We start from the raw sequence: 57,671 nt of genomic DNA on the forward strand, positions 1-57,671 counted from the left end.
CCTGTGATTTGACGGGCACCCACTTGCTCGTCCTTGGTGAGAATCACGTACTTGCTAAAACCCTCTACAACTCAACTGAAGTCAGACCGGCCGGAGCTTCATCTACCACGATGCCGATCAGTAATGGTTTTCACCGAGCTTTCGAACCTCTCACTTCCGAGTGGTTGAGGTCTAAAAGGCTCGTGAGTCCTGCGGCCGGCACCGAATGGTGGTTGGTGCATGTCGGGCGTACTCACCTATACCAACTGGGATTTGTAGGCAGCGATGTTCCCGTTGTGGAAACCTTTGAGCACGTGCCGAATATGCTCGGGATCACTATGCGGGCCAAATTGTCATTCGGCGTCTCTTTGATGGATCCACGCGCGGCGGTCTACAGCAAGGGTGCCGCGTAACCGTGCTACGCGGCTGCATCCATTTCTGCAGCCGCTCCTCATCGGATCGCGAATGTATTCCGACTTCCACGTTCGTTGATCCATCCGGGGCGCGACCATCCAAGGGGTCGCGCCCCTTTATTCCAAACAGCAGGCAGTTGATAGCTGTCACGCGGTGCCCTCGTAGGGCGCCGCTTCTTTATCTATGCGTAAGTAATGATCGAAGTAAGAATGCGCCTATCGTTCGATTCCAAGAGAATCAACCGCTCGGTGGCAAAAGCAGAGAAGCGGACTCTGTTCTTTGCGGGAGGTGCCATCAGGCGCGAAGCCAGGCAATCAATCAAGCCTGCGCCGAAGAGGGCTGACTCTCGATACAGTTCACTTCGTACGACGAAGAAAGGTAAGCAGATCACGAAGCGAGGTCTGTATTCTGATCCAGGGAAGCCACCACACCAAAGGACAAAGCCGGGGCTCAGGGACATTGCTTTCGCGGTGGATGCCACCGGCGGCTCTGTAACTATTGGCCCGGTGAAGCATGCGGGAGGCTCTTCCCAGACGTCAGTCATGGCAACGAAGCTGATGGAGTTCGGCGGCTCAGCGAAGATTCATATCAAACGAAAGCGTTCTGCTGGCAACATAAAACGGTCACGCCCTCGGATGGCCCGATGGAGGGCTAGGCCGTTTATGTATCCCGCTCTCGGCCGTGTCGTGCCTCAGATACAGCGCAAATTGCGAAAGGAAGGAATCCTAATACGATGACATCACGACGAGAAATCCAGGCGGGATCTGCAAGTGTAATTTTCAGAATTCGGGACCAAGTCAGCGGTAACCTGCGCCGGATTGAACGTGGACTGAAAGCCTCAACAGCGAAGGTCAACGCCTTTGGTAAGGGGATCAGCAGCGTTGGCGGCTCCTTGCAGTCGACGGGGCGTCGCCTGACTGGCTTCGGTTTGGTCGCTGCAGCTCCTTTAGCTCTGGCTTCGAAGTCATTCGCTGACTTCGATGATCAAGTCAGAGCAGTCGGGGCAGTTTCCAGGGCGAGCGTCTCACAGCTGAAACGTCTCGGTGATTCAGCCCGGTTACTTGGACGGACTACATCATTCACGGCCAGCGAAGTAGCCGCCCTACAAACTGAACTCGGTCGCGCCGGATTCAAGCCGGATCAAATCGAAAAGATGACCAAGTCAGTTCTGGATCTCTCCAGGGCGACGGGCACCGATGCAGCACTCTCCGCCGGCATTATGTCAGCGACGTTGCGTCAGTTCTCCTTGGATGCTGGCCAGGCTGCACGGGTAGCAGATGTTTTGACCTCAGCGGCCAATGGTTCATTTAACACTGTCGAAGCTTTGGGCGAAGCCCTCAGCTATGCCGGCCCCATCGCCAATGACTTCGGCATATCGATCGAAGAGGCTGCTGCAGCTATCGGTGTGCTGGGCAACAACTCGATTCAGGGTAGCTCTGCAGGTACTGCACTCCGCCGGATCTTAGCTACGCTCGCCAGCGAAAGCGAAAAGATCAAGAAAACCTTCGGCGTTGATCCGCGCGACGCAGTAGGCAACCTTCGGCCATTCGCTGAAGTGCTCGGCGAGATCAAAGATTCGATATCTGATCTCGGTAATACCGAAGCAACTTCCAAGCTAAATGATGTCTTCGGATTGTTGGCTATCACCTCAGCAAGTGTGCTAGGCAAAAACGCTAGTGAGGTTGCAAGACTACAGGCAGAACTGCAGGGTGCGGCGGGCGCGGCAGAGAAGACCGCCAAGGCTATGGATGCCGGCCTGGGCGGCAGCTTCCGCAAATTGCAATCGGCAGTCGAAGGCTTCGCCCTTTCCATCGGTGAAGCAATCAGCGGTGATCTCATCAAGCTAGTCGATCGGTTATCCACTCAATTCGGCGCGGCAACGGAATTCATAGAGGCAAATGCTGACCTAGTCCGCAGCTACGCAGTTGCTGCTGTCGGTGTTACTGCCCTCGGTGCCGCCCTGACGGTGGTCGGTGGGATCCTTTCTGGTTTGGGGGTCGCTATCGCAGCGGTGGCAGTGACGTTTTCAGCTTTCGTTACTGCCATCTCTGCGGTAGTCGGTGGGCTGGCTGCACTTGCTGCCGGGATTGTCGCGCTGCCTGCCGTGCTGCCTGCTGCCATAGCTCTGGTCGGTGCGTTATTCATTGGGCTTGAATCCCTGGCTGTCGGCGTTGGCACTGTAATCGGAAGTTTGGAAAGCTTTGGCCGGTCAGTACGTCAATCATTCGGTCGCATCGCTGACGCCCTCGGAAGCGGAGGCCTGCAGGGTGCCTTCCGTCAAACGTGGGCGGAAGCACAGCACCTCGGTCAGATCGCTGCGAAACAGCTAGAGATTGCATGGACAGAGATGTCATTGGTTGTCGCTCAGCGGATGGCTTTCGTCACTCGGGCAATCGCCAAGATGGCCAAGAGCGTGGGCGGGGCTTTGTCGGGCATCGATCCTACTGGGTATGCCTCGCAATTAAACGCAGCAGGCCGTGTGATCGAGCTGTCTGTTGATCTGCAGCTTGATTTACTTCGAAAGCAAATTCGTGAACTGAATCGGGAGCTGGCAGAGATTGAACGCAATCCGCCAACCGTCATGCCGGATCTGAATCTCGATAGCCTCAAATCTTTTGCCAAGGATCTGTACGACGTTTTCGCCAAGGCAGTCAATGAAGTTGATCCAGTCAAAGAAGCAAGGACTGCCAGCACGGCCGGCGGTTCTGGATCCGGGTCCGGCTTCCCGATTCAGAACCGTGCGGTCGCATCAGGTTTGCTTAACTTCGCCCCAAGCCCTGACCCAGAAGGCGATGAAGCTGATCGGATTATCGACCGTTTGGATAAAGGTCTGGATATCAACAGCCTGCCTGACTCAGAAGAGGTGAAGTCACCATTGACGCAACTGTCTGAATTCGCCGGCCGAGTCACATCTGGGTTAGCAGATGTCGGCAATAGGCTAGGGAGTTCATTCGCTGCCGTAGGTGACAGCGTTATCGGTGCGATCCGTACATTGATCCCACCGAAGCCAACTGGCCCAACGCGGTCTGTCATCGAACCGGCGCCGGTGCCCGAACGGCCAGCGCCCGCACCGCCGGTTATCGTGCCACCTGTCAGGCCGGACACTGGCATGTCAGGGCTAAGTGAGATTGAGCGTCGCATCCGCGCCGGGCTGATAATGTTCGACGCGGCTGCTAATGCAGTGGGGCTCTTTGGCGGAGATCAGCCGACTATTCAGCCTGCCCCGGATCCGTCGCCGGCTTGGGCAAATGCAGTGAATGAGATGGGGCGGCGCATCTCTTCAGCAATTCAGGACACGGTCATCGGTGCACGTGATGGGGCGTTAGGCCTGGCAGGTTTCAGGGCCAAGGGTGGTCCAGTGCGGCCGGGTAACAAGCCGTATATGGTCGGCGAAGAGGGTCCGGAGTTATTCGTTCCTGGCAGCGCCGGTGAGATCATCGCTAATCATGATCTGGCCGGCATGTATGCCGATGGATCCCGGGGCGGCGGTCGGATTGCCGATGCGGTCATCCAGAGCAACAGTTCCAATCTGATCAGGCAGAACGCCAAGGCGGAGCTGGATCGGCTTGATAAAGAGATTCAAAAAACCTTCGAGTCGATCACGAAAAAAATTCGAGTCATGGGCGCAGCAGGCCGGCGGAGATTGCCGCGTATCGATGGGCGGATTGATCGCTCTGCCACGTTGGATCAATCCCTGGGGGCGCGGCGCATGCGTGACTTTCAGCGGAGGGGCGTCGATCAATCTGTCATCGATGCTTATTCCAGGCGCCAGGGGATGTCCCGCCGGCAGCGGCTGCTAAATGACAGAGTTGCTGATATGCAGTCGCGCGGAGTTTCAGATGAAACGATTGCGAGCTACCGCAAAAAGTACGGCGGCATGGGCGCCGGCATGGCGGAGGCTAATGCTATGGCGGGTCAGGCGGCGATGCGAAACGTGCCTGAGGTGGATCTATCGCAGGTGCCTAACCTGTCGGAGGCTTTGACCAGCGCGACAAATTCGATTGTCGCGGCCTTCAATCAGAACAAGATGGCAACCGATGCTTCGAAAGAGTCGACTCAGCAGGATGTGCTGACTGAACTCAAGAACATCACGAAGAACACGGGGCAGGCGGGGCGGTATTATTGACCCTCGATTTGTTGCTCCCAAAAAAGCAGCACTTTGTTTGCCAGCTCAACCGCATTGATCTTTTCTCCGAATTGCTCCTTTGCATCGCCGTCGAGTTCAATTGTGATCTCACGGCCAAATACAGCGCCGAAAAGATTGCCATAAACACTTCCAAACACACCTTCATTCTTCGTAGCGCCAGAGACAGTATCGTGATGCTTTGCCTCGGCGTGAAAGTGCTTCATCCCGTTTGCAAGATGCGAACATATCTGCAGCAATATTGAGTTGCGTCGGAGTTGTTTTCGATTCCTATCATTAACGCGGCCGGGGAACTGCCAGTCTGCTAGATGCTCCGCTGTAACAAAAAAATTGAATGCACGGTATGTATCCAGCGGGGATTCTTCCAACAGCTTCATGTCGTGCCGAAGCTTGTCAAGAAGGTTCGCCGCATTCTGTAGCTCAAGAAAACCAGCCATCAATGTAATCTTCTTCAATATGAAATCGCAGTTGCCTGAGCCAACATACCCCCACCCCCACCGGCCCGCCACCTCCCGGAGCCCCCCCGGGTCTGGGTCCTTCCGGGCCCCGGCTACCCTCGCGCTGGTCCCGGGAACAGTCGACGTGACCATGAGAGACTACCCCTGTTGAAAAAAATAAACCGGGCCCCGAGAGACTACGCAACAAAACTAGCATTCACCGATCGGCAAGGAGGCCGAAGCGATGCCAAAGCACCTGAAAGACGAATGGACTGATCACCTGCAGCACGTGCTAGAACAGCACTTCGATGTCGACTTTGAACGTGATTACTCGGTCATCAATACCAAGAAGCAGATCAGAGCACTGCTAGCTGAGGATGACGACCTACTATCCCCCGGCGTCCGCAAAGAGCTGGAGAGCTATCTTGATGCGACCATAGAGCGTCGAAGCTTGACTGAAGACCAGCTATTCAATGAGCGTATCGAGAACGGAATCGCGAACAGCTCCGGAATGAAAGTGACTGAGATCAGCCACCTGATCAGTCGTGGCTGGAGCTTGGAGGAGGCGTGTGACTTCATCTCTTTCGATCCCGCAGAATACAACGGCTGCAAGGGTGGCGGATTGCCGTACCTGCCGATGCCCAGTGACATCGAGGAAGCCTGTCGGCAGATCCGGGAGGGGTGGGACGATGATGAATACGAAAAGAGGGCCAACGGTCACTTGCTGTTCAAACAGGAAGAACCGGAGCCCATGACCATCGAGGTAGTGAAATCGGCTGATCTCGGTTTGCAGAGCCTCTAAGTGTAAAATTCCATGGGGGACCGGGGGCACCGCGCTCTGCGCTTACCGGTATTCATCGTGGATCCCGTTCTTGGTCCGGATGATTTCATGCAGTCTATGTATAGCCGCCCCCACATGCTGCAGATATGCGTGCACCTCATCTGGGTCGAGATGAATCGACTCTGGTTTATGAACGATGGCGTTTCTTCTTTCCGCGCCTCGCGCAAGTTCCTTTCGCAAATCTTTAGCAAGGGCTCCATCGTTCTCAGATGCATCATCAAGCACTTTGCCATAGAGCTTGTGCATCGGTGGCGCTGGCACCTCCAGTAGTAGCGTAGCGAGACTGCCATTCAGCATGATCAACGCTTGCTTGATAGCCAATTCTGCTGCAGTCGTGGCAAGCACCCACTTAACGCGCCCTTCTCCATGACGCCACGCTTCGTGAAGGAATTCAAGTCCGACTAGCGGTTGCTCACCGGAGTCAATAATCGCTTGCAGACGTTTCTTTCGTCGGTCGTCAAGCTTTCGCGTCTGCGAAATAGTTGCTCCCGTAATGAACATGAACTGAGGATCAGAATGCCATGTCTCCCCATCCAGTGACCATCGGCTTCCTCCCATCGTCGCTTTGCTGTTGTGCGTTACCAAGTCCAACTCTTGCCTAATAAGCCTGAGGATGGATCGGCTTGCTTCCCGCAATCCCGCAAAAATTTCTGTGAAGTCGTTTCCCTTCTTCACTTCCCCTTCAAGCCTCGCTATCTCTGCCGCTCCCTTAACGTCAGTTGGGCTAACGTGGTTCTTGTACGCTGCCTGGAGTTCATCTCTTAGTTCAACGCAGCGGGCATGCTGTCTCTTGAGGCTTTCAAGCTTCTTTTCATCAACTTCGATGACGCCCTGGCTCTCAATCTTGTCGCCCTCTGCAGAGATAGTCACAGTGACCGTGCCACACTCTTCACTCGGCACGCGCAGGCATACCCCACCGGTGCCCTCATCCATTTCGAGGGGCGGGCTGATTCCATTCTGTACTTTCAGATGCAACTTTGGCATGGGGGCTCCTTCGATGAAGTCATCGGCGTACGCAGTTCAGATGCGACGCACCCACGCAAGAGAGCGCACGGGCGGACAAGAAGGTATCAAACAGGGTATCAACACCCCGAAGGTATCAACGCTCCAGGCAGGAGAATCGCCCTAAACCCTTGGAAAAACGCAACTTATGGCGATCTAATACCGTGCCAATCTGTATCGGGGCGACACGATTTGAACGTGCGACCTTCTGGTCCCAAACCAGACGCTCTGCCAGGCTGAGCTACGCCCCGAGAGGTTGCGTGTGCCGCATACATTAGCGGAGTCTTCCCGTTTGCGAAAGGTTCGGTCGACGTCGTTTTTTGCCCCGTTGAAAGCGGGCCGGGAACCGCCGGCTGTCGTCCGTTCGGGACTGCCAAACAAGGGGTGAATGAATCCGGCGGGCGAGCCCGCCGGCAGGGGGCTGGCGTCCCTTCGGGACTGGTTGTGGTAGTGGCCCGGCAGGCTGTGGCGGCGAACGGTGAATCGGGACATTGAGCCCTGGGTGCCGCGTTTTCCTGCTAGGGTTGGTCTTGCAATGCCTTCACCTGGAAGGCTTTGAAGACCGCGTCGGTGTTGACGACGCGCAGGCCGATGCTGCCCGCGGCGTAGGTTTTGTCTCGAAATTCCAGTTTTTGATCGCCGTTGTGCTTCACTTCGATACGGTCTCCTTGCATCCGGACGGTGAGCCGTTGGGGCTCGGCGGGGCGGAGCTCCGTCTTGGCTCGGGCCAGTTCTTTCCAGCCGGCTCCATCGGTGCGGCCCAAGATGACCAACCCGGTGCGTGGGATCAGCCCGGCGAAGTACGCGCGTTGGGCATCGTACCCGACCGACGCCCCCGAGCATCGAAACAGCAACCCGGCGTCTCGGGATTCCGCGCCCCCCTGAAAATCAATCGTGACCGAGGCCTCAAAATTGGTCGGCGCCGGCGACCCCAGGACCACTTTTTCACCGCTGCGATAGTCGTTGATCGGATGCTGCGGACGCTTGCCAAGACGGATCCAGTTGTCCTGCGACTCGAAGAACTGGTGATGGCCGAAGTACTGGAAGTCGCCGGTGTCGGTGGAAACCGATCGGTCCGCTTCTCCCGACGGTCGCGGCATCGGTACGCCCGCGGGAACGGGTCGGCCCAGCACCGGATAGCCGCGTCGACCGACCTTCATCGGCTGCACAAAAATCGCTCGCCGCCAGCCCGGTTCTCGATCTCGCTTGGCATGAAAGACATGCCACCATTGGGCTCCGTCGAGCGATCGGACGAAGCACGAGTGCCCAACGCCGAATGTCGCATTGGTGCTCTCAAAGACGGGCTTGTCGCGTTTCTTCCAGGAATCTGGGTTCATCGGATCGTCACCGTGCAACTCCAACAGCCCCAACTTGTAAGTCGGCAACCAGGAGGCTCCGCAGGAATACACAACGGCCGTGCTGCCCTTGGCCTGAAAGACTTGCGGTCCTTCATTCAGCCCCCGACCATTCTGGTTCGGCTCCGTTCGCTCCCAAGGATAATCATCGTTAGCGCACAGTCGGACGCGTGGGCCCTTCAATTCGGTCGGCGATTTCATTCGTGCGATGTAGAGGTATTGTTGGTCCGTGCCGGGCGCATCCCAGCCCGACCAAATCGCATAACGTTGGTTCCCAAGTTCGAGAACCGTCATGTCGATGGCCCAGATGTTCGGCGAATTGCGTTCATCCCCTTCGCCGGTCGCCAGCGGGCCGACCAGTTCGTATTCGCCCAGCGGATCCGAAGTCTTGGAGCGCAGCACGTACGCAAGATGGTTCTCGTTGCGACCGTCGGACGCCGCAAAGTAGACGTGCCATCGTCCGTCCAAGAAATGCAGCTCCGGCGCCCAGATCTCTTTCGAATAACGGCCCTCCTCCGGAGCCGTCCAAACGATGTGCTTCTTTCCCAGCGACGTGAGCGATTCGCTGGTGTGGATCGCAATGCCGCGGTTGCCTTCGGAAAAGCACCACAGATAGCGTTCCGCGTTCGGATCGCGAACCACCCACGGATCGGCGCCTTCACCGATCGGATTGACGAATTCGCTTGACGGCAATGCCGCGGCGGCCGGAACGCCCTGCCATTCGGGATCCCCCGCGTCAGCCGGCAATTCCGCATTCCACGCCATCAGCTCGCGATGCAAACGATCGGCGACCTCCGGATGCTCTTGAACCACGTTCGTCGTCTCGGAGGCGTCCTGCAGGAGATCGTACAATTGACGATCACCTCCGTCGTAGTTGACCAAATACTTCCAGCGTCCGTCTCGAACGGCCAAGTCGGGGTTGTCTTCTTGATCGTTGCCGGGGCGATCCGGGGGGCGACGCCAAAAGATCGGTGCTTGACGGCTTTCGGTACTTTTCCCCAACAGCGTCTGCATCAAGTCTTCACCATCCAGGCTGGCGTCGTTCGGCGGCGCGGTCCCGGTGAAGCTGTAAAGCGAACGGTTGACGTCCAAGGCGCAGAGCAACGATTCCTGATTGATCGTTCCTGCGGCGTCTTGGGCCAGGAACCCGGGCCCCCAAACGATCAGCGGCGAACGAATTCCCCCTTCGTACAGCCATGTTTTCGCACCGCGAAGCGGATCGGAAGATCCAGCGCCCTGTTCGTGACCGTTGTCGGACATCACGAGGATCAAGGTATTTTGAAGCAGCTCCGGATCATTGCGGATGCGATCGAACAGCGGAGCCAACTGCTGATCCATCGCGTCCAGCACGGCATAGTAGAGTTCGCGTTTCCCTTCGCCCGTCGCATCTCGCAGGACTTTGGGAGGAAAGAACGGCGAATGCACATCGTCGGGCCAGACGTTGACAAAGAACGGTTCGCCGGTCTGATCAGCCCGATCAATCATCTCTAGCGCCGCGTCGACGAACTCGGAAGTGATCACCGAACGATCCTGCCAACGGATCGGCCCGCGCCCCAGGTTGGCGGATCCCAAGTCGTGCTTTTGCACCGGCTTGCCGTCGTACGCATCTTTCAATGGCAGCACTCGGGGACCGAGTCCTTCAAAATTGGTGAGGCTGGCGTCGAAGCCGTATTCCTGGATCAGCGGCGCCTCGCCCACATCGCGTTGGCCGCCCATATGCCATTTGCCAAAATGCCCGGTGAGGTAGCCGGACTCTTTCAGCTGGCGCGCGAGCATGGGAGCCTGCGGGTCCAACCACTGGGCCATCCCCCGCGAACGATTTGCCTGGCGGTTGGCCAAATAAGAACTGATGCGGTGCCGGTGAGGATACTGTCCGGTACTGAGTGCCACTCGGGATGGAGAGCAGATCGGAGAGTTCACGTAGAACTGGGTGAAACGCAAGCCCTCGTCGGCCAAGCGATCGATGTTTTCCGTCTTCACAAGGGTCCCGCCGAAACAAGACAAATCCGACCAGCCCATGTCATCGATGAACACCGTGATGACGTTGGGGCGGACCGGATTGTCCGGGTTTGATTGAGCCGAGACGCGGGTCGAGAGCAATGAGACCAGGAGAATTCCGACGATCAGCACCCGTCGTTTGCGGGTGACGGGGAGCTGAGACCAAAGAGTCATTTGATTCCGAGTTTTCGAGGCGTTTTGTGGGGGAAGATTCGCGAGGTCTTGTGGGCGGGGCGAACCGAGGGGGCCGCTCATTGTAGTCTTTGTGCTGTGATCGGAGAGCCTTGGCCCGTGGGGCTGCTGTCGTCCCTTCGGGACTTTGCTGTGAGGGGGAGGCTTACCGGCGGGCAAGCCCGGGTTTGCCCACCGGGAACGGTCTGACAAACACTCTCCCAGCCCCGAAGGGGCGACAGACAGGATTCGTCAGTCGGGGTGCTTGTTGCGGGTGGCCGTTTGATCTCGGCGGTATTGGCCCGGTGGCACGCCAACTTGCTTTTTGAACGCGACGCTCATGTGTTCCTGGCTCTGAAACCCGGTCTGGCGAGAGATCACGCCCAGCGTCAGATCACTGTTGAGCAACAGCGCACTAACGGCCTCGATGCGCCGACGCATGATCTCTTGATGGGGTGTCCTTCCGACGATTTCGCGAAAACGCCGTTCCAAGATCCGGCGCGAAAGCGGAACGGCCTGCAGGATGTCTTCGACTTTGATCCCCTCGCAGCAATGGTCGCGCACGAACCGCACCGCCGCGGCAATCTCCGCGTCTTCGGTGGCGACGACATCCGTTGACATCCGCGTTGCAATCCCCAGCGGAGGAATCAATCGCGAAGCCACCTCCTGCTTCCGTTTTCGTCTTCGTTCTCGCATCATCCGGTCCAGCATTTCCGCGGCTTCACGCCCGGTCTGTTCGGCCGCCGGGATGATGCTTGAGAGCGGAGGGGTGCACAGATCACAAAGCAGTTCATCATTGTCGGCTCCCAACACCGCGATTTCGAACGGCACTTTGATCTGCTTCTGCCGACAGATGTCCAACACTTCCAATGCCTTCTTGTCATAACAGGCAAAAAGTCCGACCGGCTTGGGTAACCGTCGTAGCCAATTGGTCAGACGGCGACGATCGGTGCTGGGACTCTTGCGCGACGTGGCCCGACTTTCAAAAACGTGGCAATCGGAGCCATCGGCGGCAGCATGCTGCTCGAACGCGTGCTGACGGTTTCGCGACCATTCAAACAGGGCGTCACCACAATACGCAAACGTTCTCAGACCACGCTCACGCAGGTGACTGTAGGCGAGCGCAGCAATCGCGCGGTCGTCGGTTTCGATGTAGGGAATGTCGGGCAGGGCCCGGGCCGCGCTGACGTCCACGACCGGCAGCTTCAACGGTCGGACGGCGCGGGCGATCGCTTCGTTCTCGATCCGCGCGATCAGCCCATCGCCCCGCCAGTTTTTGAGCCAGGCGGGTGGCCGCGCGCCACGTTCCTGCTCCGGCAAATAGATCGACCAGCGCGGGTTCTGATGCGTGTAGGAGGCAATCCCCCGCAACAATCCACGCGCGTATGCGTTGGATGTTTCGATCAACAGGGCGACGGAAAGTTGTTGCGGCATCGGAAATGAATGGCGGGAATCGCGGCCGGTCAAAGGGCGTCAAAGCATCCCACCAGCCCCAGCGAGAGCAGACGCAATTAGACATAAAGTATACGCTTTTTGACATTTCCTTGCCAAATGCGACGGCTAGAGTGGTTGCAGCTGAACGCTCCCTCACCTCACCCCCGGCAACCGTCGCACGGCTTCCGCGATCGGCGACGCGGCGTCTTCACGCCGTCCTTGCCACCGGGGGCGAGGTGAGGCTTTTCCCAAATCCCTACCCTCCGATGGCTGCTGTGATGACAGATACCAAATTGAAAATGGCAATGGTTGGACTCGGTTTTGGTTCCGAGTTCATCCCGATCTACCAGGCTCACCCGGACGCCGATGTGATCGCGATCTGTCGTCGCAACGAAACCGAACTGAACAAGACCGGTGACGAGTTCGGTATCGACAAGCGGTATCGAGATTACGACGAAGTGCTTGCCGATCCCGAGATCGACTGCGTGCACCTGAACAGCCCGATCGGCGATCACGCTTGGATGTCGTTGCGAGCACTGGATGCCGGGAAGCACGTGATGTGCACCGTCCCGATGGCGACGACGATCGACGAGTGTCGCCAGATCGTTGAAAAGGTTCAGGAGACCGGGCTGAAATACATGATGGCCGAAACGGTCGTCTACAGCCGGGAATTCCTGTACCTCAAGCAACTCTACGAGGCCGGTGATCTGGGTGAGATCCAGCACCTGGCCGCCTCCCACCCCCAAGACATGGACGGATGGCCGGACTATTGGAAGGACATGGTTCCGATGCACTACGCGACCCATGTGGTCAGTCCCTGTCTGGGGCTGGTCAACGGGTTGGCCGAGTCGGTCAGTTGCTTCGGTTCGGGAGCGGTGCGTGAAGAGATTGCGCGTCGTTCGGGCAATCGGTTCGCCGTCCAAAGTTGCCACATCAAAATCGCCGACAGCGATCTTGTCGCCCACGTCTGGCGGGCTCTGTACGACGTCGCACGGCAGTATCGCGAAAGCTTTGACGTGTACGGCACCAAGAAGAGCTTCGAATGGACGCTGATCGAAGACGAGCCTCACGTGATGCACGTTGCCAAGCGGCCCGAGCCCGAGATCCCCGAAAAGATCGTGGTTCCGGACTTTGCTCCGTTGCTGCCCGAACCGATTCGTCGCTTCACGATGCCCCAAGAGATCCACGATACCGATCACCTGTCGTTTGTGCAGGGCGGTGGCCACGGCGGATCTCATCCCCACCTGGTTCACGAGTTTGTCAGCGCGGTGCGTGAAGACCGAGACCCGTGGCCCAACGCGCAAACCAGTGCCAACTGGACCTGTGTCGGCATCTGTGCTCACGAGTCTTCCCTGCAGGGAGGAAAGATTATCGAATTGCCGGAATTCACGCGACAAGCAGCCGTGAGCGCATGATCGATTGCTGCCTCAACTTCCGGAGGCAGCATGAATGCGAGGTCGTGTTGGCAGTTCTCGCCAAACGCCACGACCTCGCCGTCAAACGATCAAGGATCCTTCCCTCGCTGATGCTCACCCAACCTTGAGAAGGTGGGTGAAGAAAAGTTGGCACGACTTTCTTGTGGGCAAGTTCCTGCGTTTGCTCCTGATATTCTCCCGCCCCCATCCTCCTTCCATCTCAATCGCCATGCCTCGTTTTTCGCGACTGATTTTGCGTTTGCCTTTGACGCTGATCCTGTTTGCCCCCTCCGTCTTGATCACGGCCGCCGAACCGGCAAGCCGGACCTCGAAGCCTTCCCTGTCCCCCGCCATGACGCCGATGCGTGGCACCGACAGCGACTTCGAATACGTCGATGTCGGCAAACAGATCCCCAACTACACGCCGTCCGATGAATGGGGTGTCCAGGGTGAACCGCTGAATCTGATGCAGAAACCGCTGGCCCCCGAAGTTTCGATGAAACACTTCGTGGTCCCGGAGGGCTTCCACGTCGAACTGTTTGTTTCCGAACCGCAGTTGAAAGGAAAGCCGATTTGCATGGCTTGGGATGAACGTGGCCGGTTGTGGGTCGCCGAGACGTATGACTACCCCAACGAGTTGCAACCGGAGAATCGTGGACGCGACAAGATCCGAATCTGTGAAGACACCGATGGGGACGGGCGTGCGGACAAGTTCACCGTGTTCGCCGAAGCGTTGAGCATCCCGACCAGCATGGCATTCACCGCCGACGGGGTTTTGGTGCAGAACGGTAACGAAACCCTGCTGCTGACCGATACCGATGGCGACGACGTCGCCGACCAGCGTCAGGTCGTCGTGACCGGATGGGAGTTGGGTGATACGCACGGCGGCGTCAGCAACTTTCAATACGGTTTGGATAATTGGATCTGGGCCATGCAGGGGTACAACAACTCCGCACCCAAAACTCGCAACGGTCCGCAGGGCCGCTTCCGAATGGGATTCCTGCGGATGCGAACCGACGCGGCCGAGGTCGAGTTCATTCGCTCGACGAACAACAACACCTGGGGGCTGGGGATCAGCGAAGAGGGCCTGATTTTCGGATCCACCGCGAACGGCAATCCCAGCATCTACATGCCGATCCCGAACCGTTATTACGAACGGGTCCGCGGCTGGACGCCATCGCTGACGCTCTCTTCGATCGCCGACACGAACGAATTTCATCCGATCACCGACAAGGTGCGGCAAGTCGATCATCACGGCGGGTACACCGCTGCGGCCGGACACGCCCTGTACACCGCGCGCGCCTACCCCGAAGCGTACTGGAACCGCGTGTCCTTTGTGGCCGGCCCGACCGGCCATTTGGTCGGTGCGTTCGTGCTGGAATCCGAAGGAACCGATTTCCATTCATCCAGCCCCTTCAACCTGATTGCCAGCGACGACGAGTGGTCGGCGCCGATCATGGCGGAAGTGGGCCCCGACGGAAACGTCTGGGTCATGGACTGGTACAACTACATCGTCCAACACAATCCGACGCCCCAAGGATTCGAAACGGGCAAGGGCAGTGCGTACGAAACGGAATTGCGCGACAAGAAACACGGACGGGTCTACCGCATCGTCCCCGATCAAGCCGATCCCGTTTCGGTGCCCAACCTGGCCGAAGCATCGGCGGGCGAACGCGTCGACGCGTTGTCGCATCCAACGATGCTGGTTCGCAAACACGCTCAGCGATTGCTGGTTAAAGCAGGGGATCCCGGTGTCGCGGACCGCCTGATCCAACTGATTGAAAATCAAAAAACGGACGCCATCGGATTGAACGTCGGCGCGATCCACGCGTTGTGGACGCTGCACGGCCTGGAATTGTTGGACGGAAAAAATCCTCAGGCAACCGCGGCAGCGATTGGAGCGTTGCGTCATCCTTCGGCCGGTGTCCGACGCAACGCGGCTCAAGTGCTGCCGGCTGATGACGCGTCTATTTCAGCGTTGCTGTCAGCGGTCAATGATTCGGAACCGCAGGTTCGGTTGGCAACGCTGCTGGCCTTGTCAGATCATTGCCGGGCGGCGCAGGCCGAAGGCGCCGCAGACGACGCGGGGCGCGTCTTGCAACAGGTCTTGAGCGATGAAAACAACCTCAGCGACCGCTGGATCCCCGATGCGATCACCAGCGCCGCAGCATCGGTTGCACCGCAGTTTTTGACTCAGGTCGGACGATTGCAGTTGAGCCGCCAGGACGAAATGCGGACGCGACAATTGAAGATTCTGAGCATCGTCGCCGACCACCTGGCCCGTGGCGAAGCCGTGGGAGAAGCTCCCGAGATCCTTGCATCGCTGCAGACCGCCGATCCCGCGGCCCTGGGCGCCGTGGTCACAGGGCTGTATCGCGGTTGGGACGGTCAGGCCAAGACCCAACTGAGCGAATCCGTCGAATCAAAATTGGAGGCGCTGTATCCAAGAATCGCCACGGCCAACCGAAGTGAATTCATTCGCCTGGCGGAACGCTGGGGAAGCGACAAACTGGCTCAATTCGGCGACCAGATTGTCGAGGACTTGACCGATAAAATCGAGGACGAGGACCTGAGCGCCGGTGAGCGATTGGAAGCTGCGAAGCAACTGGTTGAGTTCCGTAACGAAAACATCGAAGTGGTTGAGAGCTTGCTGGATCTGGTGACCCCGCAAGCGGCACCGGAACTGTCGACCGGGTTGGTCCGAGCGGTGTCGCAAAGTTCGTCCGAAGAAGCCGGCAAGGCAATTATCGAGGCCCTGCAGTCCATGACCCCGAAGGTCAAATCCGCCGGCATCCGAGCCCTGCTGTCGCGTCAGGCATCCACGACGGCCGTTCTGGACGCGATTGAAGACGGAAAGCTGTCGTTGAACGACTTGGCGTTGGACCAACGCGAAGCGCTCGCCAACCACCCCAATCGCCAGATTCGACAACGCGCGGGAAAAATCCTGGAACAGGGCGGGGCGATCCCCAGTGCGGACCGCCAGGAAGTTCTGGACCGATACGTTGCCGCCACCAATCAATCGGGTGACCCGACGCGTGGCAAAGCACTCTTCACCGAACACTGTTCCAAGTGTCACGTGCACAGCGGCCTGGGGGTTGCCGTCGGACCGGATCTGACGGGCATGGCCGTGCACCCCAAGGAAGAACTGCTCGTTCACATTCTGGATCCCAGCCGTAGCGTGGAAGGAAACTTCCGAGCCTACAACGTGCTGACCATCGATGGTGACGTCATCAACGGGATGCTGGGTTCCGAATCGAAGACGGCGATTGAAATCGTTGACACGACCGGCAAGAAACAAACCGTGTTGCGTGATGACATTGAACAGTTGAGTGCATCGAGAAACTCGATCATGCCATCTGGCTTTGAGAAGTCCATCTCAATCGAGCAAATGACCGACCTGCTGGAGTTCCTGACCAGCGGCGGGAAGTTTGTTTCGCTGGATCTGCGGTCGGTAGCGACGACGCCCAGCGACCGCGGCATGTTCATCAATCGCGACAGCCCTGCCGAGCGTTTGGATCTGCAGGACTGGTCCCCCAAAACCGTCGCGGGCGTCCCGTTCCGATTGATCGACCCGGCCGATGGCACGGTCAAGAACGTGATCGTGTTGCACAGCCCCAACGGTCCGGTCAGCCGAACAATGCCACGGAAAGTCCAACTGGAGGTGGGCGCCCGGGCCAAGGCCATCCACTTTCTCAGCGGCGTCGCCGGCTGGGGATACCCCTACGGCGACGCAGCGGCTCCCGCGTTGACGGTGCGGCTTCATTACGCCGACGGAGGATCCGAGGACCACGAGTTGTTGGACGGAGTGCATTTCGCGGATTACATCCGCCGCGTTGATGTCCCGAAATCGCAGTTCGCCTTTGCCGCGGGAGATGCGCAAGTCCGCTACTTTGCGGTGTCCCCACAGCGATCCGACGCAATCGATTCGATGGAGCTGATTGACGGTTCCGACGCCATCGCGCCGGTCGTGCTGGCGATCACCATCGAATCGCCCACAGCGGATCATTGATCGGGTCCGCTTTGAGGAATCGTCCTCCAGTCGCAAAGCGATGAAAGCTCCCTGCCGTTGGCGCAAACCGACGGAGCCGGCGCGCAGCCACCGTCTGGCGACGGTGGCTACATTGCTCGATTGATCGCCACCTGACGGGTTTTTCTCGGGAAACGTGGTCCCGGTGCGCCTTGAAAACTGTGGAATGCGGCCCGACTTTGACGTAGCCTGTCCACCACGTCGAAGCCGCTCCCAGGCGGGTCGGCCCGTTTCAAGACGCACGCTCAAGGGAGACATTTTCGATGAGACGACGAATCAATCCGGGCATGATGGGGGTGATTCCGCTGAGTTGGGTGTTGTCCGCCTGCCTCGGTTCCATTGCGCCGGCCGCGGAAACTTGGACGGACAGCTCCGGCAAATTTCAGATCGAAGCCGATTACGCGGGCGTGCAGGGCAAGAGTGTTGTGCTGCGTAAGAGCGACGGCAGTACGATCAGCGTCCCGATCGACCGGCTAAGTGATCAGAGCCGAGCCCTGGCGAAACGGCTGTACGAACAGTCCAAACAACCGCAGGGAATAGCAAGTCCGACCACGTCGGGTGCCATCGACGTCTCCTCCTACGATCCGCCCTCTCAATTTGCCAACCTGGTCGCGCCGGCACCGCCGCAGATTCCTCCATTGGCTCCCTTTCCCTCAGATCCGACGTTGCAAGAGCAGTTGGACTACGTCAAGCAACAGGTTCTGGCTGGCCACCTGGAGGTGATCTGGCATTGCCTTCCGGAAGACCTCCGTGCCCAGTTGGATAGTCAAGAGATGCGGGACATCTTTCGAGACTATCTGAACGACTATTCGCAACAGAGTCGAACGTTCGAAGACACGATGGCCAAGCTGGTCGAAGTGCTGACAACGAAGAAAGAGTTTGTGCTCGGTTCATCGATGCTTTCGAATCAACCGCCGCAAGTCGTGCCGATGATCCGCAAAGCGTACGACCCGGCCGTTGGAACCTTGTACGAGCTTTTGTCATTGTCGGCAGCCCTGGGGAACTTGGATGAAAAGCCGATCTCGCAGATCACGCATTATCACCTTCCCCGCCTGGGAGCGCACTTGAAACAGCTGGTCGCAATGGCACCTCCGGAAAAGGTGAATCAGTTTGTCGACAGCATTGTTGTCGAACAATCGGGCCCGAATGCTGGCACCCTGACAGCGCCGGCCGAGAACGGGAAAATGGAAAGCATCGAAATGGTCAAGGATTCCGGGCGTTGGCTGCCCAAGGACTTCTTGGACCTGTGGAACGAAAACAAGGCAACCTTCCTGGAGCAGGCGCGAGAGAGTGCTGAATCGTCTCAGCAGGAGCTGGCGGAAAAGACACCGCCGCAGGTCGCCGCGATGCTCGAGACCGTTGGACAGGCGGCCAACCAATCTCTGGACGCCATGCTTGCCGCAAAATCGCAGCAGCAGTTCGACCAGGTTCTGATGCAAACCTTCCAGCAGGCCATGATGATGGGCGCCGCATTTGGGGCCGGTCCCGGCATGCCGGCGGGCGGCGGCCCCGGTGGACCGGGAGGCGGGCCTGGTGGCCCCGCGGGACCGGGCTTCGGCGACGAACCCTTTTGAGCGGCACGGCCTGCCTCGTTCCCGGGCTCCCGCCCGGGAACGCACTGCATGCTGGCTCCGCCAGCTCCCGACAGGCAGACCGATAGGCGGAGCCTGGAAGCACAGTGGGTTCCAAGGCCGAAAGCCTTGGAACCAGGGCACTACAACGTGCTCAGGTATTCCAGCAAGTCGGCCAACTCTTGTGCGGTCAACTGTGCGACCTGACCGGTCGGCATCAACGATTCGCTTTGCTCCTTGATCGTTTCAATGTCGGCGGCATCGATTGGATGATCTTTGCCGTCGGCCGAACGGATCACCACTTCGGAATCCGTTTGCCGCACCACCAACCCGCTGATCACCTCGCCGTCGCGCGTCAAGACCGTTCGAGTCCGATACTCCGCTTCGACTTGGCGGGAGGGATTCAGAATGCTGTCGAGCAATTGTTGCTTGGAACGCTTCTTTCCCAAGCCATCCAAATCGGGACCGGTTGATTTCCCGGCACCCGCGACGCGGTGACACTGAAGACACTGCAACGCCTTGGAATCCATCAGCAACTCGCGTCCGCTGGCGGCATTGCCGTCCAGGGCAAGGATTGCATCGGGTTCGATTGCGTCTCCCAATCGCTTCTTGCGTTCATCCGGGGGCAGGAAACGCTCCAACAGGGCGGCCCGAATCAGGTCCCCCTGTTCCGCTGCGGAGCGAGCGACGCGTGTCTGTCGTTCCGCATCCGCGTCACCAAATGCCAGCTCGGAAAACTCTCGCAACGCGGATGCGACGGCGTCGGTCGAAGCTGAATCCGCGGTTGTTTCCCCGTTCGGCATCGAAGCGATCCAGTCATGGATCAAGCGGAGTCCGGCCAGGTCGTTGTCTCGCTGCCAGAGCTTGGGCATGTGCCCCGGCCCACTGGTGGCCATTCGGTAGAACAGCACCGAATGATAAGGGTCGCCAGGCCGAATGACGTTGGCGCCAGTGATCCCGAAATCTCCCTGGGTGGGCGTTTCTCCCACTGCATTGATTTCGGAAGTTTGCTTGGAAAAAACCAATTCCAACGGTGCCGTACCGCCGCCTTCGCGCCGATGGCAGTGGGCACAGTTGGCCGTCAGGTAGGAACGCGCCCGGCGATCGAGATCCGCGGTCGAATCGTGCGGGTCAACCATCGCGCGGACCTCGAATTGTTCGACCCGTTTTTCATTCAGCACGCCCAGCTCGATCAATTGCCGAAGTTGAGAACTCGATTGCGAATCCGAATCGAGGCTGAGGTTCTCGAGTTTGAACCCGATGCCGCCGCCATGCCAACGCTTGTGACAGGTTTGGCACTGAGCTCGGTTGGAAATCGTCCAATCAACGCTTCGCAACTGTCCGTCCGCATCACGCAGGGATACCTGCAACGTTTCGCCGGCGGCATCCACCAACGCCGCATCGGTTTGTTCCGGGTTCCAGGCGTAACTGTACGGATGCCACATCAATCCGTCGAAATGCAGCAATTGAGTCTCCACGCGGCGTCGCGTGGGCTGCCCGTCGTTGAAAGATTCCAACGAAATCGTTTTCGCAAACACGGTCCCAGCAGGGAACTTCCAGCCCGTCCATCTTGCCGCGGGTACGGCGGACCCATTCCCGGGGATGCCGATCACGAACTCGCCTCGGGCGCCGTCCTGGTAGGCTTGCGCCGCGATTTGGTAGGGGATGACGCCGGGTGACGGCTGGAGTGATCGCGTGGAGCGGAAAAGTCCCGTCTCGCTAAGTTTTCGCGGGAAGTCGGTCGTCTTGCCGGCAAGCGGATTCTTTTCCAGTTGATAGATTCCACCGTCATAGCTGAGTACCAACACTTCACCGTCGGGACGTTGCGCGAAGCTGGTGATTTGCAGGCCAGTCTCGGCCAGCACCGGATTCCAGGTGACGCCGCTTTCATCATGACGGAGCCCCCACAACCGCCCCGTCACCCAATCGCCGTACAAAAACGCGTCTCGCAGTGACGGCAGTTCGGTTCCGCGGTACACCAGGCCGCCGGTGATCGATTGACCGACCGTGTGCGGATACGCCACCACGGGTTTCTGGATCGGCGTGGGACCCTGTTCCAAATCGCTTCGAATCCGCTGCGGCCCTTCAAACAGGCTCCATCCATAGTTCCCGCCACGGCGAACCTCAAAGACCAATTCCCAAAGTTCCCATCCGACATCACCGCACAAGATGCGATCGGTACCGGGGATCAAATCGAACCGCCACGGATTCCGAAAACCGTAGGCCCAGATCTCTCCCCGTGCACCGGGCAAATCGACAAACGGATTGTCTGCGGGAATCGTGTAGCCGCGGTCGCCGTCGGAGTGATCGACATCGATCCGACAAATGGTCGAACGCAAATCACTCAAGTCTTGGCTGACATCGAATTCATCGGGAGGAAACGGTGTGGCGCCGTCGCCGGCCGAGAAATACAGCAACCCGCGATGATCGAACCGAATGGCCGAACCGTTGTGACCGCCGGAATGCCAGGTCAGCACGATCTCCTCGCTGGCGAAATCCAGTTGAGGCGGGTTGGCATCGGTCATCCGAAATCGTGACAGCCGCGTCCCGTCGGGCAGGCTGCCTTGCCCGCGCGTGTAAACCAAGAACACTTGTCGGTTTTGATCAAACTGTGGGTGAACCCCGAACCCGAGCGCGCTTTGAAACTTGTCGACGTGTGTTCGAAGCTCCCCCGCCAGATCCGCGCTGTCCGGATCGCCGTCGATCTCAAACGTGTGCAGTCGGCCGGAGGATTCCAACACCGCCATTCGTCCGGTGCCGCCCAACATCATCAATTCGACCGGAGCGGTGAATTGCAGCTTGGGAAAGACGCGTCGGACGCGATAGTCCCTCGGCAAATCGGGAGTCCCCGTGACACGTGAACTGGTCCAAGGGGTCCGATCCGCATCCGCGGTCCGCGCGGTGGCAGCAACCAGAAGAAGCACAGCACAGGCGAAGAAGCATTGCTTGACCGGAAACATGATCTGCCGTCGGCATCGGAAGAAGGATTGAATGGGATCAGAGCATAGCAGGGAAGGGACGCGGTATCCGGTGAATCCGTGCCAATCGCGGAATGACCGTCGCCGGGTTTCAATGCCCCCAGGCCGCATTCTCGATCATTTGCGTGCGTTTGGCATCCAAGTCTTTGATCGCCTGGTCGGTTTCGGCCAACGCCTGCCGACATTGTGCGAGCGCTGATTCGACATCGGCCATGACCTTGGAACACGCTTCGGACGCCTGCTGGAGTTGAGACTGGACCATCCAGTCGGCGATCAGCCCGTCGAAGAAGTAGTCCGCGAAGGCGGAGAATCCATCGATGGCATCCAAGGACACCGTTAGCTGTCGGTTCGTGTCGGCAAGTTCCTGCTGGAATCGATGCAATTGCAACTGAGCGGTGGAAGCGTGATCTCTCGCGGCATCAATTCGGGAATGTTTGGCCCAGGTCGAAAGCGTCCCTCCGCCCATCATGTCCCAAGTCCCCCAACCCTCGGCCGCACGCAGTTCCTCCTGGACGCGTCGGAGCGACTTCTGGGCAACTTCACCAGCATCCAAAGCCTCGCACAATTCGCTGCGATCCGACTGGCGCTCGGTCAACTGATCGTCCAGCTCGTGCAAGAGCGCCCCGTCCGGATGATCCGAGGCGGTCAGTCGCTGATGCTTCTCCGCAAGCGATTGCTCGTAGCGGTCGGCCGCGTCCTGAACTTCATCGATCTGGTCTTGCAACGTTTGCACGTCACGTTCGGCGGTCTGCAGTGAACGTGAACTTTGCTCGTGCTTGAGTTTGGCCGCCAAAAATTGCTGCCTTTCCTTCTCCAGCCGCTGTTCTTTCGTTCCAAGAAGGGAGTAAAACAAGGTGGTCAAGCCTTGACCGCTCCACTGATCGACGTCGGCTTTTTCTTCGGCGAGTGTTTTCTCATGTTGCCGACATTTCCGGCGTTGTTCTCGGAGCGTTGCCTGGGCTCGATCGAGTCTTGTCCGCAGCTTGTTGAATCGTCGCAACTGCGTTTTGGCAGATTTCAAGCGGTCATCGATGTCGTCGTTCATCCTGTCATCTCCACCACAATCGGTTGACTTGGGAATCGGCTCTGGCGCGAAAGCTGGATTGAACCGGCCGGTTGGTCGTCAACGCAGGACCACCACAGCATATCGGGCCCGATGCGATGCAACTTGGGCGCGCCTTTCACTCTTTTCCTCGGAGCACCAACGATGAGTTTGAAAATCCGAACGGAAACGGCCCAAGATCGACCGGACATTGAGAACATTCATCGATTGGCATTCGGCGGCGACGAGGAAGTCGAACTGATCACAGCGCTCCGTGGTGGCGGATTCGTGACGCTGTCGCTGGTTGCCGAATTGGATGGCGAAGTCGTCGGGCATCTCTTGATCAGCCCCGTCGCGATCAAAACGGAATTTGATACCGTCTTGGCGGATTCGCTGGCTCCGCTGGCCGTGCTGCCTCGCTTCCAGCGGCAGGGTATCGGCACCGCGTTGGTGGAGTCAGCATTGCAGCGTTGCCGTCGTCGAGGCGCAACGATCATGGTCGTCCTGGGGCAACCCGAGTTCTACACGCGATTCGGATTTGACGCAAAGCTCGCTCATCGCCTGGAGTCGCCTTTCGGAAGTGGCGACGCCTGGATGGCCTTGGAATTGGTGCCCGGCGCGTTGACCGGGGTCGAAGGCAGGGTCGAGTATCCGAAGCCCTTCGACGCGCTGCTTCCGTGACGGAAAGGGTTTGTCTTGGATTGATCTGATGGTCGGCGGGTGACGGGTGATCTTGGTGCACGTCCACGCTCTGGCGAGCGTGGCTACGGGTTGAGCGAACAATGGCATTTTCCACGCTCTGGCGAGCGTGGCTACGAATTGACATTGCCCCTTGTAGCCACCGTCGACAAACGGTGGTCGCGTTGCATCTTCCACGCTCTGGCGAGCGTGGCTACGAGCGAGAACCGAGAGGGGAGATTTCCACCCTGTCCGGCTCTGGCGGTGGAAGAGCATCGAACCCGGAATGATTCGACTCGGTCGCCCATTTCAGCAGCGAGAACGACCATTTGACTCCGCCAGATTCCACATCACTTTCGAACAGGTTGCCATCGGAATCCCAGGACAACAGGCTCTTGCCGCACGGCGCAACGCCAACGATGTGGCTAGGATGCTGCTGAAAAGACTGGAGTTCGGCCCCGGTTTGCGGGTCGTAGGTGGCGACGCGTTGTGCGCCGATACCACCGAGAACGGACGCCACGTAGCTTCCTTCCGGTCCAAAGGCCGCGATGGGAGCGGACACTTTCCGTTGCCATAGGCGTGCCTCGGTTCCCCTCCGGAAAGCCGACAACGTTGGAACCGCGCCCGACGATGCAACGACCATGATCTGCTGGTCGGAACTCACATCGGCATCAAACGCGAACCGGTTCTCCGGTTCGGTGACCTCGATGACTTGACCGCTCCGCAGATCCAACGACAACAATCCGCCCTCCCTGCCTGGGGCGAGCAACGTCCGTGAGTCCTCGGAAAACCCCAACGCCTTGGTCGACCCCCGACCGCCGCCGGTGAAATGTCGATAGCGGTGCAACAGTTTTGCTTCGTGCCAGTCCCAAATGAATACGTACTGATCGCCGATCGCAGCCAGTCGGCTGCCGTCAGGTGAAAACGCGACGCGAGAAGCCTCGCGCAGCTCGGAATCGCAAACCTTTCGGACCGAGACTTCGTGCGTCTCCGATGGGCCCACGGACTCGGTCACGCAATGAACGGAACCGTCCGCGTCGACAACGGCCAGCGATTGTGACCGGGAGGCGGTTGGGTGGGGGACAATCGCCACGGCCAGCGGTTGCAACCCCGCAACGCGGATGGATCTGGCGCGATGCTGGTCGAAATCCAAGGTCACGATTTCGGTGTCCACCGCCTGATCTTTGGATTTGCGTTTGTACTTGACGATGGCAACCGCCACCGATCCGGTCGACTGGACGGAAACGTCATGAAACCAGACGTGATCGAGTGTCTGAACCGGCACATACCGGAATCCCTTGTGCCAGTAAATGGCGGCTTCGATTCCGGCCACGACCAGGATGCATGCGAAGATACTCCACCACAGAGCCATGAATCGCAACGCGCGCACCGCGAGTGGCGGATGCTCGGGAATCGGTGAAAGAATCCGTGACATCATCCGATCGTCAAATACCCGAGCAACAGCGATTGGAATCCCGCCAAACTGCTCGCAACCGTCATCGCGATTCGACGTCTGTATTGGTAAAGCGACACCAGCACCGTGCAGACCAACGCCGTGCAAGCGAGCTTGACGAGCACGAACAACCAAACCTGTCCACCCTGCAGTCCGAGCAACCAAACGCCGATAGGATTCTGTTCCATTTCGTTGATCACCTCGTAGTTGACGATGACCAACATGGCATCATGGATGGAAATCAGGGAGATCAGGATGCAGCACACCGCCAATCCGATCGGACCGGCGTGGTCGGATCGCAGGAAGGTCAATGTCGCACGGATGAGGTCAAACTTGGGTTCGCCGCGCGACTTGACGGACACTCCGGCTGTCGCCGGCGGGGGTGCACTCTTGATACTCATGGGTTCTCCTCTCGCGTGACTCTCCCGGGTTCGGCCGCACGCTGGCGACCGCCTCATCACCCAATGCGAATTCCGAGTGACCGGTGGGCCACTGTCGCGGAAAAAAACCTTCGCAGAGGGAAAAGACGGACGAGATTTGCGAGAAGCCGAAACCTGACAATCAGATCTCATCCGAGGAGAAATCGCGTTCCCCCAACAGGGAAACCGCTCGCTGCCGGACGCGACGCAATCGAACGTCGTCCGCCGGCACGAAGCCCGTCATCAAGATGGACGCCTCACGATAGAGCAATTGGGCCTCCAGCCAGTCGATCCACATGACGGGCATTCTGCCGACCGGGGAGGAATAGATCTCGTCGGCCCATTGGTCGAGCGCCGCTTTGGCCGAAGCCAATGCTTGCCGCGACTTTTCGGTTTCCCCGGCGCGATGGTAAGCCATCGCCAAGGCGGGATAAGCGATCGACCGGCCGTGCCATTCAACCTCGTCCAGGGATTCGTTCAAACGTTTGACGGCCAGCTTGAAGTGGTCGGCACGAAGATGAGCCAATCCGGCGACGTAGAGTGCAGCTCCGCGCGGATAGAAGACACAATACCACGGCGGCTTGGCAGATTCGTCCGGCTGGTCGGGATCGTCTTTCTGCGAAACAGCATCCGCCGAGTCAGCATCGTTCTGGCCCGGCTGACTTGCCGTCTGGTCTGGTTCCGCACTCCGGTCGCGGTCCAAGTCACGATCCTTCTTCGGTGTTTCCTTCGCTGCCGTGAGGTGTTCCTCCGAGGGCGGTTTGCTCGCGTCCTTTTCACGATCCTCACGGTCGTCATGTCGATCATGACGGTCGAAACGATGCCGTCTGGCATCCGGAAAACGATCGAAATCCGCGATCATCTCTTCCATCCGCGTGGCGAACGTCTGCACGTCGAATCGTCTTTCGGACGACATGACGCAACTACGAATCACCGCGATCGAAACTCCTTCGGAGCGCTGTTCGGATTGGTTGATCAGATCACGACAGTAGGCGCGAAAGCTTTCCAGGTCTCCGTTGAAAAGGAACAGCTGAGGGATACCCCAGTTCGCCGGGTTGTCCGTGGGGACCCCCAATTCGATGGCCTGGGCATAGTCATCCGCGGCGAGTTTCCATAGTCCCAATCGGACCTGCAGCGAAGCCCGTTCGGACCAGGCGTTGTAGTAATTGGGTTGCCGTCGTGTTGCGGCGGTGAAATCGGCATACGCCGCTCCCCAACGTTCGGCATCCGCATGGGCGCGTCCGCTGGTGACCAGAATGTTGGCCTCTTTCATTCGTTTTGCGAATTGCTCGATTTGCAGTCGAGCCTGATCCGCTTCGCGCTGTAAACGAACCGCCTTTTGCAGTGCTTGATCTTTTTCGTTGCGTTCGGTGACCGCGACGGCCGCCTGCCACAGGCTGATCGCGGTCCCCAAAAACATCGCCGCGACCAACAAAGACGCGGTGACGATCGCCGCCTTGTTCCGCTGGGCAAACTTTTGCAACTGGTACAACCTGGACGGCGGCCGCGCCTCGATCGGCTGTTCCGACAAAAAACGTTTAACGTCCTCGGCCATCGCACTGGCCGATTCGTAGCGACGGCTTCGATCCTTTTCCAGCGCCTTCATCACGATCCAGTCCAAGTCCCCCCGCACCGCGAAGGACAATTCCGCCGGCACACATTGACGTTTGTCCGAATGCGTCGAAGGCGACGCTCCCAGCGTGGTCAGCCGGGTGCTGGGTTTGGGAGGATCCTCTTCCCGAATGATGCGGCGCACCTCATCAATGCTGGCGGTATTGAAGCGTTCTCTTTCAAACGGCGTTCCGCCGGTCAACAATTCATACAACAGAACACCCAAACCGTAGATGTCGCTGCGCGTGTCGACATCCAAGCCGCTCATCTCCGCCTGTTCGGGGCTCATGTACAGCGGCGTTCCGATCATCGCCGCGAATTGCGTGTAAACGGTTCGGTCGGTCAGGCGGTGCCCGATCGCCTTGGCAACACCAAAGTCGATGACTTTGACCACGGGAATCACATCGTGCAGCGTGACCAGAATGTTCGACGGTTTCAGGTCGCGGTGAATCACCCCCTTTTGGTGGGCATGTTGGACGGCGTGACAGACATCCGTGAACAGTTCCAATCGAGCGCGAAGACTCAGCTGTCGCCGTTGACAGAACTCAGTGATCGGCACACCTCGAACGAGCTCCATCACAAAGTAGGGCCGTCCAGATTTGGTCGTCCCCGCATCGAGCACACTGGCGATGTTCGGATGATTCATGACCGCGACGGCCTGACGCTCAGCTTCGAAGCGACCGATGACTTCTCGGCTGTCCATCCCCGGCTTGATGATCTTCAGGGCGACGTGCCGGCGGACGGGGTACTGCTGCTCAGCGACAAATACCAGCCCGAAGCCGCCTTCGCCGATCTGCTCTCGCAGCTTGTAGCGTCCCACCTCGGTACCAACCGATTCGGTGATTCCGACCGGCTGGCCGAGGGTGCCGATTGCGACGGAATTGACTTCGGAGGTCCGCCCAGCCTGATCAGAAGCTGACACCGCGACCGGTCGATCTAGCAGGTTGTCCGGCAATTCGTGCGCGTCCAACAATTGATCGACGGCCTGCCGCAAGGCATCGTCGTTGCCGCATGCCTGCGTCAGGTACTCCCCGCGGGCGTCGGCTGACGACAGCTCCAGGGCCTGCAGAAAGATCGTGCGCTCTGTCATCGTGAATCATTGAGGTACCAAACGGGGGTGACGGGGCCTCCTCGCCGACCGGACACATTCACCCAACCATCTATGCGAAAACAAGGCCCCAGAAGGGCCACGATTCGGAAGAATCAATCGGACTCTTCCATTTCCCGACGCAGCCAGGCCCGCGCGTACGCCCAGTTTCGCTTGGTCGTCCGCGGGGAAACCCCCAACACTTTGGCCGTTTCGTCGATCGTCAGACCGGTGAAATACCTCAATTCGACCAGTCGAGCCAAATTCGGATCGACCAGCGCCAACCGGTTCAAGGCTTCATCCAGCGCCAGCAACGTTTCATGGTCGCTGTTTGCCAGGGCGACGTCGTCGACGTCCAGGTTGCGGCGCACCAAGTCGCCGCCCCGCTTGGCAGTTTTTCGGCGCCGAGCCTGTTCGATCAGAATGCGACGCATTGATTCGGCCGCGGCGGCAAAAAAGTGCCCCCGGTTGTCCCACTGGGCTTCGCGGTTGCCCCCCACCAATCGCAAGTAAGCTTCGTGAACCAACGCCGTCGGCTGCAACGTTTGCTCCGCGGACTCGCGTGTCATTTTGATCGCAGCCAGACTTCTCAGCTCGTCGTAGACAAGAGGCAGGAGCCGACTGGGCGCTTCCGGATCACCGTGCTCAATCGCGTTGAGAATCTGCGTCACGTCCTCTTTCATTCAATCCCGACGCTGTCTGCTTTTTGAACGCGACTGGCCATGGCGGTCCGGGCGGACCCTCGTCTCTGGCTTGAACCCCGCCAAAAGCCATGGGGTCCGGCCGCGGCAAAGAAAATTGCGACTTTCCCGCCGTTTCCGTCGGCCTGCGCCGACGGCAGGGGACTGTCGTCGCGTCGCGACTGGAGCCCAGGCAGTTTCGCCTCACCCCGATTCTCACGACTTCGCACATGCTTGGTGCCGTGGGCAAGTCACCAAGTGATCGTTCACCATCCCCACCGCTTGCATGAAGGCATAGCAAATCGTGGTGCCGACGAATCGGAATCCGCGGCGTTTCAAATCTTTGCTCATCGCATCCGATTCGGCGGTTTTGCTTGGCACATCCTGCATCCGTCGCCATGCGTTTTGCTTTGGACGCCCCTGAACAAACTGCCAGATGTATTCGTCAAACGATCCGACTTCAGATTGGATCTGCAGAAAACTGCTGGCATTGCTAACGGTGGACTCAATCTTCAAGCGATTGCGAACAATGCCGGCATCCGACATCAGCTTTTCAATTTTCTTGCGGTTGAAGCGGGCGACCCGCTCGGGATCAAATCCGTCGAACAGCCTGCGGTAATTCTCCCGCTTCTTCAAAATCGTGATCCAACTGAGCCCGGCCTGAGCCCCCTCCAGAATCAGGAATTCAAATAAGCGGCGGTCATCGTGCACCGGGACGCCCCACTCCTGATCGTGGTAGGCGATGTACTGCGATCCTTGGGCCCACGGGCAACGTCCGGATTCGGTGGTGTCAGTTCCCAATGGATCGGTCCTGATGGAGGCGCCGAAGCACCAAGTGTGAGGTCGACGACGCCCGTTGGTGATTGCGGTGCGTCGTCCACGCTCTGGCGAGCGTGGCTACTTCACCGTCGTTTTCAAGGAGGGCAGCCGTCCAAGCGGGAGAGTTCAGTATTTTGGGCGCCCATTCAGGGCTTGTCCGGTGGCGTGGGCAACGGTTGGGACAAATCGATTCCGCTTTGTTTCGCAGCCGCTTCAAACGCAGCGACCATTTCCTTGCGCAGCGACGCATCGGAAACCAAGTTGCTCGTTTCGTAGGGGTCGTTTTGCAGATCAAACAATTCGGTCCACGATTCATTCCCCGGATAGACGATCAGCTTGTGGCGCGTGGTCCGAAGAGCCAGCGTCGTCGGAGCCCGGAAAGGTGCTTCGTGAAAATACTCGTAGAAGAATTCGGTCCGCCAGTCCTGTGGCGTCCTTCCCTGCAAGATGGGAACCAGGCTTTTGCCCTGGCCTTCGGGAAGGCGTTCCGCGCCGGCTAATTGCAACATCGTTGGCGCGTAGTCCAGATTCAGCACCATCGCATCGTTGGTCACACCCCGGGGCGCATCGTCACCGGGCATGCGAATGATCAAGGGAACCCGCAATGCTTCGTCATACGCGCTGCGTTTGTCGCCCAGTTGGTGCTCTCCCAGGTAGTACCCGTTGTCACTGGTGAAGATCACGACCGTCCGATCCGCGTGGGGCGAACGATCCAAAGCAGCGATCAGGCGTCCGACACAAGTATCCAGTGCGGAGATGTGCCGGGCAAAGTCCAAGTGTCCGGGAGAGACCGTATCGGCCCCGAGACGTCGTGCTCGCTTCTGACGTTCATCCGACGTCAGGTAGATCGCCGGTGTGTGCAGGTTTGGAACGTCCCCACTTTTCTGACCGGCGTACAGCCCCCGCGCCCTTGGCGGCAAGTTCTCGCCTCCGCGGGGGCCGTGGGGACTCTTGAATCCCAGCCACAGCAGGAACGGTCGATCCTCCGTCTGCTCTTCCAGAAACTCGATGGCGTAACCCGTTGTCACATCGTCGACCCAGCCCTCTGTTTCCGTCCGCTGTCCGTCGACCAGCAGCGGGCAATCCTGGTACCGGCCCTGACCGACAAAGCTGGCGACCCGATCAAACCCCGGTCGCTCTTCCTGGCTGTCCATGTGCCATTTCCCGAAGTAGCCGGTCCGATAACCGGCGGCACGGAGTTGCTTCGCGACATTGGGCAATTCCGGATTCAACGGCGTGCGATTCCCGATGATTCCGTTGTGATGCCCGTAGGTACTGGTCAAAACGGCGGCGCGCCCCGGTGAGCAAAGGGAGTGCACGACGAACGACTGGCGAAAACGAATACTCTGGCCGGCCAACGCGTCCAAGTGCGGCGTCTGGATCCAGGGAAACCTGGCCGCATCCCCTTGCTCGCGCTGCACCACGCCCAACGTGTCCCATCGGGCGTCATCACAATAGATGAACACGATGTTCGGCTGCTCTGCCAACAAGCGAACCTGCCACAGGGAACACCAACACAAAAAGCAGCACAGCCAGCGAAGTCGGTTCATCTTTTCATCCAAGGGGAGTGGGGAAATCGATCCGGTGGCGAAGGGTTGCGCCTATGCACGCGAACTGGTCGCCGGCTCATCCGCGACGGGGCGGATTCTAACAGCCGCCGGCGGCGGACGCTGCTGAAACGAACTGGCTGAGCGAAACTACTTGGTCAACCATCGAACCAGCCACATCACGCCGCTGAAAACTAAGCTGATCAGCAGACAAGTCGTGATCGGAATGTAGATCCGCGACGCCCCTCGTTCGATCACGATGTCTCCCGGCAACCGTCCCAGCCACGACAGCGACAGCCCGCGCAGCCACAGCACTCCGATTCCCGCAATCATCAATCCGATCAGAATCAACCCCCAGGCGAATGGATCCCTCACTTCTTTTTCCCGGCCCGCTTGCGAAGTTGCCTGCTGGACGCTTGACCGAGTTGTTGACCGGGCCGCGATTTTCTCTGCTGCATTTTCTTTCGCAGGTGCGCGTACTTGGTCGCCGGCTTTCGTGCCGTCTGGTTTCGAGCTTTGGTCATCGGCCTATTCCTCCCGTATGGGTGCAGCTCACCATTTTACCCCGAGGGATCAGCGGCCGTTAGAATGAACCGCCTGTCTGTCCCCCGACGCTCGCCACCGGAACGCCGTTGTGAGTCTGAACACCGCTTTGAATCCGCCAGTCCATTCCGCGCGTCAGCCAGACGCAGACAAACCGCTTTCACGTCAGGCGTTTCTGCAAGCGGGAACGTTGATGCTGACGGCTTCTTACTGCGCCGAAGAATTGTTCGCAGATCCTCCCGAGCCGGCCGTTCGCATTGGCCTGGTGACCGACCTTCACTACGCGGCCAAGCCTCCCGCCGGGACACGACATTACCGAGAAACTCCTGCCAAACTTGCCGAAGCTGCCAAGCAATTCCGCCGTGACCGCCCGGACTTCCTGGTGGAGCTCGGCGACCTGATCGACGCGGCCGAGTCCGTGGAACTGGAGCAGCAGTACCTGGCAACGATCAATGAACAGTTCTCCGGCCTCTGCGAGCGGCGACACTATGTTCTTGGAAACCACTGCGTTGACACGTTGACAAAGGATGAGTTTCTCCAAGCGGTCGGACAACCAAAGTCATACGACTCTTTCGATTTCGGGGGCATCCATTTTGTCGTCCTGGATTCCTGCTTCCGCAGCGACGGCGAGCCGTACGGTCGGAAGAACTTCAAATGGACCGATGCCAATCTCCCGGCGGCCGAACTGGAATGGCTGGACGCCGATCTGAAGGCGAACGACAAACCGACGGTCGTGTTCGCCCACCAACGCCTGGACGAAGCCGGCCGACATAGCGTGAACAACCGTGCGGAGGTGCGAGCCATCTTGGAATCCGGCGGTCACGTGCTGGCTGTCTTTCAAGGTCACAGCCACCACAACGACCTGAACCAGATCAACAACATCCACTACTGCACGCTGGCGGCGATGGTGGAAGGATCCGGTGCGGAGAGCAACGGTTACTCGGTGTTGGAGATCGATTCACGTGGCACGATCCGTTTGACGGGCTTTCGCAGGCAGGAATCGTACCGTTGGCCAGCGGTCGGCTGAGGTATCCCACGCAACTCGTTCCCGGGCTCCCGCCCGGGAACGCACTGCAACGCTGGCTCCGCCAGCTCTCGGAAGTTGGTCGCCGTCAGAATTGTGGCGCCACCGCGGCAGGCGGAGCCTGCCAGACAGTGGGTTCCAAGGCCGGAGCCTTGGAACCAGGGCGTGAGGTTGAGACGCATCACAACCTCGTTCCCGGTCTCCCGCCCGGGAACGCACTGCAACGCTGGCTCCGCCAGCTCTCGGAAGTAAGACGTCGAGAGAATCATTGCGCCACCGCGGCAGGCGGAGCCTGCCAGGCAGTGGGTTCCAAGGCCGGAGCCTTGGAACCAGGGGATTCATGCGCGGGCCAGACGGATGCCGAGCGGTAACGAGTCTCCGAAGACTGCGGACTCCTCGTCGCGGTCCAGCGCTCCGCCTTCGGTCAATAGCGTGGCGAAGTGCTCATCGGCGCCGCGTGCGCGGACAAACGCGGCGGCTCGCTCGCGCAACGTCTCCGGCAAGTCGCGGTATCGATCTCCGGTCCTGCGCCCCAGTTGAACGATCGTCAGCGGCAACTCGGGCTCGGGTGCATCCATGGCGAGCAGTGTTTCCAGCCAAGCAGTCACATGATCGACCGGGATCGCAGTGTTCAACGGTCCATACGCCGGCTGACGTCCCCCCAACCGCCCCAACGCCCACAGCAAAGCGGGACGCAAGCGGGCGTTCTTCTTGCGTGGAAACTCCTTCAACGCCGTTTCGCCAATCTCAATTTTCTCGCGGACACTCAACCGCTCCAAAGACGCAATCAGACGCCAAAACTCCGTTGCTTCATGAGGTTCGACCCGAGTGTTCTTCTTCCTCAGGATCGCCAACATCGGCGCGGCGAGTTGCTGTTGCTGGCCGGCGGTAAGCCCGCCCGCGATTCTCCGCCACAGGATCATGGATTCCGTCCGCGACTGCGACGCGGGAAACGCGATCCGTCCATAGATCATTCGCCACATTTGCTGGACGCGCCAATCGTCGACCGCCACACCGTAGCCGGGACGCAGACAAAGGCCGGCCAGGTTCAACCAGCGGGCTTCGTGTTGCGGCGATTTGCGGCGGCCGCGTTCGTGGTCGGCCAAGAATTGCCACAGCTCTCGAATCAAAGTCGGCGGCCAATCGTAGCGTCCGGTTTCGGTCAACGATTCCAGGCGTTTGACAATCTGGTTCGGTTGAAGGTCCGGCTGGTCGCCGAATGTGGATGCGATCACTTCGGCGCAGCCTTCCACCGTTTCGCTGTCGACAACACCGGCGGATTCTCCGGCACCCTGGTGCGCGGTGCGATCGGTTTCCAGAGTGCTGCGAATATCAAACTCCAGCTTCCACCGTTTGCCCCTTTCGGCATCGACGCAATACATCCCGACCGTTCCGATCTCGCTGAGCTCTGATTCGATGAACACATTCAACTGCGTTTCATCGCGTCGTCTGCCGCGAACCAGCGCCGTACAAATCGGCGGAAGCGCGGACATCTCCGTCGGCTCCACCGCAACCAGCTGACCGACTTGATCGGCCAATCGCGTGCTGCTGACCCACAACGGAAACTGAACGGGCGCGCCCAATTGAAGCTGCAACGGATGCTCATCGGCGCGGAATCGCTGTCCCGGTTCGGCGCTGCCGGGGATCAAGCAGACCGCAGTGGGCGGATCCTGTTGGACCTGCATGTAGTAGGACCGCCCCAGGTTGGCGGCAATGCGAACGCCCTGCCCGCGTCGCACCATCCCGTAGTAGGCGGCGCCGTGGGCGACCGCCAAATCCAGTCTGGGAGACGACATCACACCGGGTTGCCAGGATTCTCCCGAGCGGCAAAACCATTGTTGAAGACATTCCAGGATCCGATTCCTAATCGCGGCCGACGCCATCACGCCGCCGTTGAACAGCACAAAATCAGGTCGATCGGCCGATTCCTGGTCTTGTTCGTCCAGCCCGCTTCGACGGTGCTCGGTCAGGAATTCCGCCAGATGGCGAGTGATCGCCGGATCGGCCGCATAGGGCAGCCCGAACTCTTGAAACCCGCTCTGGCCGATCGTCGGTTGGTCGGTCAATGCCACGTGCGGGAAGAATCCGTCCAACAGCGTCTGGTCGATCTGTTCGGCGGTCAGCTCGACCTGCACGGATCCCGCTAGCAGCTTTGCGCCTTCCGATGCCAGGTTCACAGTGAACGACGCGGGACGGCGTTCTGCCAGCATCGTTTCCTTGACGCGTCGGGATGCTTGAATCAGGCGTTCCCACTGACCGCCCGAAAGCGTTTCGGCCGGCTGAGTGGACTGGATCGTTGCCTCGGCCAGTTTGGCAACGGCCAGATCCATGTTGTCGCCACCGAGAATCAAATGGCGGCCAACGGCGACCCGATGAAACTGGACCTGGTCACCGGAAGAACCGGCCGGTCGCACACGGATCAACGTCAAATCCGTCGTCCCGCCACCCACGTCGCAGACCAGGATCAACTGCCCGGGCCGAACCAGTTCCGCCCAGTCGCTGCGGTGTCGATCGATCCAAGCGTAAAAGGCTGCTTGGGGTTCTTCAATCAAGTAAACGCGTTTCAACCCGGCCTGCTTGGCGGCCTGGATCGTGAGCTCCCTGGCCACCTCGTCAAACGAGGCCGGCAAGGTGATCACCACATCCTGCTGATCCAGGGGAGCGTCGGGGTGGTCGTGGTTCCAGGCATGCCGCAGATGTTCCAGGTAGCGGGCCGAGGCGGTGACCGGCGACATCCGGGTCACGTCCATGTCCCCATGCCAGGGCAGAAAGTCGGCCGAGCGATCCACGCCGTCATGGGACAGCCAACTCTTGGCCGAACTGATCCGGCGTCCCGGATGCCGCTCGCCGGCATCCCGTGCGAGCACGCCGACGCAATGGTCGGGGATCTTATCGGACTGCCAGGGCAGGCCAGATTTTGCAGCATCACGCTCTGCCGCGGTCAGCTCGTAGTGAAACGAAGGCAGCGTTTCGCGGTTTTCCAACTGACCGAAGTCGACCCACTGCGTGATCGGGAATGTTTCGACCTTCCACGGCGATTGCAACGTATCGACGAAGCTGACGGCGCAGTTGGTGGTTCCCAAATCAATCCCGACGACATACCGGCTTTCCGGTGCATCGTCATCGCCTGGCGTCTGTTGATTCTCCGACAAGGTTCCTGTCCGTTTTGCTGAAGGCCGTTATTGTTCGTCCCGGACGCTGAACTCCATTTTCCACTGGTCGTCCGATCGCGTCGAATGGCACCACAACTCGAACATTCCCAACTCAGTGACCCGGCTGACAAAGCGGACGGGGACAAACGGCTCGTCACCGGCGGATTCGCGCGTCAGCGTCAACTCCATCGGTTCGCTCTCGACCAATTCATCCGACGCCCAACGATCCAATTGCGTGCCGACCACATCCTCACCACGTTTTGACGACGCAAAGAAGCGGAACCTTGCTGGCGAGCCGACCACCAATCCGACTTCCTTGCCGGGGACTTCGGCTTCCGACCCTTCCTCCATTCCCTGCGGCGCGACGCACAACGCTCGCAACGGTCGCGGGGCCCCGGGGATCGCCAGACCGGCGGTCTCGATGCCGATGTAGTAGGATCGCGCCGTGCCGCCACGGATACGAATCCCACCGGTGTGCTTGGACCATCCGTAGTAGGCCGCGCCCAGAGCGACAGCGGAGTCCAGGTCCTCCGGTCCGCCCAACACGGTCGGCGGTGTCTCGCACCAGCCACTGATCACCTGGCCCATCCGGAAGCGCAACGTCTCGCTGCGGAACACGCCGCCATTGAACAGCAGGTGGCTGGGCGCGACGGCGCGAGCCTTCCCACCTTCTTGTTCCGTGGGCGCGACGGTGTCGGCGTGATCGGCAAGAAAGGCGGCGACCTGCTTGGTGATCGCCGGATCCGCTTCGTAGGGCAATCCGATGTCTTGAAAGCCAGAGACGACTTGTCGCTGAGGCCGATCCGAAGCATCACACTCGGGAAAGAATCCGTCGACAATCAGCCGCCTGGCTTCGTCGCCGGTCAGTTGCGTCGAGATGGTGCCGCCGATCAGCGAACTGCCGCGTCCCAGTACCGAAATCGTGTGCTCCTGGTCGCCGCCGGCGGAAAGCAGCTTCTCTTTCGCATCGCGACATGCATGCCAGAGTGAAACGCTTTGCCAGGGATCCAGGTCGTGCCCCTGTTGTTGCAATTGAGTCCCGACGTGGTGTGCCAGGGCCAGGTCCATGTTGTCCCCGCCCAAGAGCAGATGGTTTCCCACAGCCAACCGCTGCAGATGCAGCTCGCCGTCGACTTCTTCGACCGAAACCAATGTCAGGTCGGTCGTCCCGCCACCAACATCGACGACCAACAACACGTCCCCGGCACTCAATTCGCTGCGCCAATCCTGGACCCGCGAAGCCAACCAGCGATACACGGCGGCCTGCGGTTCTTCCAGCAAGACAAAGTGATCGGGCAAACCCGCTTCGATCGCCGCCTGACGCGTCAGTTCCCGTGCGGCCGGATCAAATGATGCCGGCACGGTGAGCACGACTTGCTGTTCAGGCAACGGGGCTTCCGGATGCGCTTGGTGCCAGGCTGCGACCAGGTGCGCCAGAAACCGCCGCGTGCATTCGAAAGCCGAAACCTTGGGGACTTCCGGCGGCGATTGCCAGGGCAACACCGCTTCGGTTCGTCCCGCGCTGCCGTGACAAAGCCAACTCTTTGCAGCCACCACCACGCGTTGAGGATTCTCCGCCGATTGTCGACGCGCGAAATCCCCAGCGATCCCGGCGGCCGGGTCCTGCACCAGTGGCGTCACCAAGGACTCGCACTCAGCACCACGCGGCAAGTAAAGAAACGAAGGCAGGGAAAATCGTGTTTCAATCTGACCCGGCGCGATCAGCTGCGGGATCGGCAGCAATTGCACATCCGGCTCCGCTTGCTTGCCGTCCTCGGGAAGCGGAGCGAAGGCGACGACGGAATTGGTGGTTCCCAGGTCAATGCCGACGCTGAAACGTGAACCCATGATGGATTGAATTGATGTGGAAGGTTGGGTGGATGGAATCAGACGAAGTGGGTTTCCCGAAGCTGCAATGAATGCCGCGTCGCGATCAGCCGATCGATGGGCGGCGGGCCACGGTCCAGCGAACTCGTCGGATGAACTCTTCGGGTAAAACCGTGAACTTCAAGCGAGCCAATGCGTCCAGGCTCTCCGGTGGCCGCTGATCATTTTCGAACAGGCTTCACGCGGACTGGACCTGCGCCGGTGCGATGACATTGACGTCGTCGACGTCACCGGTCCATTTCGGCAATTCCAACTTGTTCGCCTGCCATCCGTGATGGACCAATTTGCCCGACGCCGCGGTGCCCTCGCCGATCCATTGGTAACGGGTCGGTGAGGCATCGGAGGGGACGTCCACCGTTTGGCCCTCCGAGGCATCCAGCAGGGGCGCAAGCCCCAGCAGACGTTTTAGCACCCCGGCACACTGTTGCAGACAGGGCCGCGCGGCGGCACCGACCTGGGCGTCGGAATACTGCTCCAAGTCCTCGTGGATCAGATCGACCAAACGGGATTCGCGCTGCAGCGTCGCCAGCAGGGTGACGGCGGAATCCCGTCCGGGAATGGTCTGGACCACTTGGGTCTCTCGCTGCGAAATCGCTTTGCCCGCGTCGTCGCTCCCCAAACGCTCTCCGGCCAGGATGCGATCGATCTGCGCGGAGGTTTCGTTGTTTCCCAGAGCCGCGAAAAATGCCTTGAACGCGATACCTAAACTCATCTGACCTGCCTGTAATGAACGCCCGTCCGTCAAACCGCTGTCCAGCTTGGCGATCCCGGGGGAACCGTCAAGTGGTTGTCCTCCGACCGCTGAAGCGCCTGCTGACCGCTAAATCCCCGACACCAGGCTTGGGACGGTGCTAAGGTGGTGCCAAACGCCGTTGGGCAGTTTCCTCGCGTCGCGGGTCGGACTAGGGTAGGCCGCAGAAAACCTGCGGCGATCGAGGGTGCCAGAACAAGGGTGCCCGAACACGGGTCTTGGCCCAAGCGTCCGAACCGTCCAGGAGGGCCCGGTTCAACCGCCCGCTTGTAGGCCGGCTTGCAGGGGCCCGCCCGACGCCTTGCCGCCTCACTGGCGGGCGCGAGTCCGGACGGGGCCCGGGACGACTCTCAACGGTGGCCAGAGAATCAACCGCTTGCAATCGTAATCCTTCTGGGAGCAACTTCTGATGCGTTTTGGACGATGGTGCCTGGCCTGGTTGGCCCTCTTGGGCACGGCCGCGGCTCAACCGCCCGGTGAGACCCAGCCGGTGACGGGACTGCGCGAAAATTCGCCGGATCAATATCTCCTGGCCAATGCTCGCGTCGTGACCGAACCCGGACACGTCCTTCCCGCGGCATCGGTGCTGGTCCGTGGGACCGCGATCAGTGCGGTCGGCGCCGACCTGCAGCCCCCGCCGGGCGCCAAAGTGATTGATTGCGATGGCAAAACGATTTACGCCGGATTGATTGATTCCTTCGGCGAAGTCGACGTGCCGGATCCGCCCTCGACACCGGACCGGCATTGGAACGGCTACGTGCAACCGCGTCGTCGCGCCGCCGCAGCGATCGGTTCGGTCAGCGGTTCGGATGCGTATCGACGCCAAGGGGTAACCATGCGTTTGATCGCACCTCGGGGAGCAATCTTCAACGGGGACAGTTGCCTGGTGATGCTGGATGGTGGCAACCAGCCCAGCCTGGTATACGACCAAATCGCGCAACACCTGACCTTGACGGTCCCCCGGGGTGAACGACGCGACGATTACCCCAACTCGCCAATGGGCGCGATCGCATTGCTGCGACAAACGTTGTCAGACGCTCGATGGTACCGAGAAGCCTGGCAAGCCTATCATTCGCGGCCGGAACTGGATCGCCCACAAATGAACTCGGATCTGGACCATCTGGCATCCGTGCTGAATGGGGGACGATTTGTCGTCGACGCGCCCAACGAGCGAATGGCTCAGCGCGGCGAACAATTGGCTCGTGAATTCACCTTGGACATCACCCTGCGCGGCTCCGGTCGCGAGTACCGGGACCTGGCGTCGATCCGCGACGGCGGACGAATGGTGTTGCTGCCGGTCGATTTTCCCGAACCGCCGAATGTTGTTTCGGAAGCCGCGGCCGATGATGTCTCGCTCCGCGACCTGATGCATTGGCACTTTGCCCCCGAAAACCCGGCCCGGCTGGCCGAGGCAGGAGTTCGATTCTGTTTGACCTCCGACGGTCTGGATTCGCCCAAAGACTTTCGCAAGAACCTTTGCACGGCCGTGCAGCGAGGTCTGGCCGCCGACGCGGCGTTGGCCGCGCTGACCACGACGCCGGCCCAGTGGTTGGGGGTCGAGCAGATCGCCGGACGCGTCCGGGTCGGTGCACTGGCCAACCTGGTCATCACGGACGGCGACCTGTTTGATGCCGACACCAAGGTTTTGGAGACCTGGGTCTCCGGCCAACGATTTGAGCACGATGCCGAGGACCGCCCGGCATCCGATCCGTTGGTCGGACGTTGGACGACGTCGATCAAGCATTCGGGAGAATCGGTTCCGGTCGTCCTGGAACTGTCCCAAAACAAATCGAAATGGTCGGGGGACCTGCGGTTGTCAGCGGAAGACACGGGGACCGATGACCAACCGCAAGGCGAAGACGCAGCGAGTGAAACCCAATCGTCTCCCGACCAAGACGACTCCGACGATTCGAAGTCGACGGCGAAATTGAAGGATGTCGTCCGAGCAATCGACCGACTGACCGCCTGGGTCGACTTGCAACCATTGTCAGAGAACCTGCCCGCGGGCCCCAGCCGTTTGACGCTTGTCACGGTGCCCGACGAACAAGAGGTGACCGTCTTCTGCACCGTGACGTTTCCAGACGGCGAACAGGTGAATCTCTCCTGGCGTCGAGTTCCGAAAACCGCCAAGAGCGATGACGCCCCGGGCAGTGGCGACAACGGCGAACCTTCCGAAGAGGACTCCGGCGAAGACAGCACGACCACCGAATCCGAGAAGCCGGACGCGGAGGAGCCAACGGACACCTCTCAAGCAACCGATTCGCAAGACAAAAGTGATTCAACCACGCAGCAAGCTTCCTTGGAATCCGTTGAAGTCACGTTCCCGCTGGGGGGATTCGGACGCGTCGAACCCGCTGCCCAATCTAAGGCCGTGTTGTTTCGCGGGGCCACCGTGTGGACTTGCGGGGACCAAGGAAAGCTGGACCAGGCGGATGTGTTGATCGTCGATGGAAAAATTCAGGCGGTCGAGCCGTCCATCGAACCGCCGTCGGGTTGCCGCATCATCGACGCCTCGGGAAAACATCTGACGCCGGGGCTGATTGATTGCCATTCACACATGGCGACTGACGGCGGGGTCAACGAATCGGGCCAGGCGGTGACGGCCGAGGTTCGCGTCGGCGACTTCGTCGACAATTCCGACATCAACATCTATCGTCAACTGGCCGGCGGGCTGACGATCGCGAACGTCCTGCACGGATCGGCCAACCCGATCGGTGGTCAGAACCAGGTGATCAAGCTTCGCTGGGGCGACTCAATGGAAGCGATAAAAATGGGCTCGGCCCCGCCGGGGATCAAGTTTGCCCTCGGCGAGAATGTCAAACGCAGCAACTCCCGGTCTCGCACCACGCGTTATCCCGCCAGTCGGCCCGGCGTGGAACAGCTGATCCGCGATCGATTCCTGGCGGCAAAGGCGTATCGCGATCGGCAGCAACGTTGGGCCGACGGACAACGCACGGGTTTGCCGCCGCGGGTCGATTATGAGCTGGAAGCGCTCGCCGAGGTCCTGGAAGGCCGACGCTGGATTCACTGTCACAGCTACCGCCAGGATGAGATTGTGGCGCTGTTGGACCTGTTAGACGAGTTTGACGTCACGATCGGCACGCTGCAGCACATCCTGGAAGGTTACAAGGTCGCCGACCGAATGCTCGAACACGGCGCGATGGGATCCTCATTCTCAGACTGGTGGGCCTACAAGTTCGAAGTGTACGACGCGATTCCGCAAAACGGAGCGATCATGCACGATGTCGGCATCGTGGTCTCCTTCAACAGTGACGATGCCGAACTGGCTCGGCACATGAACACCGAAGCGGCCAAGGCGGTCAAATACGGTGACGTCGCGCCACAGGAGGCATTGAAATTCGTCACGTTGAACCCCGCACGTCAATTACGAATCGATGACCGGGTCGGATCGCTCGAACCGGGCAAAGACGGTGACGTCGTGCTCTGGAGCGGACCTCCCCTGTCCACGCTGTCACGTTGCGAACAAACCTGGATCGACGGACGCTTGATGTTCTCGCTGGAACAGGATCGTGAATATCGCCGGCGTGATTCGACTTGGCGGTCGATGCTGATTCGCCGTCTGTTGGACCAGGACGAACCGGGGAAAGCGAGCGGCAAGTCGGAAATGGAAGAAGAGGATCGCTGGTTGCGATACGACGAATTCTGTCACGACCATGATCACGAAGATGATGGCCACGCACATGACGGACAACACCAGGAGGCACAATGATGAAACGACCCCAACTTGCACTGCTCGCTGCGTTGATGGTGATGGGCGTTGGATGTCTCCGCGCTACCGCGCACGACCAGATCCCTGGTGCCCCGCAGTCCGGCCCAATTGCGATCACCGGGGCCACCGTTCATCGCGTGGACGGAAAACCGATCCCGAACGGAACGGTGGTCTTCGAGAATGGCAAACTGACCGCGGTCGGCAAACAGGTGGAACTCCCGCAGGATTGCGAAACGATCGATGCAACCGGCAAGCATCTCTATCCTGGGCTGATCGAATCGATTTCCGACCTGGGTCTGGTGGAGATTCGCAGCGTGCGTGGATCGATCGACACCGACGAAATCGGTCAAGAAAATCCCAATTTGCGGCCCTGGGTCGCGGTCAATCCGGATAGCGAACTGATCCCCGTGGCTCGATCCGGCGGCGTGCTGCTGGCCTGCATCGGATCGGGCAGCGGCAACATTCGAAGCCAAACGGCCGTGATCCAATTGGACGGCTGGAGCTACCGGGACATGCTGCTGCGGCCCGACACGGGGATGTCTGTCTCTTGGCGCGGCTACGACTCGCGGCAGTCCGATCCAAAGGAACGCGCCCAGGAACGTGACCGCCGGCTAAACGAACTGGCGGAGCGATTTGATGCGGCCCGGCGGTACGAAAAAGCCCGAGAAGCGAATCCCGAGGACACGCCAACGGACCTTCGGCTGGAAGCGATGCTGCCGGTCCTTCAAGGCAAATCCCCCATGATCATCCAAGCCGACCGGCGACGCGAAATCGAAGCGGCGGTTTCATTCTGCGTGCAGCGAAAGATCCGTCCGATCATCTATGGCGGCTACGATGCTCCGCAATGCGCGGCTCTGCTCAAGCAGTTTGATGTTCCCGTCATCGTGCACTCTACCTATCGATTACCGTTGCGACGCGACGATCCCTACGATCACCCCTACACGCTGCCGAACCGGTTGCGAGAGGCCGGAATTCGGTTTGCCATTGGCGGCCCCGGATCCGGATCGCCCGGCGGCGGATCGGCCGCACGAAACCTTCCCTACCATGCCGCCACGGCGGTCGCTTACGGGCTGCCCAAGAAAGCGGCCGTCGAAGCCATCACGCTGGCTCCGGCCGAAATCCTTGGCGTGGCCGATCGGGTCGGCTCGCTGACGGTCGGTAAGGATGCCACGCTGATCGTCGTTGACGGAGACGTGTTGCTGACCGAGTCGAAGGTGACCGATGCGTTCATTGGGGGAGCACGTGTCGACTTGGGGAACCGCCACCAAACACTGGCGGACAAATACAGGACGAAATACCAAAGGTTGGGGCTGGAGAAACCAAAACCGTAAGTGGACAAGTCGCCATGTCAGTCGGCTTACGCCGACGGCAGGGAACTTTTCTCGCTTCGCGACTAGAGTCAAGGAAGAGGACGAAGCAATGCGGACGCGACCTCCTTCGGGCTCCGCAGCGCCCGGCCACTTGTTCGTCACTCTCGTGGTTTTCCCATGTCCTTGGAAAGGTACCGCCAGAAACGGAACTTCGATCAAACGCCGGAACCCGATCCGGGCAGTGGCCGCGGGGCAGACCGCTCGCGAAAACCTGATCGCTTTGTGATCCACAAACACGGCGCGTCGACGTTGCACTTTGATCTGCGGCTGGAACACGACGGCGTCCTGAAGTGCTGGGCCATCCCCCGCGGACCCAGCATTGATCCGGCGACGCGACGGTTGGCCGTGCAAACCGAGGACCATCCGGTTAGCTATTTGGATTTTGAAGGGGTTATCCCGGAGGGCAACTATGGCGCCGGTCCGATGATGATCTGGGACGCCGGAACCTGGACCGGACGAGACTCCTTCGATCAAGGTCTGCGTGAAGGAAGCTGTTCCATCGAGTTGCAGGGGCACCGGCTGAAAGGCAGATGGAAATTGATTCGGACCGGCGGCCTCGATAGCGACCAGTGGCTGATGATCCGCAAAAAGGACACCAGCGATCTCAATCACGTCACGGGATCACCCCGCGAGCCAACCATCACCCAACGCACCAGTCTGGTCAGCGGCAAGACGCTCAAGCAATTGACCGCCGACCCAACAACTTCCGCCCCGCCAAGTTCCGCCGCGTCGCAACCACCGGCCCAACGACCTTCGGACCAAATTCCATCTGGTCCCACGTTGGACCAGTTGCCCGACATCCAGCCGATGCTGCCAACGCCGGTTGAACGACCGCCCGAGGGAGACAACTGGCTGCACGAGTTGAAACTGGATGGGTACCGGATGCAGATCCGCTTGGCTGCCGATGGAGTTCAATTGCTGACCCGTAACGGGATCGATTGGACCGATCGGCTGAACGTCATCGCGGACGATCTTGCCGGCTTGAGAATCATCTCTGGAATCCTGGATGGCGAATTGGTCGCCTTGGACTCTCAGGGCCGCGCCGACTTCGGGGCGTTGCAAGCGGCGTTCCGGAATAACCAGACCGGTGCATTGGTCCTGTTCGTGTTCGACCTGCTGTACCTGAACGGCACCAGGCTGACCGAAGAACCGCTGCTAAAACGCAAGCAACAGTTGGAACCGATCGTCCGGTCGGCCGACCTGCCAAGAGTCCAGTACCTCGATCACACCTTTCACTCCGGAGCAGCGTTCTTGCAGCAGTGCGCCGCAAGGGACTTGGAAGGCGTTGTTTCCAAACGGAGTGACAAACCCTACCGCGGAGGTCGAACTCGGTACTGGGTGAAGACCAAGTGTCATTACGAAGATCGATTCGTCATCGGGGGGTTTGCTCGTTCGGCCGATGCCGTTGGAGGACTTGGCGCGATCGCCGTCGGCTATCGATCACCCGACGGCGGACTGGTCGAATGCGGCAAGGTCGGCGGCGGATGGACCGAAGCGACCGGGCAGGCGTTGATCGAACGCTTGGAAAAACAAATCCGATCGGACTGTCCGTTTGATCGTTGTCCGGAAGGCGATCTGACTTGGGTCGTTCCGAATGTCGTTGTCAGCCTTTCGTTTGGCGGGACCACCCGCGACGGGCGTCTGCGTCACGCGAAACTGCTGACGGTTCACAACGCTTTGCCGGTGGAAAGCACCACGCGTCAGACGGTCCGATCCGAATTTGCCCCCCGACATGCATCCCCGGAGCCGACGATGACCGGTCGTCCAAGCCTGTCCAAGCAGATGCGTGCATCCGGACCACAGTCCGATCCAACATCGGGTGGGGCGTCGCTTGCAGAGGCTTTGGCGGGACTGGAGATGAAAATCACCAGCCCGGACCGCGTGCTTTTTCCCGACGCGACCATCACCAAGGCGGAGACGATCGGTTACCTGGTCCAGGTCAGCCGTTGGATCCTGCCGCATCTGCGTGATCGGCCGGTCAGCCTGGTCCGCTGCCCGCAGGGCATCGGCGGCGAATCCTTTTTCCAACGGCATCCGCGACCAGGCACGCCGGCGCCGATTCGTCGTTTGCCGTTGCCCGAAGAAACTCGGTCGTACCTCCACATTGAAGACTTGGCGGGATTGATCGCGGCCGCCCAGATGAACGTGATCGAGTTTCATCCCTGGGGCTCTCGGCGGGACCGAATCGATCGCCCTGATCGATTGGTCTTCGACCTGGATCCGGACTCGACCGTCGTGTGGCCCCAAGTGATTGACGCGGCGTGGATCGTCCGTGAAACACTTGACCGTCGTGGGCTGCGGTCGTTCGTCAAAACCACCGGAGGGCACGGCTTGCATGTCGTGGTGCCGATCGAGCGGCGGTACGACTGGGATCGAGCTGCGGCGTGGTGCCGCTCCGTCGCACGACAGATCGCCGCGGATTCCGACGACCGATTCACCACGCAATCGTCGAAAAAACTGCGGCAGGGGAAAATCTATCTGGACCATTTGAGAAACCGCCGTGGGGCAACCGCCATCGCCCCCTATTCGCTTCGCGCCCGCCGCGGGGCTCCCGTCGCTGTTCCGTTGGCTTGGGATGAACTGTCGCAGACCGAATCATCGGCCGATTGGACGATGCGAACGTTGCCGGACCGTCTGCGAACTTTGGCGGAGGATCCCTGGGAAGAACTGGCTACCGTTCGTCAACGGTTGAAATGACGCCCCGCTGACAGCGGTCGCGCGCGTAACGCCCGTGCTCGGTTTCACCGTCGAACTGCAGATACTGTCGCCACATCAGTCTCGCGCGGGCGAATTGCCCGCGTTCTTCCAGGATGTCGGCGGCGTTGAAGTAAGCGTCGGCATACTCTCGGTCCTGATCGATGGCATTTTCGATGGCCCGCGTCGCTTCGTCCAACCGTCCCAAATCGGCCAGGGAGAGCGCGTAATTGTTCCAAACGTTGGCACGGGTCGAATCGACCGAGAGTGACCGACGATAGCAGGCCACGGCGGTCTCAATTTGCCCGGACGCCCGCAACAGGTTTGCCAGATTGAATAGTGCTGCGGGATCCGACCCGAATCGATCCAGCCAGTTTTGGTAGGCGTCGATCGCCCGTTCCGGATCGGCCGTTTCCAAGGTGGTCGCCAATGCGAACGCCACGTCCGGATCTGTTTGGCGCGGCACCGATTCGTCCCACCGGACCGACTCATCCAGGCACGCGACATCCGATTCGAACGCTTCGAACGAAAACCGCCGTTGTCCGTTTCCTTCGATCAGGGTCCCGTCGGGTCCCCGGGCGACGAGAGCTTGCCCCAAACGCTGAACTTCCAGGCAGGCGCCGTCGCTGTCGGGCAGCAAACGTCGGATCCGACCAAGGTTGATTGCCAACGTTTGCAAGCTGCATCCGTCGGCAAGCATCCGCCACAGATCGCGGATGGATGCGATCTGCTGGAAACTGAACATCGGCACGCCGTGCCGCACTTCCTTCGGCGCGATCAACCCCGCTTCGACCCAGCGGCGAATCCGCAAGCCAGAAACCTGAACCATGTCACTGATCTGCTCGACCGTGTACAGTCGCCGCAGTCCGTGATCAATCTCCGACACCCCGACGCGTTCCAAGAAGGTCGCTTCGTTGATGATCTCCAGGGGGTATCCCTTGCGTTTCCAATTGGCGGCGCGACGCAGGTTGCGCGTCGGCTGGCCGGATCGCTTCAACGGCCAACCGTCGCTGCCGACGACCAACACCGATGTTCTGCGGCTGACGTGGTCGGTGGGTGTGGCCCCCAAGGCAACGATGAGTCGTCGGACGGCTCCGCGGTCCATCGAAGCGAAACGTCCCGTCAGCGCAATGCGTTTTCCGCGGAACGGACTGGATTCACGGGACAGAACGTGATTTCGCTGGGCCACTCGATCAGCCTGACTTCTTTTTGGTCGCCTTCTTGCGTCCGCCACGTGATTTCACATTCGCGGCAGCCTTTCGAGCCGGCTTGGATTTCTTTGCCGCACTGGAGGCGGATCGCTTTTCGGGAACCGGTATCTGCTCCAAGCTGGCTTTCAGCGCATCCATCAGATTGATCACCTGTGGCTCGTCGGCCTGCGGCGCGGACACCAATTCTTCACCCTCAATGCGGGCCTCAATCAATTCACTCAAACGTTCCGTGTAAGCATCCTGGTAATCATTCAGGTCCCAGTCTTCCCGACGCAGTCCCTCCATCAGCTGCTTGGTCAATTTCAGCTCCTGGCCGGACACCTCGCCGTCGACGACTTCGTCTTGAAATGACGATGGCTGCTTGATCTTGCTTTTGTACTCCAACACATTCATCGTCAACAACTGCTCCTGGGGCCGGATGACGACCAGTTGTTCTCGATTGCTCATGATGACTTCGGCGATCGCCAACAGGTTCTCCTCCCGTAAAGCATCCCGGATCAGCCGATAGGGTTTCTGGGCGATTGGACCGTCGGGGACCAGGTAGTATGACTTGCCCGCATAATAGGTCGCATCGATCTCGTCTTGGGACACAAACGCATCAACGTCGATCGCCTTGTCGCCCTTGGGACGCAGTTGCTTCAGATCGTCCGGGTCGATCACGACGTACTGGTCCTTCGCGAATTGGTACCCGGAAACGATCTCGTCATTGGGCACCGGGCCGTGGACGGGACACACCTTCTGGTAGCGGATTCGGTTGTGGCAATCCTCGTGCAGCTGGTTCAAATGGATGTCGCCACCGCCACTGGCCGTTGCCGTGTAGGCTTTGACGGGAACCGAGACGAGACTGACGCGGAGGTAACCTTTCCAGCTGGAGCGGGCAGCCATGATGTTGCACCGGGGCGGAGTGAATGTCGGGACAGACGCACCGGCCGGTCCTCCCATTCCGCGTCGCTGCATCACCGTCTGAAATCAACCGGTCTATGCTAGCAAAAACAATGCCATGCGGATCTGCCGGCAGGAGGAAATCGCACTCTCGTTCCCGGGCTCCCGCCCGGGAACGCATTGCTCCCGCCCAGGAACGCACGGAACGCTGGCTTCGCCAGCTCCTCCGTCAGGGGTTGGCCGGCAGAGCCGGCGAGACAGCCGGTTCCAAGGCGGGAGCCTTGGAACCAGAGGGGGGACTCGCTCACTCCGAGTGGTCTGTGCTTCCAAGCCGCCCCCATGAAAAGAGCGTTGATCCCTGCAGGAAGGATCAACGCTCCGGGATGTGCCGTCGTCGACGACCGAGTCTTGCCGAACGTCACCGTCAGGTTTCGGCGTCCACGATCTTGAAGTCCACTTTGTTCTCTCCGCTGGCAACCTCGACGGTGCTCGGTTCCAGGGCCACCGCTCCGCCGCCCCCGTTGCGTTTGGGACGCACCAAGCCGGGGTCGCCCGGTTTGGCCTTGGCGATCTCGAATCGGATCCGGTGGGTCCCCGTCAACGCGCCGGGGACGTTTGGCAGGTAGTACACCTCGAACCGTCCCTGCTCGTCGGTCAGGGCCAACGAAGGGCGACCTCCGGCTTCGGGGATGAATTCGATGCTCCCGTTCTTTACCGGTTCACCGTCCATCGTCAGGACCCCGGTGACCTGCCCCAGTTCCGGACCGGATGATCCGCAACCGGAAACAGAAACGATCATCATGGTCGCCGCGATGCCGAGTGCAACGTGGCGAAACGCGTTGCCGCGATTGATCCGTGTGGTGCTCATGTTTAGAAGTCCTGTTTAAAAACGTAGCGATCGGCGCGTCCGTTCAGAGCGGTGAAGATCTTGTCAAAGTCGATGCTGTCGGTGATGAACCGAACAGAGCCGTCCCCCATTAAGAATTGAACGCCGCCGAGGTGTTGGGAGCGAAAGCCGTTGTGCAGCGTGTGCTCCATGTTCTGAGTCCAGTTGCCCGAGAATAGGCTGTTGTTGGGATACCGCGGAACGGTCACGTTCGCGGTCATGCCGTAGTAAGCGCCCCACTCGAAGTAGCTGGGGCGTGCCGCCCAAGCCGCTCCGGGGCCGCGTCCTGGACGCGAATCTTCCTGCGTTCCGTCAAAGTGGTACAGGAACGCGCTGTGTTCTCCGACCGCGATCGTGTTCGTCAGACCATCCAAAACGCTGGCGAAACGACGCTTCTGAAACTTGTTGTTCAGAATGGACAGGAAACCGTCATCCTGCAGCCAACCCCACGACCAGGTCGCGGTGCCGGCGTAATAGCGGTCCCAAGAAAACTCATTGGATCCAGGCGGGTTGTAGTATCCGACACTCGCCACGTAGTCGGGAATTTGGATCGGATAGACCTCCGGGGCTCCGATGGCCTGGGTGGCATCACTGGCCGATTGAAAACGTTTCCGCTCCAAGGCGCTGGAAGGACAGTTGTAGGTCGGAACCTCAAGTTTCGACATCACTTCCCAGTTGCGGTTGGGAACGGTCGTCGTGTCACTGAAATCGGTGCCTTCGAACACCATCTGTTCGAAAGCGGGACCCTGTTCCAGCTGCGGCAAGATGACGGTCAGCCAGGATGGCCCGGAAACCCAAGGTTCGCCGGACGTATGCGTGTGATCAAAACCGTGATTGGCCGGCATCTGTTTGAAAGCGTCATGGTAATTGTGAATTGCCAGTCCGATCTGCTTCAAGTTATTGGAGCATTGCATTCGGCGCGCGGCTTCGCGTGCCGATTGCACCGCGGGCAACAGCAATCCGACCATCACGCCGATGATCGCGATCACAACCAGCAACTCGATCAAAGTAAATGCATGTCGCGCCGCCAGATTCATGCGGCGGTGTGGGCTCGAGGGCATGTCGGTTTTCAATCCTGTTCTGTTCGGAGTGTGGATGTCGTGCTTCTCTGGGAAGCAACGTTTCAATCGCCTGGCGTTGTGCAAAAGCAAGCGGTGGGCCCAAATCCCTTCGCGTTCGGGGGAACGTGCTCAGCCCCCCTGTCCGCTACACACCGAAGGTGAAAAGAATCGTCCTAATCGAAAGCAAAGGGAGAGCGAAACTTCATCGCCGGCGACGCGTCTTGAAAGTCTTTTTGAAAACGATGCAAAAAAATTTGCATGTCAAGCAAACTGGCGGCTGGCCGCCGCGTCGCGGCTACCCCAACTCGCCTGTTTTCCTCGACTCGCTGCCGCCCGGTGCCCAACAAACGTGCACACGGCGCGAGGTGTCCCGGCGATGTCATAGCGCGACGGGTCGGACGAGGTCGAGACACTCGTTCCCAGATCTCGGCTGGGAACGCGCTGCAGTGACCCTTCAGGGGTGGCCGGCAGAGCCGGCGAGACAGCCGGTTCCAAGGTCGGAGCCTTGGAACCAGGCGGTGGATCGCCCACGCGGTGCCGGGGTTCAGGGCGTCGCGGCATCCGCAACGGTCATGGCCAAACAAAACGGCGCGATCGCTCCGGCGTACGCTGATACGTATCTCAATTGCCGAACGTTTTTCTCGGGATGAGGGTTCTGCCAGCGAGCGACGAACAACGCCAAACAAAACGCAGGTTTCTCGTCGAGTGTTGGGTTCGACCCGACATAGCCGACCGCCGCGTGGTCCAACGGTTTCGGCGTGCCGTTGTGCCAGTAATCGGTCACGTGCTGATCGTAATTCATTGGCAGACGAGCTGACGTTCCATCGTCATACTCCAGCACGACCCACCCCACGGACTGTTCGCCACCGGTCTGCCACTGCTTGCAAGCATGGAACAGAAACAGGTAGTCAAAGGATCGATCGACTTTGACCGGAACACTCTTGGGAAAATTCTCGTGACGATGACGTCCTTTCAATTGAACGTAACGGTCAGAAACCCGAAATGGGACGCCGGCTAACTCAATGTCGCCTCGGGGGACGCCTTTCATGTGGTTGTCAGTATTCCTGGGAGGCCCTTCGTCCAAAGACTGGTTCGCAACGCCGGTAAGATCCAATTTGGTCGCATTGGTGATTGAGGGGCGTTCGCCAGGTTTCAGTCGGGGACTTTTTCCCGACTCGGCAGAGGACATCCGGTCATTTGAATCGGCCGCGGCGCGATCGGACATCACGTCAAGTTCAGGCTCACTGGGATTGCTCGCAGGGACCGGCTTGGATTGGGCCGGCCGCACGGTCGACTGCCCATTCAGCCGTGGTCGTTGGGATTCGGAACGTTTGATTTCCGGAACCACCAAGCTAGCCACTTCCGCATCCAGACTCCTTCCTTCGTATCCGACGCTGACATAACGAATCTTGCCTTCTGGACCGATTAAAAAAGCGGTCGGAAGCGTATCGACACGCCATTGCGCGAATATCGTCTCCGCGGCTGGTTGGGCGATCGACGGCCAGGTAACTTTGCCCGTGCGTTGCAATTCTTTGACCGTGCCGACCGGCTCGGCGTAGACGCCCAGGATTTCCAGGTTGTCGTCACCGAATTGATTGATGTAATTGCGAATGTGCGGGTAAAGCCGCTCGCTGGGACCACACCAAGACGCTGAAAAGACCACCAGCGTCGGCTTGCCGCCGGTTTGCGACAATTGGATCGATTCCCCATCGATGGTTTTCCCGACGAGCGGTGGAGGCTCGACTCCGAGGCTCAAGTGTTGCAGGGAGTACAGCATGCTCTCGGCAAGCTCGCCTAATGAGCGCCCCCGGACTTCTGTCTGTTGGCCGTCCCGGATGGCCAGTTGCAACAACCGTTCAAGCAAGCTTCTTTGATCCGAACTCAGCGGCTCGACGGCCTGTGAACGCAAATTGATCGCCATCGCCAGGGCGGCGCTGGCTCGCGTTTCCGGGGCCTTGGACTTTCGCACCAACGATTTCAAAAAATCCCGCGCCGGCTCCGAGTCAATCGCCGCCAGCGTGAGTGCAGCGTACTTCAATCCCGGCTCTGCAAAATGGTCTTCCGCTAATTGCGTAATCACCGGGCTAAGTTCGGGCGAGGCACCGCGTGGATCGGAAGAGGCCAATTCCAAAGCCGCCAGCAAGGCTTGAAACGCCGTGCGTGTTTTCGGATGCTGTTTGGCCAGCTTGCTAAGCCGAGGAATGAATTCCCCAGCCGGATGAATCTTCTCCAACGAGATTTTTTTTCCTTCAGCGGCAACCACTTCCTCCAGCCACCGCGTCATTTGATTCATCAAAACGGCGACGTCCTCTTCCATCGGAATCATCGGATGATCCGAGGGGGCGTCCAAGGGAAAACGGATCACCGACTTAGCCGCGTCCGCCTGGCGTTTCAACGACACGAGATGCGCGACATGGACCGCGAAGCCCAATTGTTCACCGGGGACGATCCACGTTGCGATCCCCAACACGCGTCCCTGTTGATCCAGAATTGGTCCCCCACTGCTGCCATTGGAAATGACTGCATCGGTCTGAATCCACAGCGTCTGGGGCGATGCCTCCAGATCACTCTGAATCATCGCGGGCAGTTCCTCGGTGCGGCGGACGGCGTTGACGTTGCCACGACTGATCGTGTGGCTGAACCCGCGCGGGTGCCCGATGGCAATGACCGGCGCGCCCAACGGCGGCCGAGCCACCAGGCTTTCCCTAAGTGGACGCAAACCCCTCGGCAACTCGGAAACTTTCAAGATCGCCAAATCACGACCTTTGTCGACTGCCAAGCACCCTTCGACGTCGGCCGTCGATCCGTCGCGGAAACGGACTTCGGCGCTCATCGCGCTTGCAACCACGTGATAATTGGTTGCGATCAAACCGCGGGAGTCGATGACGAAACCGCTTCCCAGGCCGGACGAACCGGTGATGTCGGAGGTCCTCACCAAGACGACGGCGTCGGCCGCCTGCTCAAGACTTCCGGTCGGAGATGCGTTGGCCGGAGCGTGATTCCTCAGGTCCGGGATATCGTCCCTCTGCCCGCGCTGATCACCGCGTGGTTGATCATCGCGGAGCTGATCATTGATAAACCGGCGGTCAGCGCCGCTCAGCACGGTTAGCGGCACATCGACGACCGTCCCGTCTGTCTTTCGCAGTCGAACTTGATCGTCCTCAACCTGTACAAATTCTGCCTCAACACTGAATCGCCCACTGCGATCCGACCAAATTCGGCCATCATCCGCGAACACGAGCGACGGACACAGCACCCCGAAGCCCGCCAAGGCTCCCAGCGCCATCACGCGTAAGTCAAACATCACATCTCCACAAACAAGGTAAGTCTATCACCAGTTTAGCCCCTGTTCTGGGACGAGTGAAACACCCCCAGGTTCCCCACTGGCCGTCGAATTCCCGCGGGAAAACATTGAAGCGAGCAGATCTGAATCACCCCGGCAGATGGTCTTCCACCACGCGTGCCCACGAGATGACGGCTAAGCTTCATGAGGCTGCGCTTCGTGATAGGTGCACGCAATGGCGGCTTGAGCCGCTCTCAACTGAAAGAAAATGGCCTCAAGTGCAGTCCAACTGCGACGCTGCAAAAACCGCCAAGCCGACCGGAAACCCCTTAAAATGCGCTGAGGGCAACTCCCGGAACACTCTGTAGGCGAGGCTTACCATGCGAGCGACTTTATTTGGAATGTTTCTGGTGACCGTGGCCGTTGGCTCCGCGACGGCGGCCGACGATTTTCATCGGCTGGAGGGCACTTGGCAGGTCGATTCGTTGACGATCAACGGCAACGAGGCCAAACCCGAAGATGCCCACAAGCTGACCGTGGTCAATGGCAACGACGGGCGGTGGAGCATTCGGTCGGAGGGCAAAGAGATCAGCCACGGAACCAGCACGCTGGATCCGACCCGGAAGCCCAAGTCGATCGATTTCAAGCCGACCGAAGGCGGCGGGCAGGGGAATCGCTACGAAGGGATTTACCAAATCAAGAAGAAAACGCGTCAGCTGTGCTTCGTCCCGCCAGGACACGACCGCCCCGACGATTTCAGCTCGGCCCCCGGCAGCCAACGGATTCTGGTCAAGTTCAAACGGCTCGAGCCTGCCGCCCCCCTGACCCCCGATCCGACAAAGACACGTCAATCTTCCGAAGAGGAGTAGTCGGATTCGGCCAGACTGGCCAGCACCGACGTTTGCCATTGGTGGAGTCGTTCGCCCAGTCGGTCCGCGAGCTCTGGCTGCGTTTCAGCTAGATTCTGTTCCTCGGCGGGATCCTGCCACAGATCAAACAGCTCCACACTGTCCGCATCGGTTTGCCCGACGACCAGTTTGTGATGGCCGTCCAAGATCACTCGGGGACCCACGTAGTCCCGGTCGCCGATGGGCGGGTGGTGAAAGTTGGTGAAACTGCGCGTCAGCTTTCCCGCCATGTATTTGACTAAAGGCGTCGTCCCCCGCTGCAATTCGGGGTCGATGTAGGGTTCCAGCGCCGGCTTTCGATTTTCTAACTGACGGACATCGTACTGCCAGAAACAGATCGGCTGGTCGCGTTGTTCCATCGTGCCGTCGATCAATCGCGCCAGGGACACCCCATCCAACGGACGTTCCGGTGGCGCGACGCCGACCAGTTGGCACAGGGTGGGCAGGATGTCGCTGGTCACGGCGTTGAGCTTGCTGACCCGGCCCTCGGGGATCCGAGCCGGCCATTCGATCAGCCCCGGCACCCGAATCCCGCCCTCGTACATCAGCGCTTTCTCACCGCGGAAAGGTGTTGCCACGCGGCCGCTGCTGGGCGGGCTGCCGTTGTCCCCGCAATACCAAAGCATCGTGTTCTCGCGAAGGTTCTTGTCGGTAAGGTGCTGACGAAGCTCTCCGATCGCGCGATCCATCGCGGTGATTTCCGCATACCGTTCTCGCAACACCTCCCTCAACGAACGTGTGGCGGGCCGGCCCGTTTCCATGCTGGTCAAACGCACGGTTCGCTCCGAGTACTCCGCCGGCAAATCGTCGTACTTGGCGAGATCCTCTGGCAATCCGCTGTAGGGCTCGTGTGGGGATCCGAACCAGACCACGGCCAGAAAGGGTTTTCCGCTCTGGTGGGCTCGATCGATGAACTTGATCGTTTCGTCAATGGTCACCTTGGAACCTTCCCCCGGGAACGTCCGCGGCGGCTGTCCGTTTTCCGAAAGCACCGGGTCCATCTCGTAGAAGTTGTCATGCGAAACAAAGTGGTCAAATCCCATCGCGTGAGGATTCGTCGGCGATCCGGCCTTCACCGGTCCCAGGTGCCATTTGCCGAAATGCCCGCATTGGTAGCCGGCCTTGGACAGCAGGTGGGCGATCGTGATCTCTTCCAGCCGGATCGAGAAATTTGGCTGGAACGTGCCGTAGCGATTGGGGTGGCGTCCGGTCAGGAAACTGCCACGGGTCGGAGAACAGGTCGGATGACCGGAGTAGAAATGGTCCAGTCGCAAGCCGGACGCAGCCATCTGATCCAACACCGGCGTTTGCACGTGCGGATGCCCGTTGTAACCCGTCTCGCTCCAACCGTGATCGTCGCCCATCAGCAGAATCAAGTTGGGCCGGTCGTCCGCGACGGCGAAGGGGTGCAGCGTCAGTGCGGCGGATAGAAAAGTTGCCAGGAGAAAAAGTCTTGTCGTCAACATGGCCGGTGGTGCAGGAGGGGGAAAACAAGAACGGGCAGTTCGTCAGATGTTCAACGGTGTTGCCCAATCGTTCGTCACCGCCGCCCCATCATATCGCCTTCAGGGCTTGCGGTCGGGTGACGCCGCACACCCGAGCACCGAGTTTCGCCCAGTTCGTTCGCCCAGTTCGTTCGCCCGCTTCGATTAAGTGCGGTCGCATTCGATGGCCCGCGGTGCGACACCGGCACCATCGTGAGAAGCTCTTTGGCGGTCGACATCCACGTCGAATCCTCGATAATCGCGTTCGTTCCCGTTGCGAACCGTCGCACCGTGCGTTGTCGCTGCCCCGAATGGATGGCAACGGCAACTGCGAACCCTTTCCGATCCATCGTGTCTGCCGTCCTGGAGCCGAAAACCGATGCCCCAACCGACACCAGAACGTCCTGACGGAACCGAGTGTCCGCCGTCCCGGCCCGCCTGCCCGGTATGCGGCGGCAAACTGATCGAGATCCGTGCCAAGTTGCAGTGCTCGGTGTGCCACACCATCTGCGAAACCTGTTGCGAAGGCGGTCCGGGCTGAGCCCGTCGCGTGAACCTTCCCGCAGGCCTTCCCGCGTGCCGCGGGCATCAATCGCCAGGCCGATGGTTGGCGATCGGTTCAACCGCCTTGTTCCCTTGAGTCCCGTCGGCGATTCGATGACCTTCACGCTCGATCACGTGGTCCCTTGGGGACGAACCCACGACGAATACGTTCGACTGTTCGACTTGCAGGACGCTGACCTGACGCGTGCGATCCTTGGCTGTGCCGACGGGCCGGCCGCATTCAACGCGTGCTGGACTCGCCGGGGCGGCCACGTGGTCTCCTGCGACCCGATCTACCAGTTCTCCGTTGATCAGATTCGCTCGCGTGTGATGACGGTCGCCGACATCGTGGTGAAGCAAACCCAAAGCAATTTGGAGGCATTCGTCTGGTCCTCCGATCTGCCCGACGTTGGGGCGCTGCGGTCCCGGAGGTTGCGGGCGACCGACGCATTCTTGGATGATTTGCGAGAAGGCAAACGCGAGCACCGCTACGTCACCGGCCAGCTTCCAACGCTGCCTTTTGCGGACGACGCATTCGACCTGGTCCTGTGTTCGCACTACCTGTTTCTGTACGGTGACCTCGGACTGGAATTCCATCTTCAATCCGTCGCAGAACTTTGTCGCGTCGGCGGTGAAGTTCGGATCTTTCCGCTTACGCAACTTGATGGCCAGCCGTCGCCGTTCGTCGAACCGATCACTCAGCAGGCCAAACGCAGCGGATATCACGTGGAACGACGCAGGGTTGACTACGAATTTCAACGTGGTGCCAACACGATGCTCCGTCTTTCTCGATTTGAATCGTCGACGTGCGAGTCCGCCCCGCGTCCGGACCGTTGAATCCGCTTGGAATCCGTCCGGTCGCCCCCCTTGGATTGAGCCTCCGTGATCCGACGGCCCGAACGGCCTGGAATCCCTGCCAAGAAAAATCTCGGGAAAGTCTTAGGCGGTGGTCGGCGCAATTTCGCAGGGGGAAGTGAAGAGCGGGTCATGGACCCGTCCCATCGTCACTTCAACCGCCCGCCTGACCATGAATCCCCGCGTCATCCTGCCGCTTGCCCTGGTTTTGTCGTCCCTGCTGTCCTACCGCGTCTCGGCGCAGATCCCCAGCAATCTCCCCGAAACCCGCAAACTTCACCAAGACCTGAAAAGGCTGACCGACG

At 59.7% G+C, this 57,671-nt stretch carries 37 protein-coding genes and 1 tRNA gene (2 of these 38 cut by a window edge); 14 read left to right on the plus strand and 24 right to left on the minus strand.

The genetic code is table 11. The annotated features are described in order from the left end of the window. A protein-coding gene (locus FYK55_RS07100) for a phage major capsid protein (protein ID WP_150075678.1) crosses the window boundary here: on the plus strand, positions 1–392 show its final stretch. 856 nt of this gene lie to the left of the window's left edge; 392 of the gene's 1,248 nt are visible here — the last part of the coding sequence; the start codon falls outside the window, past its left edge; the stop codon is at positions 390–392. A gap of 734 nt (positions 393–1,126) precedes the next feature. Next, positions 1,127–4,519: a phage tail tape measure protein gene (locus FYK55_RS07105; RefSeq protein WP_150075679.1), complete on the plus strand. Its 3,393-nt coding sequence runs from the start codon at positions 1,127–1,129 to the stop codon at positions 4,517–4,519. Here FYK55_RS07105 and FYK55_RS07110 read toward each other — a convergent pair. After that, on the minus strand, positions 4,513–4,974 hold the full coding sequence (locus FYK55_RS07110; RefSeq protein ID WP_150075680.1) for a hypothetical protein: 462 nt from the start codon (positions 4,972–4,974) through the stop codon (positions 4,513–4,515). The two genes, FYK55_RS07105 and FYK55_RS07110, sit on opposite strands and share 7 nt — an antisense overlap. 244 nt (positions 4,975–5,218) lie before the next feature. On the opposite strand from FYK55_RS07110, the gene FYK55_RS07115 reads away from it, so the two are divergent. After that, positions 5,219–5,776, plus strand: a complete 558-nt coding sequence (locus tag FYK55_RS07115) for a hypothetical protein (protein ID WP_150075681.1) — start codon at positions 5,219–5,221, stop codon at positions 5,774–5,776. Between the two features lie 42 nt (positions 5,777–5,818). On the opposite strand, the gene FYK55_RS07120 is transcribed toward FYK55_RS07115, so the two are convergent. From FYK55_RS07120 to FYK55_RS07135, 4 genes are all read right to left on the minus strand, one after another. Further along, complete coding sequence (locus FYK55_RS07120; protein WP_150075682.1) at positions 5,819–6,799, minus strand: hypothetical protein; 981 nt, start codon at positions 6,797–6,799, stop codon at positions 5,819–5,821. Between the two features lie 195 nt (positions 6,800–6,994). Beyond that, positions 6,995–7,068: transfer RNA gene (locus FYK55_RS07125), tRNA-Pro, on the minus strand. Between the two features lie 267 nt (positions 7,069–7,335). Beyond that, complete coding sequence (locus tag FYK55_RS07130; protein ID WP_150075683.1) at positions 7,336–10,344, minus strand: sulfatase-like hydrolase/transferase; 3,009 nt, start codon at positions 10,342–10,344, stop codon at positions 7,336–7,338. A gap of 249 nt (positions 10,345–10,593) precedes the next feature. Beyond that, positions 10,594–11,775 (minus strand): XylR family transcriptional regulator, encoded by a 1,182-nt coding sequence (locus FYK55_RS07135; protein WP_150075684.1) that lies wholly within the window; start codon positions 11,773–11,775, stop codon positions 10,594–10,596. 278 nt (positions 11,776–12,053) lie between these two features. Between FYK55_RS07135 and FYK55_RS07140 the strand changes: the two genes are divergently transcribed. The 3 genes from FYK55_RS07140 (at position 12,054) to FYK55_RS07150 (ending at position 18,791) form a co-directional block, all read left to right on the plus strand. Then, positions 12,054–13,190 carry a Gfo/Idh/MocA family protein gene (locus FYK55_RS07140; RefSeq protein WP_150075685.1) on the plus strand — a complete coding sequence of 379 codons (1,137 nt, stop codon included), beginning with the start codon at positions 12,054–12,056 and terminating at the stop codon, positions 13,188–13,190. A 229-nt stretch (positions 13,191–13,419) separates the two neighbouring features. Beyond that, positions 13,420–17,199 (plus strand): PVC-type heme-binding CxxCH protein, encoded by a 3,780-nt coding sequence (locus tag FYK55_RS07145; RefSeq protein ID WP_235908487.1) that lies wholly within the window; start codon positions 13,420–13,422, stop codon positions 17,197–17,199. A gap of 281 nt (positions 17,200–17,480) precedes the next feature. Beyond that, on the plus strand, positions 17,481–18,791 hold the full coding sequence (locus FYK55_RS07150) for an SHD1 domain-containing protein (RefSeq protein WP_150075687.1): 1,311 nt from the start codon (positions 17,481–17,483) through the stop codon (positions 18,789–18,791). 140 nt (positions 18,792–18,931) lie between these two features. Here FYK55_RS07150 and FYK55_RS07155 read toward each other — a convergent pair whose 3' ends face one another. Together FYK55_RS07155 and FYK55_RS07160 are read right to left on the minus strand one after the other, a co-directional pair. Beyond that, positions 18,932–21,748 carry a PQQ-dependent sugar dehydrogenase gene (locus FYK55_RS07155; protein ID WP_161604358.1) on the minus strand — a complete coding sequence of 939 codons (2,817 nt, stop codon included), beginning with the start codon at positions 21,746–21,748 and terminating at the stop codon, positions 18,932–18,934. Between the two features lie 109 nt (positions 21,749–21,857). Next, positions 21,858–22,811, minus strand: coding sequence for a hypothetical protein (locus FYK55_RS07160; protein WP_150075689.1), 954 nt, complete (start codon positions 22,809–22,811; stop codon positions 21,858–21,860). A 162-nt stretch (positions 22,812–22,973) separates the two neighbouring features. Here FYK55_RS07160 and FYK55_RS07165 point away from each other — a divergent pair, with 162 nt between their 5' ends. Then, on the plus strand, positions 22,974–23,489 hold the full coding sequence (locus FYK55_RS07165) for a GNAT family N-acetyltransferase (protein ID WP_150075690.1): 516 nt from the start codon (positions 22,974–22,976) through the stop codon (positions 23,487–23,489). Positions 23,490–23,700: 211 nt separating this feature from the next. Here the strand turns inward: FYK55_RS07165 and FYK55_RS07170 are convergent, their stop codons facing one another. The 8 genes from FYK55_RS07170 to FYK55_RS28945 all read right to left on the minus strand — a co-directional run bounded on the left by FYK55_RS07170 (position 23,701) and on the right by FYK55_RS28945 (position 31,626). Next, the gene (locus tag FYK55_RS07170) at positions 23,701–24,924 is read right to left on the minus strand and encodes a WD40 repeat domain-containing protein (protein WP_150075691.1); all 1,224 of its coding nucleotides are present in this window, start codon (positions 24,922–24,924) and stop codon (positions 23,701–23,703) included. Then, entirely contained in the window at positions 24,921–25,340 is a 420-nt protein-coding gene (locus tag FYK55_RS07175; protein WP_150075692.1) for a hypothetical protein, read from the minus strand. Before FYK55_RS07175 ends, FYK55_RS07170 begins: the two co-directional genes overlap by 4 nt. A 160-nt stretch (positions 25,341–25,500) precedes the next feature. Further along, entirely contained in the window at positions 25,501–28,059 is a 2,559-nt protein-coding gene (locus FYK55_RS07180; RefSeq protein ID WP_150075693.1) for a serine/threonine protein kinase, read from the minus strand. 113 nt (positions 28,060–28,172) lie between these two features. Beyond that, on the minus strand, positions 28,173–28,739 hold the full coding sequence (locus FYK55_RS07185; RefSeq protein ID WP_150075694.1) for an ECF-type sigma factor: 567 nt from the start codon (positions 28,737–28,739) through the stop codon (positions 28,173–28,175). A 213-nt stretch (positions 28,740–28,952) separates the two neighbouring features. Beyond that, a complete protein-coding gene (locus FYK55_RS07190; protein WP_150075695.1) occupies positions 28,953–29,537 on the minus strand; it encodes a DNA-3-methyladenine glycosylase I in 585 nt (194 codons plus the stop codon). A gap of 164 nt (positions 29,538–29,701) precedes the next feature. Continuing rightward, on the minus strand, positions 29,702–31,105 hold the full coding sequence (locus FYK55_RS07195) for a sulfatase-like hydrolase/transferase (RefSeq protein WP_150075696.1): 1,404 nt from the start codon (positions 31,103–31,105) through the stop codon (positions 29,702–29,704). 147 nt (positions 31,106–31,252) lie between these two features. Next, a complete protein-coding gene (locus FYK55_RS07200) occupies positions 31,253–31,477 on the minus strand; it encodes a DUF2905 domain-containing protein (RefSeq protein WP_201743643.1) in 225 nt (74 codons plus the stop codon). Then, on the minus strand, positions 31,474–31,626 hold the full coding sequence (locus FYK55_RS28945) for a hypothetical protein (protein ID WP_161604359.1): 153 nt from the start codon (positions 31,624–31,626) through the stop codon (positions 31,474–31,476). Before FYK55_RS28945 ends, FYK55_RS07200 begins: the two co-directional genes overlap by 4 nt. A gap of 128 nt (positions 31,627–31,754) precedes the next feature. Between FYK55_RS28945 and FYK55_RS07205 the strand changes: the two genes are divergently transcribed. Next, on the plus strand, positions 31,755–32,672 hold the full coding sequence (locus FYK55_RS07205) for a metallophosphoesterase family protein (protein ID WP_390621712.1): 918 nt from the start codon (positions 31,755–31,757) through the stop codon (positions 32,670–32,672). Positions 32,673–33,007: 335 nt separating this feature from the next. Here FYK55_RS07205 and FYK55_RS07210 read toward each other — a convergent pair whose 3' ends face one another. The 3 genes from FYK55_RS07210 to FYK55_RS07220 all read right to left on the minus strand — a co-directional run bounded on the left by FYK55_RS07210 (position 33,008) and on the right by FYK55_RS07220 (position 38,420). Then, positions 33,008–35,821 carry an Hsp70 family protein gene (locus FYK55_RS07210; RefSeq protein WP_150075697.1) on the minus strand — a complete coding sequence of 938 codons (2,814 nt, stop codon included), beginning with the start codon at positions 35,819–35,821 and terminating at the stop codon, positions 33,008–33,010. Between the two features lie 27 nt (positions 35,822–35,848). Then, positions 35,849–37,669 (minus strand): Hsp70 family protein, encoded by a 1,821-nt coding sequence (locus tag FYK55_RS07215; protein ID WP_201743644.1) that lies wholly within the window; start codon positions 37,667–37,669, stop codon positions 35,849–35,851. Between the two features lie 217 nt (positions 37,670–37,886). Beyond that, positions 37,887–38,420: a DUF2760 domain-containing protein gene (locus FYK55_RS07220; protein ID WP_150075699.1), complete on the minus strand. Its 534-nt coding sequence runs from the start codon at positions 38,418–38,420 to the stop codon at positions 37,887–37,889. Between the two features lie 448 nt (positions 38,421–38,868). Between FYK55_RS07220 and FYK55_RS07225 the strand changes: the two genes are divergently transcribed. From FYK55_RS07225 to ligD, 3 genes are all read left to right on the plus strand, one after another. Continuing rightward, positions 38,869–42,189 carry an amidohydrolase family protein gene (locus tag FYK55_RS07225; protein ID WP_150075700.1) on the plus strand — a complete coding sequence of 1,107 codons (3,321 nt, stop codon included), beginning with the start codon at positions 38,869–38,871 and terminating at the stop codon, positions 42,187–42,189. Further along, complete coding sequence (locus tag FYK55_RS07230) at positions 42,186–43,520, plus strand: amidohydrolase family protein (protein WP_150075701.1); 1,335 nt, start codon at positions 42,186–42,188, stop codon at positions 43,518–43,520. The genes FYK55_RS07225 and FYK55_RS07230 overlap by 4 nt, the downstream gene beginning before the upstream one ends. A gap of 156 nt (positions 43,521–43,676) precedes the next feature. Then, positions 43,677–46,256 (plus strand): DNA ligase D, encoded by a 2,580-nt coding sequence (gene ligD, locus FYK55_RS07235; RefSeq protein WP_150075702.1) that lies wholly within the window; start codon positions 43,677–43,679, stop codon positions 46,254–46,256. Here the strand turns inward: ligD and FYK55_RS07240 are convergent. The 5 genes from FYK55_RS07240 to FYK55_RS07260 all read right to left on the minus strand — a co-directional run bounded on the left by FYK55_RS07240 (position 46,231) and on the right by FYK55_RS07260 (position 53,597). Continuing rightward, the gene (locus tag FYK55_RS07240; protein ID WP_161604360.1) at positions 46,231–47,442 is read right to left on the minus strand and encodes a tetratricopeptide repeat protein; all 1,212 of its coding nucleotides are present in this window, start codon (positions 47,440–47,442) and stop codon (positions 46,231–46,233) included. The genes ligD and FYK55_RS07240 overlap by 26 nt on opposite strands. Positions 47,443–47,446: 4 nt before the next feature. Continuing rightward, positions 47,447–48,349, minus strand: a complete 903-nt coding sequence (gene ku / locus FYK55_RS07245; RefSeq protein ID WP_161604361.1) for a non-homologous end joining protein Ku — start codon at positions 48,347–48,349, stop codon at positions 47,447–47,449. 421 nt (positions 48,350–48,770) lie between these two features. Next, positions 48,771–49,214 carry a carboxypeptidase regulatory-like domain-containing protein gene (locus FYK55_RS07250; RefSeq protein WP_150075705.1) on the minus strand — a complete coding sequence of 148 codons (444 nt, stop codon included), beginning with the start codon at positions 49,212–49,214 and terminating at the stop codon, positions 48,771–48,773. Between the two features lie 2 nt (positions 49,215–49,216). Then, on the minus strand, positions 49,217–50,293 hold the full coding sequence (locus tag FYK55_RS07255; protein WP_150075706.1) for a DUF1559 domain-containing protein: 1,077 nt from the start codon (positions 50,291–50,293) through the stop codon (positions 49,217–49,219). A gap of 544 nt (positions 50,294–50,837) precedes the next feature. Beyond that, positions 50,838–53,597 (minus strand): trypsin-like peptidase domain-containing protein, encoded by a 2,760-nt coding sequence (locus FYK55_RS07260; protein WP_150075707.1) that lies wholly within the window; start codon positions 53,595–53,597, stop codon positions 50,838–50,840. Positions 53,598–53,956: 359 nt separating this feature from the next. Between FYK55_RS07260 and FYK55_RS07265 the strand changes: the two genes are divergently transcribed. Next, a complete protein-coding gene (locus FYK55_RS07265; protein ID WP_150075708.1) occupies positions 53,957–54,445 on the plus strand; it encodes a TIGR03067 domain-containing protein in 489 nt (162 codons plus the stop codon). Here the strand turns inward: FYK55_RS07265 and FYK55_RS07270 are convergent. Next, positions 54,424–55,950 (minus strand): sulfatase family protein, encoded by a 1,527-nt coding sequence (locus FYK55_RS07270; protein ID WP_150075709.1) that lies wholly within the window; start codon positions 55,948–55,950, stop codon positions 54,424–54,426. The genes FYK55_RS07265 and FYK55_RS07270 overlap by 22 nt on opposite strands. Before the next feature lie 675 nt (positions 55,951–56,625). Here FYK55_RS07270 and FYK55_RS07275 point away from each other — a divergent pair. Together FYK55_RS07275 and FYK55_RS07280 are read left to right on the plus strand one after the other, a co-directional pair. Next, positions 56,626–57,348, plus strand: coding sequence for an SAM-dependent methyltransferase (locus tag FYK55_RS07275; RefSeq protein WP_150075710.1), 723 nt, complete (start codon positions 56,626–56,628; stop codon positions 57,346–57,348). Positions 57,349–57,538: 190 nt separating this feature from the next. After that, positions 57,539–57,671: the 5' end (the start) of a hypothetical protein gene (locus tag FYK55_RS07280; protein ID WP_150075711.1), read on the plus strand. It continues 1,082 nt past the right edge of the window; only the first 133 of its 1,215 coding nucleotides appear in the window; it begins with the start codon at positions 57,539–57,541; the stop codon falls past the right edge of the window.

The organism is Roseiconus nitratireducens, assembly GCF_008629675.1.
Classification (GTDB): domain Bacteria; phylum Planctomycetota; class Planctomycetia; order Pirellulales; family Pirellulaceae; genus Stieleria; species Stieleria nitratireducens.

Excerpts from the sequence above, each read along its gene's own strand:
- FYK55_RS07105 (WP_150075679.1), top strand. The coding sequence starts at position 1,127 with ATGACATCACGACGAGAAATCCAGGCGGGATCTGCAAGTGTAATTTTC.
- FYK55_RS07110 (WP_150075680.1), bottom strand. The coding sequence starts at position 4,974 with ATGGCTGGTTTTCTTGAGCTACAGAATGCGGCGAACCTTCTTGACAAG.
- FYK55_RS07115 (WP_150075681.1), top strand. The coding sequence starts at position 5,219 with ATGCCAAAGCACCTGAAAGACGAATGGACTGATCACCTGCAGCACGTG.
- FYK55_RS07120 (WP_150075682.1), bottom strand. The coding sequence starts at position 6,799 with ATGCCAAAGTTGCATCTGAAAGTACAGAATGGAATCAGCCCGCCCCTC.
- FYK55_RS07130 (WP_150075683.1), bottom strand. The coding sequence starts at position 10,344 with ATGACTCTTTGGTCTCAGCTCCCCGTCACCCGCAAACGACGGGTGCTG.
- FYK55_RS07135 (WP_150075684.1), bottom strand. The coding sequence starts at position 11,775 with ATGCCGCAACAACTTTCCGTCGCCCTGTTGATCGAAACATCCAACGCA.
- FYK55_RS07140 (WP_150075685.1), top strand. The coding sequence starts at position 12,054 with ATGACAGATACCAAATTGAAAATGGCAATGGTTGGACTCGGTTTTGGT.
- FYK55_RS07145 (WP_235908487.1), top strand. The coding sequence starts at position 13,420 with ATGCCTCGTTTTTCGCGACTGATTTTGCGTTTGCCTTTGACGCTGATC.
- FYK55_RS07150 (WP_150075687.1), top strand. The coding sequence starts at position 17,481 with ATGAGACGACGAATCAATCCGGGCATGATGGGGGTGATTCCGCTGAGT.
- FYK55_RS07155 (WP_161604358.1), bottom strand. The coding sequence starts at position 21,748 with ATGTTTCCGGTCAAGCAATGCTTCTTCGCCTGTGCTGTGCTTCTTCTG.
- FYK55_RS07160 (WP_150075689.1), bottom strand. The coding sequence starts at position 22,811 with ATGAACGACGACATCGATGACCGCTTGAAATCTGCCAAAACGCAGTTG.
- FYK55_RS07165 (WP_150075690.1), top strand. The coding sequence starts at position 22,974 with ATGAGTTTGAAAATCCGAACGGAAACGGCCCAAGATCGACCGGACATT.
- FYK55_RS07170 (WP_150075691.1), bottom strand. The coding sequence starts at position 24,924 with ATGATGTCACGGATTCTTTCACCGATTCCCGAGCATCCGCCACTCGCG.
- FYK55_RS07175 (WP_150075692.1), bottom strand. The coding sequence starts at position 25,340 with ATGAGTATCAAGAGTGCACCCCCGCCGGCGACAGCCGGAGTGTCCGTC.
- FYK55_RS07180 (WP_150075693.1), bottom strand. The coding sequence starts at position 28,059 with ATGACAGAGCGCACGATCTTTCTGCAGGCCCTGGAGCTGTCGTCAGCC.
- FYK55_RS07185 (WP_150075694.1), bottom strand. The coding sequence starts at position 28,739 with ATGAAAGAGGACGTGACGCAGATTCTCAACGCGATTGAGCACGGTGAT.
- FYK55_RS07195 (WP_150075696.1), bottom strand. The coding sequence starts at position 31,105 with ATGAACCGACTTCGCTGGCTGTGCTGCTTTTTGTGTTGGTGTTCCCTG.
- FYK55_RS28945 (WP_161604359.1), bottom strand. The coding sequence starts at position 31,626 with ATGACCAAAGCTCGAAACCAGACGGCACGAAAGCCGGCGACCAAGTAC.
- FYK55_RS07215 (WP_201743644.1), bottom strand. The coding sequence starts at position 37,669 with ATGGGTTCACGTTTCAGCGTCGGCATTGACCTGGGAACCACCAATTCC.
- FYK55_RS07220 (WP_150075699.1), bottom strand. The coding sequence starts at position 38,420 with ATGAGTTTAGGTATCGCGTTCAAGGCATTTTTCGCGGCTCTGGGAAAC.
- FYK55_RS07225 (WP_150075700.1), top strand. The coding sequence starts at position 38,869 with ATGCGTTTTGGACGATGGTGCCTGGCCTGGTTGGCCCTCTTGGGCACG.
- FYK55_RS07230 (WP_150075701.1), top strand. The coding sequence starts at position 42,186 with ATGATGAAACGACCCCAACTTGCACTGCTCGCTGCGTTGATGGTGATG.
- ligD (WP_150075702.1), top strand. The coding sequence starts at position 43,677 with ATGTCCTTGGAAAGGTACCGCCAGAAACGGAACTTCGATCAAACGCCG.
- ku (WP_161604361.1), bottom strand. The coding sequence starts at position 48,349 with ATGGCTGCCCGCTCCAGCTGGAAAGGTTACCTCCGCGTCAGTCTCGTC.
- FYK55_RS07250 (WP_150075705.1), bottom strand. The coding sequence starts at position 49,214 with ATGAGCACCACACGGATCAATCGCGGCAACGCGTTTCGCCACGTTGCA.
- FYK55_RS07255 (WP_150075706.1), bottom strand. The coding sequence starts at position 50,293 with ATGCCCTCGAGCCCACACCGCCGCATGAATCTGGCGGCGCGACATGCA.
- FYK55_RS07260 (WP_150075707.1), bottom strand. The coding sequence starts at position 53,597 with ATGTTTGACTTACGCGTGATGGCGCTGGGAGCCTTGGCGGGCTTCGGG.
- FYK55_RS07265 (WP_150075708.1), top strand. The coding sequence starts at position 53,957 with ATGCGAGCGACTTTATTTGGAATGTTTCTGGTGACCGTGGCCGTTGGC.
- FYK55_RS07270 (WP_150075709.1), bottom strand. The coding sequence starts at position 55,950 with ATGTTGACGACAAGACTTTTTCTCCTGGCAACTTTTCTATCCGCCGCA.
- FYK55_RS07275 (WP_150075710.1), top strand. The coding sequence starts at position 56,626 with ATGACCTTCACGCTCGATCACGTGGTCCCTTGGGGACGAACCCACGAC.